Here is a 45,136-nt window from a genome sequence, read left to right as displayed (position 1 = left end):
TCAGCGGTTCTCCAAGTTTTAGTAAAATAGGCATGCCATTTTCATCAAATTTGGGAACACCGGGTTCGGACATTATGTAGGTATAGCCTTTAGGAGGCGGATCAACCCCCATTTGCTGATAATACCTCTGAATTGCTTCCGCTTTATCTTCTTCGGTCGGTTGCCGAGCAGTTGCCTCAATTCCATTTTGTGTTCCTGCGGATTCGTGAGGTCCCACAGTGGGGGATTCTGGCGAAGGGGGCGGTTCTGCAAGCCAAGAGTCATCTTGGTCGAAGCGTCCACCTTGCGATGTTTCTGCGATAGGTGCTTTCGCCTTCCGGGTCTCTACCTCAGTCGTTTTGTAAATGATAATCGGTGGTTTCGGTGAACGTGTCTGCAGGTAGTAAAGCCCGACACCGACAATCATCACTATAAACACCGACATAGGGAGCCAGTATTTTCGTAAAAACATTGTTTTTCTCTCCTTTCGGTTGTTCACCGCGCGTGTTTATCTCCTGTCCGCGTCGGGACAAGTGATCGGTTGGCACGGTGAGGGTTGTATTCGAGGGTGACAGATTTCGGGGGTCGGACGACACGGTTCATGCGCGGCATGTGTAAGGTGCAGCGCGACGCTGAGTGTCGCCACGACGAAGAAAAGCGCGATGGGGACCCACCGCAAGAGGCGTGTTTTCATGTTAGGCACTCCTTTTTTAGGGGCTGGTCCCTATAAATAACACACAACGGAAACCATTATTATGTTAGAATAGAAACCAGCGTTGTCATACTTAGGCTATGGCAGTGCTACGCGTGGCAGGTGCTCGTAACACCTGCTGCGCACCCCGAAAACGGGGAGCTGCCCCTGACGCGATTCACACAGTAGTAGCAAATATGCTTCAGCATGAAATCAGCATCATAATAATTATACCATAAAATGCAAAAATTGTCAAATTTTTTTAATAGGACTTTTAAATAGGACTTACTATAACCGTTACCGCGCGATTGGCGAAACACTTTCCAAATCCTGCCCAATTTTGCCACTTTTTCAGGGGTCCCTTATGAAGTTTGCGGAAGTAAATCAGTCCTGCAGTGAACCCCAACGCTTTTCTGAGTGCTTTTTTGAGATATAGCAGTCTAAAGTTGCGTTTCACTGTGTCTTTGAGTGTATCTGAGAGGTTTTGGTGTTTGGTATGTTTCTGAGTCAGAGTCCCGTTTCTCAGTTTCGTTCAACCCGGGATCCGCATGGCGATTAGGGTGTGGTGCCTACATGCTAAAATGAGAGTTATGGTGCGGTTGGGAAACCGCACCTACCGTGTTGGAGCGTGCCACTCTATATCGAATAAAATTCCGAGGCATTTTGATAAAAGAGTCTGTTCTTCTCAGCATCCGAAGCGTCCTCAACAGCCCATGAGAGTGCCGCGACCCACTCCTGATATGTCGCCGCTAAGGTACACACGGGCCAATCACTCCCGAACATGACCCGATCGTAACTGAATACCTCTATTAGATGCTGGATATACGGCTTCAGTTCCTCACGTGTCCAGTTCTCACTCGCTGTTGTCACAATCCCTGATATCTTGCAATGGACGTTCTCAAAGGCAGCGAGCTCACGGACATGCGTTGCCCACGGCTCAAATTGCCCGCCTTTTATGTCGGGTCCTCCGCAGTGATTGAGCGCATGCCGCACATCCGGTGTTGATTTGACGAGTCCGATCGCCGCGGGAAGCTGCGCATGGTTCGCACAGAGTTCAAAAGAGAGGTCAAACTTCTTCAACAGTTTCACGCCATTAATCAGTTCAGAACTCGCGTAGAACTGCGGATCCGGATGATGCCACGCCATCCGACGGACCCCGACGACAAGTCCGAACCCTGTAAGCTGCTCAAGAATAGCCTCGGCGTTCGGTTTTTCAAGCGGTGCCGCCGCTGCGATTGCACCTATCATGCCGTCTTCTTCTGATATCTGTGTTAACCACTCAACCTCTTTGACGACATCCGTTTCAGCGGGATCCCCTTCAACGTGGACCGATCTGAGAACGTTAAGGTCTCCAATCGCCTCACGATAATCTTCCGCTGTATATTGTTTTCCCAATAGGTCAAATCCTTCTAACCAGGGGTATTCCAAATTAGAAGTATCCCAGAGGTGTTGGTGGGTATCAATTATTTTAAGCATCCTTCTCTCCTCACCTGAAAATGATTTGAATTTCGTGGAGATATCCTGTATAATTTCTTAACCTAATAGATAAAAATTGTTTTAGCAATAAAAATACATGGGGTTTACGCAAGTCGAGCAAAAATCGGACATTTAGACGCAAAAAGCGGTGATTTTCGTTCTTTAAACCCCCCTAAATCCTCAACCCCCTTTCTCCCCCTTATCAGGGGGGTAGGGGACTTTAAGAGGGAATGCGTAAGTCCTAAATACATTAACTCGGAGGTGTCAATCATGTTTTTCGGTTTTTTTGATCCGCTCTACTTCGTATTTCTCGCACCTGGATTTGCCCTGTCCCTCTACGCGACGTTTCGCACGAAATCGACGTTCTCGAAATATTCAAAAGTCGGGTCACGTAGCGGACTGACGGGGGCACAAGCCGCCGATCTGATGCTCAGAAGGCACGGTGTTAGCGGTGTACGGATTGAACGTTCAAGTGGATGGTTAAGTGACCACTATGATCCAAGCAAAAAGGCACTCAGGTTGTCTGATGATGTTTATTCAAGTCAATCGCTCTCCGCAATAGGGGTCGCCTGCCATGAAGCGGGCCATGCGATGCAGGACGCACACGGCTATGCCATGCTAAACCTGCGTACCGCCCTCGTCCCTGCGACGAATTTTAGTTCGATGTTTTCGTATATCCTGATAATGGTAGGCATCTTTATTCAACCCTTCCTCCTACTCGGTGTAGGACTGTTTGCAGTAGGCGTTGTTTTTTCCTTGATAACGCTTCCGGTTGAATGGGATGCAAGTAAACGTGCTAAAGTCGCGATGGATGAAGCCGGGATGCTCTCACCGGAAGAGAATCGCCATGCCAGCAAGGTGCTTAACGCTGCGTTTTTGACGTATCTCGCTGCAGCGGTAACGGCTCTGCTCACGCTGCTCTACTATCTGTTCCGGTTGGGGCTATTGGGCGGTGGCGATGAGTAAATATGTCGGTGGCGCGGCACAGAACCGCGCCTACTGATGTCGCTGCGAATGACCGACTCAATTCTTGCTGTCAATGTCCACACCGGGCCACTGATCGTCCTGCTCGGTGATGTCAACGACGATGCCATCCGGGTCTTCCACCTTGAAAGCGACTGAGGGCAGTTCGTCCGAATTTGGATCGTAAGGTCTACTACCGTCTAAGCCTTCCCAGGTGATTTCAAAGCCGAGGTTCTCACACCGTTGTGCCGCTTCTCGTAAGTTTGGCACACGAACACCGATGTGGAGGTAGTCTAACATTCCGCCGACATGCTCCGGACGGTCAGGACCACGGTGCTGAAATACACGGAAGTTGTGATAACCGTCGGTGAGATCATAGCAGCCGTTCATGGTCGAGAAAACATGCAATCCAAGGGCGTCGCGCCAGAAACGGATGCTTTTTTCTAAATCGGTCGTGCGAACGCCGATGTGTACAAGTGTTGTTGACATGGGAGATTTCCTTTTGTTGCGGCACACGGGGTATGCCTACTATTTTAGATCCAGACGGTTGCCTCTCGGTTTTCTGCCCGGTGCTCATAGAGCAATTTGACATCGTCCGGTAAATTATCAAATGTCTCTCCGGGAATTGTAGCGGTATTGACACCAAAGAGTTCTAAATTCAGCCACCAGGGTGCGTATCTGACAACGACCGCAGTCCGTTTGCCATCGCTCGGATTTTCTGCGTTGGAATGCCAAATCCGGCTGTCCATAATGAGTACACTGCCTGCGCTTCCAATGGCTTGCATTTCCCCATCAATTGGGTTTCGGTCTCCAATGTTATCTTCTTTGCCTCTGGGATTTCGGAGATCTACATGACTCTTGGGAACAATCCAGGTGCCGCCGTTTTCTGTCGTAAACTCCGAAAGCATCCAGAGGGTGGTAATGCCGATGACAGCGGTCGGAAACGGTTGTGTGATGTGCCACTTTTGGTTCAGATCGTAGGGGAAATCGGAGTGATATGCGCGCACCAATTCGTAGTGCGGGGGACGGATCTTATACTCGGTTTGTGAAATACGCACTTGCGGTCCCAGCAGCTGCTGGATCGTAGCGAGGAGTCGTTCATTTGCGAGATGCGCGGCGAATTTCGGCATGAAACTGATAACGTTGCGCTCCCAGGCACCGTGCTCTTTTCTGAATTCATTGTACTCTGCTTCTGAAGTTTCGACCTCTTCACAAACCTCGTTGACCGCATCGGCGGGAATGGCGTTCTCTAAGACGCACCAGCCTTCTTCCCGCAACTGTGTAACGTAAGGTTCGACCGTTTCTAATAGATTGTCGGTTTCCATTGAAGCCTCCTTGAATGTTAGGAATCGGGACCTGTTTCTCGCTTGCGGTTGTAACGGACCGCCGTTTTGATGAGCGGGGCGAGTCGCATTACCTTGCCGAGGGAACCAACGATGCCGATCTCGCGTGTTGTTATCGCCCCCATAACGTTGAGTTCACCTGTCCAGAATTTGTAGGCGATATCGCCTGTCATCGTCAGTTCAACGTCAGGGGTAGTGTTGTCACAGGTACCGCGGGCGATAGAATATTCGCCATCTGCTGCCGTTAGAGTCATCTCGCAATCGGGCGCGCTGTAGTTGAATTGAACGTTCAGCGTCAACGATTTCAGTGCTTCTTTCGCTTCCGGTAGCGTGGCGATTTCTTCAAATAGTTCACTGATGTAACTATAGAGTTGATCGGATGTTTCAAATATAGCCATGGTTTGCGATATAGCATACCGTATAATCAATTGAAGGTCAAATTAAAAAATGAAGATGAATCCATTGAAACCGTTTCTTAAGGGAGTTCCAATTGACATGCAATCTCACGAAAGCACACACGATGACTTTGCTTCCCGGACTATCACCTACAATTCTCCCATGGGCTGTATCGGAATAGTCGCTGCCGATCAGAGTAGTATTTCACATCTTTTTTTTGCGGATAATTTTCCGTTCAATGAACCGCCGCACTTTCAAATGGAGTATCCCGTGCTAAATCGGGTACAAGAACTGCTTGAGCGGTATTTTGCAGGTGAGCCGCTTGATGTTTCCGAGATTCCGCTCCGAGTAGATTGGGGAACGCCCTTCCAGAAGAAGGTCTGGGATGCCATCCAGCGAATCCCTTATGGAGAGGTGTCCAGTTACAAATGGATTGCGGAACAGATAGGGAAACCAAAGGCGGTTCGGGCTGTTGGGAGCGCGGTTGGGGCAAACCCCGTCTCTATTCTCAGACCGTGCCATCGTGTTGTTAGAAGCAATGGGGCATTAGGGGGCTACGGTGGCGGTTTAGAACGGAAACACCGGTTATTAGCACTTGAAGGTTACCCCGTTGAGGATTTGAAGTAAGTCCGCAGCATCGGGGCATCGCGAATATTAAAAACGCTCCAGAGAAATACCGATAGGAGTTTTGAGGCGAACATGACATCTCAGAGAAATTTAGGTAAGAATACCCAAGCGATTCATGCAGGCGAAGCACGAACGTCCACAACCGAAAAAAGTGGGATCCCGCTGCTGCCGCCTATCTATCAGAACAGTACGTTCCGTTTTACAACGGCTGCCGAATGCGCCGAAGCCTTCCGAGACGAAGAGAGCGGCTATGTCTATACCCGTTGGGGTAATCCGACCCAAGAGGTATTGGAAAAGAAGCTTGCCGTGCTTGAGGCAGGCGAGGCTGCACTCGCAACTGCGTCGGGGATGGGAGCCGTTAGTACTGCCTTGCTCACTGCTTTAGCTGAGGGTGGGCACGTCGTCGCGATGGAAAATCTCTATTCCGCTACGTTCCAAATCCTCAATGAGGAACTCCCGCGATTCGGAATTGAGACGACGTTCGTTGATGCCACGGACACCACACAAATTGAACGTGCGATCAGAGATGATACGAAGGTGCTCTACCTTGAAAGCCCGACGAATCCGCTCCTGAAACTGATAGACTTGCGGGCAGCTGCCGAAATTGCAAAGGCACACGGATTAACCTCAATTATTGACAATACCTTCGCGACACCGTGCGGTCAACAACCAATTGCGCTCGGCATTGATGTCGTTGTTCATAGTATGACGAAATATTTGAGTGGGACCGGTGCGGTCATCGCTGGCGCGATTATCGGAGAGAAGGAATTCGTTACGCGTGCTAAGGAGGGGGCGTTGCGTAATTTCGGTGCGGTCATCAGTCCGTTCAATGCATGGCTAACGCTGCATGGACTCACCACACTGCCGCTGCGGTTCGCGAGACACTGTGAAAACGCATCGCGCCTCGCAGCCTTTCTTGAAGCGCATCCCGCGGTCGCGTGGGTTCGCTATCCGGGTCTACCGAGCCATCCGCAACATGAACTCGCCGAACACCAGATGGAAGCGTTCGGCGGTATGATAACGCTGGAACTGAAGGGCGGACGTACTGTAGGTGAACACCTCGTTGATCGCCTCCAGCTCTGTTCGCTCGCTGTCAGTTTGGGAGATGTGCGGACCCTCATCTGCCATCCTGCCTCAACAACGCATTCACACGTTCCGGCAGAAATCCGTCAGCAGATCGGCGTTACAGATGGCTTAGTCAGAATCTCTGTGGGGTTAGAGGATGCCGACGATATTATCGCTGACCTTGAACAGGCGTTACAACCCCACACCTCTTAGATTTTGAACTGCCACAGGAAACTAACAGCCTATGCTACATTTAGTTGTTATAGTCCCATACCTCTTAGGTTTTGAATGTAATTCTCGTTGATATTGTTTGACTGATGGGTAGCCTCTTTATGCGGTTCTGGGAATTCTGTGATCAGTTTCTGATACGCCCCTACCGCGAGATCCGTATCGCCACTGTCCTCATGGATTTTGCCAACCGAATATTGTGCTGCCCGTCGAGTGTCATAATCGTAGGTGCTATTATCCGCAACCTTCTGGTATGCGTCAACTGCACTCGCCATATCGTTATTGGCATAGGCAATTTGCCCAATATAGACTTGCGAGTTCGCTGCGTTTTCGTTGCGCGGATATAGATCGATACCTTCCTCAAGTCTGGCGATGGCTTCATCATACTTGCCGAGTCTTTCATACGCCCATCCCATGTAGAAGTAGGCATCCTGTCCGACTTTGGTGTCTGGGTAGAGATCCATAACTTTCTGATACTCATCGATTGCTTCCTGAAATTTCCCCTCCGCGAAATAAGCCTGCGCGATGCCAAAATTTGCTAATGGCGAGAGGTCTGGATCTCCCGAATCAACGACGTTTGTGAATTCCACGCGTGCGTTTTCATACTCTTGCTTTTTGAGGTAAATTTCGCCCGTAACGTATAGAATCTGATAAAGCAACGGACTATCGCTGAATGGCTCTCTGAGCGTATCAAACTGTGTAAGTGCGTAGTTCAATTCACCCTTCCCGTAGTAGCACATTCCTTTGTTAAACTCTGCTTGGTCCGTCAATTGACTACCGGGATATGTCGCGGTTAATTGATTGTAAAGTGCAAGGGCGCGGTCATAATAGGCATCTATGGATTCAAGCGTATTCGTCTTTTTCAGCTGCTCTGCGATCTGATAAGAGGCGAAGGCGATGGCGTACATTGAATCATCCGCCCACTCACTGTCTGGATAATTGCTGATGAGTCGACGAAAGAGCGCGAAAGCCTCTTCATCAGTGCGTGGGATGCGTGAGGCGAGTTGGTAGAGCGCATCGTCTGCCCATAAACTTTCGGGGTATTTGTCGAAAACTTTACGGTATGCGGCTCGGACTTTGCGTAAACGACTTTTTTCGGGTTCATCAAGCGTTATCGGTGGGTTGTCAATTGCTTGTGCTGCCGCCCATGCCTTGTCGGCGTTGTCATAATAACTTTCGTAACTCGTGTCGTTACCTGTAATGCGCCCTAACCAAAATCCAACAATGAGGGCAACTACAACGCAAATTTCCGCGATTATGAACTTCTTCATCTTTTCTCTCCTTGGCAAGTATTAATTCTAAATATGCTAACAGGGTTTCCAAAATATGTCAAGTGCTCATGTGGGAACGACTCCTGATCGCGACCTTGTTTTGAAAACATAGCAAATTTCGTGCCTATCTAAATAATCCCCAACCCATCGGATTTCCGCAAAATATCCAAAAAGTACTGCACGAGATAGGGCATACCTTATGCGCAATTGCACGAAATGGGGCAGGTTTGACGAATTGTTTGTGTGAATAGGTATAACGAAACCCAGCAATCCAAACTAATCTGACGAAACTTTCTTATATCCTTTCGGCAACGGTTTTTCTGAGGCGAGGGCGGATTTCAGGGGACGGACGTGTCGGCAGCTGCCGCGGTGCGTGAAGCCTGGACAATCGCACGTTACATCGACACCGACAACCTCCAGTGTGTAAAATTTGCCCTTCTGTGATGAACTCTCAGCGTGATAGACTGCTCGCTCAGGACCGGTGAGAACTTGCGCTAAGGTGCGGATGGCTTCTTCGGAATATGGACGCAGCTGCGCACAGGTCGCTTCTCGGAGGTGGGACGCGTTCTCTTCAAGGTATGCATCCCCTGCTTTCTGAAGCACATCATGCACTTCGGATTCTTTCAGTTCACTGGTTTGGACAGACAAAGCATTCATCATCCGCTTGAGTTCGCTGAGGACATCCAGTTGGAGAGCAGCCTCGCCATCCGGTATCAAAATTGATCCCTCAACGATCGAATCCATCAATGCTGCTTTTGTTTCTAATACTGTCTTGACAAACGAATCAACAGTTCCAGTCGCAATCATATAGGTGACATTGACGGTTCCTGTCTGACCGATGCGATAAGCGCGATCTTCTGCCTGCCAGTGGTTAGCAGGCACCCAATCTAAGTCGTTAAAGACGATCTGTCGCGCTGCAGTGAGATTTACACCAACGCCTGCTATGTGCATGTTGGCTATAAAAAGTTTGATATCGTCATCGTTTTGAAAGCGATCAACCCTGTTCTGTCTCTCATGTACAGGAACTTCGCCGGACACATAAACCGCTCGGTCCTTGAAGTGCGTTTGGAAACGCTGCATCGTATTGAGGAAGGATGTAAAAATAATTACCTTTTCACCTTGTTCCAGGGCATTCTCCACAAATTTGATGGTGTGACGACATTTGACAAATGCAATTGCTCGGCGCACTTGGGTTATTCTACCCATTCCAGTTCCTAAATCCGAAGTGTCTATTGAGTTATCTAATTCTTCGCGGTGTTTTGATGATAGACCAAAGGATTCTGGGCTTCCATCAATCGCTTCAGGTGTGTCAAATTTTGATATGAATTCTTGGACTAATCGATTAAAGTGCTGGATTGCATAAGGGTGGAGTTCAACGTCCATCCATGTCCGGACCTTAGGCGGAAGGTCTAACACTTCATCTTTTGTGCGGCGCAGCATGACACCGTGCAGTTGCACAGTCAATTCCTCGAGATTGCTTGCGCCATCTGCCACCAGTCCGAAATCTCCTTGATACGCCTCACAATAACGCTTCGCAAAACTGAGGAAACTCTTTCCGAGAGGATGGTCCAAAATCTGCAACAGCGGAAAAAGGTCGCGGGGCCGGCTTGTCATTGGGGTACCAGTTAACGCATGGACTACAGGGTCCCGTTTGATCTGCTTAACCAGTTTTGATGCGTTTTGACTCCGCTGACTCTGATAATTTTTTAGGTAGTGTGCTTCGTCAAAAACAACACCTTTCCAGTCAAACGCAAGTAGTTTGTCAAGATTTTTACCGAGGATTTCATAGTTGACAATAATCCAACCGCGGTAATCTATAGGTGGGAGCGGCGTGGGACCAACGATGGCAGGTTCGGCATCTGGGAAAACGATTTCGATTTCACGCGCCCAGTTGCGTTTGATAGAGGCAGGACAGATCACGAGGTAAGGACCTTCGGCTTCTGCTTCAACCATCGCGAGGACGGATTGTCGGGTCTTACCGAGTCCCATATCATCAGCAAGGAGCGCACGGCGACGACCGAGCAGAAAGGCGATACCTTCTATTTGGTGTGGATAGAGACCTTCGGCTATCTCTTCTGCACGCGTGAGACTGGATTGCTGCATGCAGTTTTCCCCTTATCTAATTCTTGCTCTATCAACGAGCCACAGGTCCCCCGCACTCACAGTAGCGAGACGTTTCAACATCACGGCACCGGGGAAATTCGGTGCCATCCCGGTTCCCATAGCAAAGATACGTCCGTTGCCTGCAGCGTGTTCGCCAACACGTGTGAGATCCGGTCCCTCAATTGACGTTGGGATACCATCACTAAAGAGGACAACGATGGTAGGTGAGGTTTTGGAGGTTTCCGTCAACGCCGTTAGCATATCGTGGTCGGTCCCGTCTGTATGGATTTGGGACTGGATGTCGGCGAGATAGTTTGACGATGAAGCAACTGTCTGCTCTGTTACGGGAACAAAGTCTTCTTGATAGACGATGAGTTCCGCACTGAACGCCACAATGTTGAAACTATCGTGCGGTTCGAGAAAGGTGAGTGAGTCGCGCATAAGATCTATAATCCGCTTAAGTTTGCGCGCGGGAAGATTTTGCATGCTGGTGGACAGATCAATACAGTAGACGATACGTTGGGGCCCTTCTTGTGCTTCAATGAACTTCACTAACCGACTCTTGGGACGCGTTTCGGTTTTCTTCTCTTTTCTGAAAGGACGGTCAATGACTTTTCGTTGGACCTGTGGAATGTCATCGAATTCAACATTTGTCGTCGTGGGTCCAACGGGTTCACCGAGATCGTCGGTGTCGAAGGGTTGGAAAGGAGCAGGTTCCGCTGCCGAGACAACACCGCGCGTGCTGGCAGGTTGGTTGCTCGTGAGGATTTTCAGTCGCGGTTGACTGACATCGCGGGTTCTTTTCTGCGTGGCTTGGACACGTTTCCGTCGTGGTATACGTCTGACCTTCGGTTTTTCTTCCCTGATGAACATGGCGTTGATACTGGCGGCATCTCGCTGTGGGTTCGTACCGAACCAATAGAAAAGTCCGAGCACGCCAATACCGACGTGTAGTAGGACTGAAATGAGAAAGGCTTTACTGGATTTTGATTTCATTGTATTAATATCTCTGATTACGGAGCAGCTGATGCCCTTAGTTCCTCTTCTTTTTCTGATGTTGGTTCCTGTTCCTCTACATAGCACTTCAACCGATCCCGGAAATGGGAAAGGCGTTCTATGCTGAAATCATCAAAGTCACCGTTTTTGAGTTTCAAGATGTCCTGCTCTTCAACCGCCAGAAGTTTCGCCGCCTTCACGCGTCTGAGCCGAGATTTTTTAAGAAGTGTAAATATCTCAAAAGTCAACTTTGTTCGAGATAACAAAACCTCGGCCTCTGCTTCAGAAAAGCCAATATCCTTAAACACGTTTCCACTACTTTTCTCGAATTTCAGGTCATTACACATGGGCTGCCTCCATTTCTTTTGCCTGCTTTAAGCGATGCTTAATAAGGTCTATTTCTCTTTTTGGGGTTTTTATGCCTCGAGTTGCTTTCTTTTGGAAAACATGCAGCACATAAATCTGCCTCCCAAGATTTACGACATAAACTGCTCGGTAAGTATCACGGGACTGTCGAGCAACAATCTCCATCACTCCTGTTCCAATGCCTCGCATCGGTTTGGCAGTCGGGTGCTTTTCTCCAAACTGAGCGTATGTCAGAGCTTCACCGATTGTTTTTCTTGCACCCTTAGGTAATCGTCGCAGCTTCTCACGGGAATCACCGACCCATGTAACCTCTTTCATAAGCACTTTTCAAAAGTCTTACTCCTCATAGAATAGATGATTTATGCTGCATCTTTAAAGAGAAGCAATTGTTCCTCAAGTTGTATCATCGGTTTACGTTGTTCTAATGCCTGCAACATTTTCTCCGCAATGGCATGGACGACAGGGATAGCAACACTATTTCCAGTCTGTTTTCTGACCTGCATCATATTCCCTACAATTTTGAAGTCTTCGGGAAATCCTTGTAGGCGTAGCAGTTCTCTATCGGAAAGACGCCGAACGCCGTTCACCAAAAGATAGTTGTAAGAGGCACCAGCTCTCAACGCACACGAAAAGGGCAAGACCGAAATGTTACCTCCTTTGTTTTCATGCCAAACGGATGGGAAAAAGGGTATGCCTTTACACTTTTCACGTCGCGATTTTTGGATGCGCTCCGATGCGAACAGGTTTGGGTCAATGTCTTTGTCAGACTCCAGTATCTCTGAGAGAGGTTTGTACATACCGATAGGCTTCGGGAAATCAAACGCTATCGGTTCGCGAAACCCTACAATAAAAATCCGTTCCCGTTTTTGCGGTAATCCGAAGTCAAGGGCATTCAATACCTTGTGATAGGCGGTATAGCCCAATCGCGACAATTGTTCTTGTATAACTGCAAAGGTTTGTCCCTTGTCATGGGTGAGCAGCTGCTTGACATTTTCAAGGAGAAACGCGCTCGGCTGCTTCTGTTTCAAAATCCGAGCGATGTCAAAAAACAGTGTACCACGCGTATCTTCAAAGCCCTGCTTGTCTCCAATAATACTAAAGGGTTGGCACGGAAAACCTGCCAATAAAATGTCGTGGTCGGGGATATCAGTTTCCTTAATCTTAGTGATGTCGCCAGCGGGCGTTTCTCCAAAATTGTAAGTGTAGGTCTGTTGGGCGTATTTATCCCATTCAGAACTAAATACACATGTTCCGCCTAACTTTTCATAAGGAATGCGAATTCCACCGATTCCAGCAAAGAGGTCAATGAAGTTAAATTTGCTCATTATACATGAAGTATAGCATATTTATTGTGATTTGTCAAGTTTCGCTAATTTTACCGCATTGACATTCGCACTGGCGTTTCCAATTTCCGACGCAGCACAACACCCCACTGCCCGACAACCCACAGGGCTTTTCCGTCTTTGGAACGGGTAATAACGTAAAGGTTGTTGTCGATATCGGTGTGTTCCTGTTCCCAAGTTTCGCCGCCATCAGTGGAGCGAACAATTGTTCCCTCTTCACCGACCGCGTAGACCTCTTGTTCGGAGATTGCGACGATGCCGTGAAGTTCCTTGGGGACACCGGTCAATGTAGGTTCCCATGTAAAACCACCGTCGATTGTCCGCAGGACGATGCCTGCCTCGCCAGCTGCCCATCCCTTCCGCTTGGTGATAAACGAAACCGAGTTAAGATCATAGTTTGTCTTGGTCTCGTGCATCCGCCAATACTCACCGCCGTTGATAGTCCGTTGCGTGACACCACTTTGTCCGACTGCCCAACCGAGGGGCGCGAATTTCATATCTATACTCGTAAGTCTGTCGTTCGCAGTGGTGCGCTGAGGTGTCCATGTGGGACCGCCGTCTTTGTTATGGATGATGTCTCCGAATTGTCCGACTGCCCAGCCTTCAGAAAACTTGCCGAAGGCAACGTCGTTCAGCGAGAATGTCCCCGGTGCATCGCCTTCCATGAACGGCGGACGTTCCGGCGTGTCCCCGGCTGTCCAAGTGCTACCGTCTGTAGTATAGAGGACAGTTCCGTCGCGTTGCATTGCCCACCCCCATTTTTCGGGTTCGAGGCTGGCGAAGTGGACACCGATGAGGCGTTGCCGCGTTTGGCTTGCGAGTGTCTCCCACGTCTGTCCACCATCTTGGGTTTCCAATAGGACACCACCGTCACCGCCTATCCAACCGTTTTTATCATCATAGAAGAGCACCTCTCGGAAGTCATTGCGTTGCTGTTCACCGAGTTGCCGTTCCCAAGTCTCTCCGCCATCCGCCGTGTGATAGATGCTGCCACCACTCCCAACAGCCCACGCGTGTTCTGCGTCTAAGAAGTACACACTGGCGATCCGGCGTGCCCCGCGTCTACGGCGGCCTTGAGGTTCTGGCGGTGGTGGCGGTCGTTGCTGTCTTGGTGCCGGTGCCGTCCGTTCAGCGTTAGGTGGAAGTTCACCCTCTGGCGCGAAACGTCCGGAACGTTGAAACTGTTCTCGAAGCCGATTTTGAATTTCCTCCGGTGTTTCGTCGTATGCTAACGTTGGTCCCTCCGCGCCCTCTTCTCCCTCCTCGTCTGCTTCTTCCGATTCTAATTCAGATTCTTCGAGCATCTCCGGGTCAGTTTCTCGCATGGCAAACATGTTGGCGAACATGTTATCGTCATCATCTCCCGTAGCGACAGAGACTGACTTCCAAGTCAACCCCTGATCCTCGGTAATATACACACCACCGCCGCCGAGTCCCCAGGCGTTGGTATGAGAACGGAAGGTGATGCGCTGTAAACCGCGTGTGCTTTGTGCCGTGGTTTGCAATTTCCATGTTTCGCCGCCATCTTCAGTCAATAAGGAATTGCCGTTGCCGAGAACCACCCAGCCGCGGTTTTCGTCAGCAAAATGGACGGCAATCCCGGGTTGATTGGTTTTCGCCTGAATCTTCCAGTAATCGCCACCGTCAACGGTGTGGAGGATGAACCCACCATCTCGACGTTGAGGGGTTACTGCCCATCCCTTCTGACTATTGACAAAGTGGAGATCGGTGATGTTCGCTGTTGTTGTTCCAGTTTTCTGAACTTTCCACGTCTTACCGCTATTGGTTGTGTGTAAGGTTTGCCCGATCCTTGCCCCGAGCCATCCCTCTTGTGCATTTAGGAAGTGCATTGTGCTGACGCGTGGCAGGTTCTGTTTGGTTGCTTGAAGAATAGGCTGCCAAGTTTCACCGCCGTTTTCAGTCTGAAGTAGGACACCAGAACCAAGGACTCGTCCATGTTTCTCGTCAGAAAATTCTACTTGGCGCAAGTCTTCATCAACCCCACTGTGTTGTGGCAGCCATGTTTTGCCACCATCTGTGGTATGCGCGATTACGCCGCCTGAACCGACTGCCCATCCGTTTTGTGCATCCACGAAATGCGTATCCGAGAAGTTGGTCCGCCATGTTGCCTGACGGATAATATCCCAATGATAGGCGACAGGTTCAACAGGGGTCTCCGCTTCAGCTGTGACAATTGTCGGTTCTTCAGCGACAGGCGGTAATTTCGCTGGCAATTCTGCCTCTTCGACGGAGTAACGCATCGCAATTCCGCCCTTGCCAACAGCGACGACACCGTCGGGAGAGAGTGCCAATCCATAAAGGTCATTGTCAGTGCCGCTCTCCTGCATTTCCCATTTTTTCCCGCCATTGACAGTGGTAAGCATCACACCGTCATCACCGACAATTAATCCGTGCTGTGTGTCGGCAAAATAGAGTTTATTCAAATTCGCTTGTGTGCCGCTCCGCTGGAAATTCCACTTTTTTCCACCGTTTTTGGTATATAAAATCTCGCCAAACTGCCCAACGATCCATCCGGTGTTTTCATCTGCGAAGTAGACAGCGTAGAGTTCATTGAAGGTGCCAGTGGTCTGTTGGTTCCATGTCAAACCGCCATCTTCTGTCGCGAGGCAAACGCCGGGCCATCCGATCGCCCACCCTTTCTTTTCATCGAGGAAAAATACACCCTTTAGCATGAGCGAGAGGAAATCACCGGTTGCGGTTTGTGGGAGCCATGTTGTGCCACCGTCAATCGTATGTAGAATGCTGCCGAGATCCCCGACGATCCAGCCGACTTCAGGACTAACAAAGTGAACAGCACGGAGTGTAAAGGAGGAAGGTCCGCGCTGACGTTCCCAATTCGCGCCTCCATCATTGGTATGGACGATCAACCCGCGATCACCAACTGCCCAGCCGTGTTTGTCTGTCGCGAAATAGATGTTCCAGATGCCGTCCCAAATATCTGTGTCAATTTCGTTCCATGTTTGTCCACCATCGTTACTCATTGCCATTGTGCCCCGCCTGCCGACAGCGATTGCGCGATTGGCATCGGTGAACTGAACGTTTTGCAAATCATTCGCGGTAACGCCGCTGGTCATCTTCCATGTCGCACCGGCATCTGTTGTGTGTAAAATTGTGCCATACCATCCGACTGCCCACGCCTCTGTGGGTGTCGTAAATTGGATACCCGTCAAATTGTTCTCGGTGCCGCTGTCCATCAATTGCCAATTATCCCCACCGTCTTGGGTACGGGTGATAAAACCGACATCCGCCACGGCAATCCCGTAGTTTTCATCTGTGAAATGGATATTATTGATGGTATCTCGGACATGTCCATTAATCAGAGGAATACGGCTATCTTGACGCTGCCAGTTGATACCGCTGTTCATTGTGTGGAAAATAGAGCCGTCACTGCCGACAATCCAACCTTCATTCTCGTTGACAAAAAAGACTTTTTTATTGTCGTTAATCATCCGATCGCGTTCACCTGCAAAGCGATTGCTCTGCTCTCGCCACGATTCACCACCGCTCTGGGTATGGAAAATCCTATCGTGTGTGCCGACAACCCATCCTTTTGACTTGTTAACAAACCAGACCCCGTTGAGTGGGAATTCACTAACGTATTCATAACGTTTCCACGTTTTCCCACCGTTCTTGGTATAGAGAACATCCGAATCTTCGCCAACAATCCAGCCCTCTTTTGAATTTGCAAAAAAGACATCAACGAGCATCGCGGAGGTGCCGCTCTTTTGCAGTGTCCAGTGTCTACCGCCATCGTCGGTTGCTGCGACTAATCCTTCATCGCCGACTGCCCATCCGTAATTCGTGTTGGTAAAGTAAACCGCTTTGAAGTCTAAGGAGGCATCGGGCAGACGAAATCCTGGGCTTGTTGTATCAACTTCTTGCTGCTTCCACGTCTTTCCACCGTCTGCTGTGTGGATAATTAGAGCTTGATCTCCAACAATCCAGCCCTGTTTGTGATTGACAAAGTGGAGATCTGTGAAGTGTGTCTCCCAATCCGCTTTCCGGGTTGCCTCCATCTTGACGCAGCCGCTAATAAAAAGGAACGGGATGCCAAGCAGGAACGCTATGACAAGACTTTTTACAACGAGTTTTGGCGTACGAGGGACACCAAAATCCAGATTACGTAGCAAACTCATTTTTTCCTCCGATTGTTTGTCCTCTTTTTCTAAAAGCCGTTAAATCCTTGCGAATCGCTTTCCCGCGAGATGTTCTATACGACTGTTCAGCAAATTCTGTGCCATTCTGGAAGTCTCTCACAATAAAGGTTATTGGTAAAAAATCGCACAAAATGGGGCATACCCTGCCCGAAGTTGCACAAAATGGGGCAATTTTGATAAGTAAGCACCTTAGATATTTAGACAACACTTCCGGTCATTATGTTCGTATTTTAATACGCGCTGTTTTCACCGAAAAGACCGGAACGTGCGACAGCAATACCAATTGCGATAACAACTGGCAACGCTATGGCTGCTATCTGAACAATTTTAGAGTGCCGCTCGCCAAGTCTCTGAATCGCCTCTATTTGTCCAATCGGTGCTAAGAACAGTGAGATTGCTAACAGAAGGGCAATCACCGCTGGCACTTCCGCGAAAAAATAACCGTTCATCCAGATACCAACAAGGAGAAGTGTTATGACTGCCGATGCGCTGGGCGAAAAGGTAAACGGCTTGTCGTTGCGATGTAAAATAAGCGCAATGATCCAACTCGTGGCGAAAAGTGCTACTAAGATCCCAGCGTGTTGTGCCAACCGCAGACTTCCTAAAAGTGCCAAAACCAAGGCTGTTCCGCCGGAGAGCCCGAAATAGACGAACGGACCGGACGCACCAGACGGTAGCGCGATAAAACTCTGTTGCACGAGATACCAAAAGATAAAAATCGCGGCGGCGATGCACACCCACCAGATAATTCCTTCAGTTTGTCCCCACGTATACTTGAATGTTGAAGTTAGGAGGAGGCGTGGTATAATAAAGGCGAGAGCCACCTGTGCTATCAAACGTCGCCACAAAGCAAAATGCCAAAAACCGGCAACGATCACCCCGATAATAGCGAGATAGAAAAGCCAATGTACCCCCAACTTGGGCGGAAATGCGGGCAACCCTTCCAAACCAAGATAGCCAACTATATAGCCGATGCCGAGTGCAGCGGCGATAAGCCAACCCGAAAATCCACTGTGTTCTTTTTCGTTTCCAATTGTGTCTTCTTTGGAAGAAAGAGACCTCGCGAAGAGAAGAATCCCACCACCGACGATAGCTGGCAGGAGTAAACCAAAAAAAAGTTGTTTGATTGTCAACATCGCTGATCTCCTTCCACGTGTTTTATAGGGATGGCACGCTTTCATGAGATTTCAGAATTTAATTCGGTAATTTCTGAACGTGCGATAAATCGCACTACTACGAACCAATCTGTTTGTAGTATTGAAACTTCATTTAAGCGCGCCAACAGCAAATCGGAACGGATATGTCTATTCGTGTTTTGCTTCAATAGTGACAGTAAGACGGATATCGTCACTGACGGCTCCCGCGCCGTAGGTCATTCCGAATTCGCTCCGCTTAATTGTAAAGATGCTCTCAAATCCAATCAGAGATTCACCTTGTCTTCCTTTGCCTTTTCCCGTGATTTCAACGTCTACTGTAATGGATTTCTTAACGCCGAGCAGCTCAATATCTCCTGTGATCTCTAACATATTTTCTTCCCCTTCCTTCATACTAACTTTTGTGCTTTTGAAGGTAATGACGGGAAACTGCTTTGCGCTAAAAAAGTCGGGGCTTCTGAGGTGTTGATCGCGTTTTTCGTTAGCAGTATCAACGCTTGCTGTTTTTACCTCAAATTCTATCGTGCTTTTGGATATATCGGTCTCATCTATTGAGAGTTTACCGCTGAATTCATTAAACCTGCCGTAGTTGTAGGTAATTCCCATGTGTTTTGCTCGGAAAAGTATCATTGAATGCGCTGTGTCAATTTCATACGCATCCGCTGCCTCTACCACTTGTACAGTTCCAATAGAACCGATGACAAGCAGTGCTGAAACAAAAATTCCAATATGGGAAAACCACAAATTTCGTCCTAAGTCCATTTTCATTGAAGAAATATCTCCTTATCAGAATGGTTAAATTTTTATAGTAAAGTATGTTGCCTTTATTGGGCAAGAGAAGTATACCCTATTTTTCAAGACGTGTCAACGGAAAATAGCGTGTTTGTGGTAAAGTCTGTGATTGTTGAACATCATAAATCAGGTGGGATTTCAGAACACACTGCTTAATAGCGATATTTATCTTTTATTTTTCAAGTTTCCTAATAAATACCTTGCTCTGACGCAATTTTCTTGAATTCTACTGTGAAATTATAGTATAATTACTCAAAGATATGTGTCAACTGGGACATTTTTGGCGTAACTTACGACAACCACAGAAAAATGGTATCATGAGAGGGAGGGTTTTCAAGAAAAATGAAAATATCGCTATCAAGGTTTATGATTCATTTTGGGGTGTATCTGTTCTGTCTTGCCGCGTGGATCCCGTTTGTAGCGGCAGACAATCACGGCGGAGGCGCAGTAGTCAGTTACCACTCACAGATTGTCCCGATTCTCAAACGGAGTTGTCAAGGATGCCATCATCCTGGCGATCCGAACGGCGATCTGATTGTAACAACCTACGCTGATCTGACGCGGGGCGGAATGGCAGGCGAGGCAATCACTCCTGGGAAACCGGATGACAGTCTCCTCATTCAACTCATCTCTGGGGATGAACCGGCGATGCCCCAGAACATGGAACCGCTCTCAGCCGAAGAGGTCGAAATGTTTCGGCGTTGGATCCTTGAAGGTGCAAACGACGACACTCCCGCCGAAGTCGATGATATGGGGGAGGGGAACTATCCTGTCTACACCGTGCCTCCGGTGGTTACAGCAGTGGCGTACTCACCCGATGGCAGTACGCTTGCGGTATCAGGTGTCAACGAAGTTTTATTGTATGACACAGTAAATTTTGAACTCAAAGCGCGATTGGTCGGTAAAGCGCGTCGAATAGAATCACTGACGTACACGGCAGACGGCAAAGTCTTAGGCATCGCAGGTGGCTCCCCCGCGCAATTCGGCGAGGTACAATTCTGGGATACCGAAACGAACACGCTCATCAAGGCGATACGTGCCAGTTATGATACCGTGTACGGACTCTCCTTCTCGCCAGACGCAAGTCGCGTGGCTTTCGGATGCTCAGATCAAACGGTACGTGTATTGTCCGTTGAGGATGAGAAAGAACTGATTAAATTCGACAACCACAGCGATTGGGTTTTCGGCACAATTTTTTCTGTTGATGGTTCGCACTTTGTGAGTTGTGGACGCGATACTGCTCTCAAATTGGTTGAGGTAGATACAGGTTCTTTCGTTGACGACATCAACTCCAGCAACAAGGGCTACGGCGAGATCAACACGATCGCACGACATCCGAGTAAAGACCAAGTTTTGAGTGCCGGTGAAGACCGGATTCCAAGACTTTACAAAATCTTCCGCGAAATACGAAGAGATGTTGGTAACACGGACTTTAACCTCATTCAAGCGTACGAAGCACAGTCGGGTACGATTGAAGGTGTCGCGTTTTCAGCGGACGGAAGTCGGTTTGCTACTGGTAGCGCAGGCGGTGAAGCGCGTATCTATAACGTGGAAGATGGAAAGCGTTTAGCAAGTATGCAAGGCGATGCAGTTGGTGTTTTCGCGGTCTCGTTCCATCCTAATGGTACGCAGCTTGCTACAGGCGGCTTTGATGGAAAAATTCGTATATTTGACCCCGCTTCTGGTAAGTTATTGAACGCCTTTATGTCCGTCCCGATTGAGCCAGCGGGAAGTGAGGATGTTGCTTTAGTCGTGACAGGTATGACGTGAGGTGCGTGTGTCGCAAGAGTGCAGGATGCACTTACACAACACCAAAACGTTATCAGTGTCGAGGTTTCTCTGCCGGATCAAGCTGTCATTAAAGTTCGGAAAAATACCACTTCTGCAACTGACCTTGCAGACCTCGTTAAAGAGACCGGGTTTAGCGCGAAGGTTAAATAACGCGCGTGAAGAGGCTAACGTATGGCTGTTAAGGCTCCCAATATCCTCTGGGTTTGCACAGATCAGCAGCGTTACGACACAATCGGTGCATTAGGCAATCCGTATGTGTCCACACCCCACATTGATGACTTAGTCACCGAGGGGGTAGCGTTCACGCACGCCTACTGTCAAAGCCCTATCTGTACGCCGAGTCGAGCGAGTTTTCTTACGGGTATGTATCCGAGCGCGACACACGCAATCCGCAACGGAAATGATTTCTTCCCAGAGGCGTACCCGCTTGTGACACGTACCCTCGCAGATAGCGGCTACGATTGTGGACTGATTGGCAAGCTCCATCTGGCGAGTGCCTACCGCCGAGTGGAGCCGCGCACAGACGATGGCTACCGTTATTGGCAATACAGCCATGCACCACGCGATGATTGGGAAGAAGGACATGACTACGCTGATTGGGTTCGTTCAAAAGGATACATACTTGGCGAACTGAATCGGGATCCAAAAGGTGTGCCAGCCGAGCTGCATCAGACGACGTGGTGTGCGGAAAAGACGGTCGAGTTCATTCGTGAGGAACGAGATTGTCCATGGCTTGCGAGTGTCAATATCTATGATCCGCATCCGCCATTCAATCCGCCACAGACACATCGAGAGCAGTTTGACCCAGCGGAAATGCCATCGCCCCTTTTCCGAGACAGTGATGTAGAACAACAGACCCGATTACAAGCGGTTGATTTTCAATCCAAAGTGTGCACACCGGATGAACTGGATATTCGGAGCCCAATCTTGCCACAAACGCCGCGCCAAGAAGCGGACGCAGCCGGGTTAAGGGATGCCAAGACGCTCAAAGCTGCCTATTACGCGATGATTCAACTGATTGACGAGCAGTTTGGCAGGATCCTTGAAACGCTTGATGAAACAGGCCAACGCGAAAACACCGTTATTATTTTCACCAGTGACCACGGAGAAACGCTTGGCGACCACGGGCTAATCCAGAAGGGCTGCAGATTTTACGAAGGCTTAGTCAGGGTGCCACTGATCTTTTCGTGGCGAGGGCAGTTTGCGAGTGGTCTCAAAAGCGACGCGCTCGTTGAACTTGTTGATAAAACACCTACGCTCTTGGAATTGGCAGGTTTAGCGGTGCCTGAAGGGATGCACGGCAAATCGCTTCTGCCTATCCTCCGAGGTGAAGTAGATGCAAACCATCATCGTGATTTTGTCCGGTGTGAATACTATGACGCTGTTGATCTACCAGACCATTCTTTCGCAACAATGTACCGGAATAAACGTTACAAATTGGTAGTTTATCACGGACATGGAGAAGGTGAACTCTACGACTTAATTGAGGACCCCGACGAGTTTGACAATCTCTGGCATGTTCCGGCGAAACAGGGCATCAAGTTGGAATTGCTGAAACAGAGTTTTGATGCATCTATGTTCGCTATGGATAGAGGACCACGGCGAGTGGGACCGATGTAAAACCTTCATAATTGCGATTTCTAACAAAACCTAAACTGGGTACCCTAACTTTCTGTAAAAGGTCAAATTAACATGGCACAAATCGATAAACTCAAGGAAGAAATTGGTTGGCTAAAAGTGGTTTTCGCCATTTTGATTGCTACGGATATTTCCCTTGTTGCTTGGGTGATTCAGAACTATGGAAAAGCAAGTCGGGGTCTTTTAGTAACTGGAGCAATTGCAGCAATTCTGATTACATTTATAATTATTTGGCTCAATAATGTAGCATATCGAAAAATTGATAAATTGGAGGAATTATGATGGAATGGGTTGCAATTTTGACGCTTGTAGTGTTCCTCACGGGGCTCGGAATAGTCGCTGGGAAAGCGATACACCATGCCAACAAAGATTAAATCTGCCCGTGGAGTTGAGATAACGAAATTATGCTTGCACACAACACCATTCATTGCGGCGACATGTTTACTCTGATCAAAGAGGTAGAGGATGCCTCAGTGGATTTGATTGTGTGTGATGGACCGTACGGCGTAACGGAAGAACCGTGGGACGAGATTTCCTCAATTCAGGAATTTAATCTCGAACTTATCGAAAGTTTCGCCCCGAAGTTGAAGGATGGCGGTGCACTCTATCTTTTTGGGAAACCCGACTGCATCGACTTTATAGACTATCGGCAGTTTCTGAACCTACGTTCAAAAATCGTGTGGTATCAACCGAGCAGACTTGCACAAGGACGGATCAATTACACTAATAATTACGATATCATCTGTTATTTTATCAAGGGCAAAAAGCCACAGTGCTATAACTTAGATCCTATCAGAGTCAAACAACTCGTTGAATTAGAGCATCGGCATCGGTGTGAAAACGTGCCGTCCGTAACGAACGGTAAATTTGGTAAAACGAAATACAATCCGAAAGGAAAGAATCCGGGTGATGTCTGGGGAGATATAAAACAACTCACCTACAAGTCCAAAGAGTTGGTAAGCAGAAAGGCACTCAATACAATCCAAAAACCGGAGCGGTTGATTGAACGGATCGTATTGGCAAGTTCATCACCAGGGGACCTTGTTTTGGATCCCTTTGTCGGAGTAGGCACTTGTCCTGTGGTGTGTAAACGACATCAGCGGAATTTCATTGGGTTTGAAATTGAACCGAGTTTCGTGAAAATGGGTAACGAACGACTTCGCAACTGCCATGACAGCACGGACTTAACCTCGTAAAGGTAAGTTTAGCGGATTCTGTGGTGAAATTTTGACAAAAACGTTATTCCGTGATATTATTTAGTGAAAGAGAAGTCTAATATTGAGTTATTGAACCGAACCCTTGAATAAGCGTTTATGCGCTATCCTGCTTAAAAGCATAAGGAGCGACTATGGAACGGACTTTTAAATGGCAAGATTTGGCTAATAAGTTTCGCCAAATCGTATTTTGTTTGACATTTCTTCTCTTTTTTGGTATAACTATTGGTAATGCTGCAGTAGAAGTCGGGTTCATCTATCTCGGAGACAAAGGCGACTTTACTGAACCCGCATTGGAGTTTGCTGAAAAGACGTTCAAAACCACACAACTCGCAAAGGCAGATTTGAAGAGTGCCACATTCAAGCAGTTTGGTGTTGTCTGGTGGCATGATGGCGATGCTGATCCGGGCGGATTGTCCAACGCAGAAATTGATGCGTTCATAAACTACGCTGAAAGTGGCGGCGCAGTGCTCTTAACAGGCGCGGCTATCCGCTATGCTACACCGTTGGGATTAGAAGACGCACAACCCCGAAAATTTGGACCCGTTCCAGACGATGGAAGCAATGTTGGTATTATTGTCCTCAAGGAGACATTGGAACTTGGGTTGGTAGATGGGCTCGAAAATGTTGATGGGAAGACCCCTAAAGTTGATGATTGGATTCAGGTCAATTCAAGTGGATATCCAGTAAGTGGTGACTATTTCGATAAAATTTGGAAGAATTTTACGACGCTTGCGCATGCTTGGGAGCAGGGTACCGATTACAAAGATAGGATTGCAGCTTTCGGTTATTGGGAAGCTGGGAACGGTAAAATCTTCAACATGAATTGGCGGCTCCCGAATTTTCATAAAAACAACAAGAGTATTGATCAGATAGAGAAATTGACCGAAAACGTCATCAACTGGTTAGCAAGTGAATCGGAATTTGCGGATGTTTCCCCGAGTGGTAAGTTGCCGATAGTTTGGGGGCACTTGAAAAATCAGAAGTAGAGCGTGATGAATCCCTGCGAACCTGACAGCTCTGACTTTATAGCAACTAAGTTTCGATTTTAACAAGTTACAGAAAAAAGGATATTTTCATTAGCAATCATGAACGATCAGAAAGATACACAATCGGGTTTGCCAACAGGGGCGAGAGCACGTCTTGACCAGGGCAATTTAACTGGAGATATAGCATTCTCATCGGATGGCACGCAACTTGCTGTTGCATGTGACATTGGCGTTTGGGTCTACGATGTAGACAGTGGGATGGGACTGAACCTTCTCGTTGAGCACAGGGAATACGTCAGATGTGTCGCCTATTCGCCTGATGGTAGTGCGATTGCCAGTGGAAGTATAGACAATACAGTTGTCCTATGGGACGCGATCGGTGGATCTCCCACAGCGACGCTTACAGGACATACGGACGCTGTTAGGAGTGTCGCCTATTCCACAGATGGGGCGACCGTCGCCAGTGGAAGCACTGATGGTACAGTGCGGTTGTGGGATGCCAGCACAGGAGAGGCAAAAGATACACTCAAAGGGCGCGCGGACTCCATCCGATGTGTTAGATATTCTCCTGATGGGCGAACGCTTGCCGCGGGAACCGGAGATGATGATATAGTATTGTGGGATGCCGCTACTGGAAAGCACAGAGCTACACTCAAAGGACATACGCATATCGTCGATTCAATTGCGTATTCGCCTGATGGAGAGATCCTCGCGAGTGGAAGTATTGATGGCACGGTTCGGTTGTGGAGTACAGATGAAAGAAGTTTAATAATGACACTCACAGGGCATTCAGGTTATGTCTGGAGCGTCGCTTGCTCACCTGACGGTAAAACCATCGCAAGCGGTGGAAATGACAACACCATCCGCTTCTGGGATGTTGAGACGGGAGAGCCTAAAGAGACACTCACAGGGCATACAAGCAGTGTCAGGAGTGTCGCGTATGCGGCGAATGGAAGTATTCTCGCCAGCGGAAGCGATGACCATACTGTGCTGCTCTGGGATCTTACCTAAGCCATTTGAAGAAAGAAATCGTCCTATATTTTGATACGATGATACTTGAGCAAGTACGCGAGAGAAGGTAAATAGATATAGCGGACAGAAAAAGAGATGGCTAAGTGTCCGCAAAGTCAATTACGAGATGTATACCAAGCGAATTAAGCAGAAACCCGTTTTTCCACAACGGAAAAAAACGGAGCGAAAACCCAATAGTTAAAAAAGGAGGACGGCATTTCCTCCGTCAACTACGGTCGGAGGTTTCACGCCGAATTTTTTGATGAAACCCAGGTTTAACGTTGTAACAACACTCCTTGTTGCATTCTCCATCTGTTTCGCGTTCCACCTGACAGCATCAAGTGAGATGGAGCAGTCTGCGAGTGCTGAAGTTCCGATGGTGCAAGCACTGAAGGTTCATCCAGAGTCGCTGACATTGGAGCACGCGCGTGACGGTCGACGGGTGCTCGTGTCAGGTAAGACAAGAGATGGTGCATGGGTAGATGTAACGCCGTGGGCTGTGCTGACACCCAATACCGCGGGTGTAAAGGTGCATGAAGATGGTTATATCTTCCCGGTAACAGTTGGCACAACAAAAATTGCGGTGAGTGTCAAAGGTGTAAACACCGAACTGCCTGTAACTGTCAAAAGTATTGAGGCACCACCTGTCAGCTTCGTCCGAGATGTAATGCCTATCCTGAGCCACGCTGGATGTAACAATGGCACGTGTCACGGTGCAGCAAAAGGCAAAAATGGGTTCAAACTTTCACTCCGCGGCTATGATCCTGATTTTGATTATGAACTCTTGATTGAGGATATAGCTGGACGGCGTTTCAATCGAGCGTTCCCTGAACAGAGCCTAATGTTGCTAAAGCCGACGTCAGAGGTACCGCATAAAGGTGGACAAGTGATTGTCCCAGGAAATCGAGACTATGAAATCATTCGTCAATGGATAGCGGAAGGTGCTATTCCCGACGTTGAGACCACTAAGCGAGTGGAAAGATTAGAGGTTTTGCCCGATTCTGCTGAACTCGCGATACCTGGTACGAAGCAGCAGCTTATAGTTATTGCTCACTATCCCGATGGAACAACACGGGATGTCACCCGTGAGGCGAAATTCACGAGTAGTGTCAATGAAGTGGCAAAAGTGACAGACGAGGGTGTGGTGACGGCAGAACGCCGTGGCGAAACCGCCATTCTCACCCGTTATGAAGGTGCCTATAGTACAAACGGCATCATTGTTATGGGCGATAGAAGTGGCTACAAGTGGGTTAAAACACCTGAATACAACTACATCGATACGCACGTCCACAATAAACTGAAGCGGATGAAGATTCTGCCTTCTGAACTCTGTACAGATGAAGAGTTTGTGCGGCGTATCTACTTCGATTTAACAGGTATTCCACCAACCCCGGCACAGGTTCGGAGTTTTCTTGCCGACAAAACCGCATCGAAGACAAAACGGGAGCAGCTTATTGATACTCTCGTTGAGACAACGGAGTTTGTCGATCACTGGACCCATAAGTGGGGCGACCTGTTGCAGTCTAACCGTAAGTTTCTCGGCGAGCGCGGGATATGGCTCTTCCAACAGTGGATTCATCAATCCATCACCCAGAATCGTCCATACAACGAGTTTGTACAGGATTTGCTTACGGCGACCGGAAGCACCTATACAAATCCGGCAGCGAACTATTTCCGTGTCTCCCGTGAGTATACGGCTGCAGTGGAAAATACAACGCAGCTTTTCTTAGGTGTCCGCTTCTCGTGCAATAAATGTCACGATCATCCGTTTGAAAAATGGACGCAGAACCAGTACTACGAACTTGGTGCCTTTTTCGCGGATGTCAAGGTCAAGCCGGGGCAGCTACCTGGTGATGAGGTTGTCTATGCCAATTACACCGCAGAGCCTGTGAAACACCCACGAACCTTAGCGGTTGTTGAACCCTCAGTCCCCTTCGGAGAAATTGCATCCGAAACTGAGGATAAACGTGAGATGCTGGCAGCTTGGCTCACCTCTGAAGACAATCCGATGTTTGCACGTGCAGGCGTGAACCGTATCTGGAGTTACTTTATGGGACGCGGGATTATCGAACCTGTAGACGATATCCGGACGAGTAATCCACCCACTAACCCTGAATTACTTGATGCGTTGACAAAGGATTTCGTAGACAGTGGATTTGACATGAAGCATGTCATGAAGACAATCACCCGTTCCCGAACCTATCAGCAGAGCATCAAAACGAACAAGTGGAACAAGGCTGATAAAATTAACTTTTCACATGCGGTAGCCAGACGCTTGACGGCGGAGCAGCTGTTAGATGCTATCGGAATTGCAACGGGGAGCCGACCACGATTTGAGGAGGTCCCGAAAGACTTCCGAGCCGTGCAATTGCCGGACAGTAAGATTAAAGATGATGGATTTTTGAAACTGTTTGGTAGACCTGAACGCGAAACTTCGTGTGAATGTGAACGTACTACCGAGGTCAGCCTTGCACATGCAATGAATCTCATTAATGGACCGACGGTTGCAGAGGCACTCATCGATCCAGAAGGACGTATCGCGCAACTCATTAAAACGAATCAAGATGACCGGGTTCTCGTTGAAGAACTATATCTCGCAACGTTTTCTCGGTTACCGGAGAAGAACGAATATGCAGTAGCGATTGAACATCTCGCGAATGCGGAGTCTAAAGAAGAGGGCGCACAAGACTTGTTGTGGGCGTTAATCAACAGTCCTGCTTTCTTATTCAATCGCTAAATAGTTGTCAGTTATCAGTTGTCAGTTGTCAGTTACGGGTTTGGGCAGGAAAGCGTTCGTAACTGCCACACGTGCTACTGACTGCCGACTGCTGATTGCTGAAAGCCACAACGGAGGAAACAATAGATGTTATCGTTACCACAACTACCCGGACGTTTATGTGACGGGTTCTCACGTCGTGAATTTCTACGTGTTGGTGGTGCGGCGATGCTCGGCATTAGTCTGCCACAGGTATTGTCACTCCAAGCCAACGCGAATACAACGGTTGATCCCGCGAAGCCGCTTAACGGATGGGGGAAAGCCAACTCGGTCATCCTTCTTTTTTTGCAAGGCGGTCCTAGCCACCTTGACATTTGGGATCCGAAACCGGAAGCACCCTCAAACATTCGTGGTGAATTTAATCCAATCCCGACTAACGTGCCGGGGATTCAGTTGTCTGAGACAATGCCGCGTTTGGCACAACAGATGGATAAAGCTTGCCTTATCCGTTCCGTAAGTTACACGCCAGCGGGACTTTTCAACCACACCGCTGCGATGTACCAAATGGTAACCGGTGAAACACCTGACAAGGTCGCGCCTTCGGGACAGCTTGACCCGCCGTCACCAGCCGACCATCCGAATGCTGCATCGCATATCGCAAATTACCGTCCACCCGATGAACCGATGCTCGCGGCAGTGCAACTCCCGCGTCCGATGCAGGAAAGCAATATCATCGGTAAAGGTGGAAACGCAGGCTTCCTTGGTAGGGCGTACGATCCTTATTTCCTCTTCCAAGACCCGAATCAGGAGATTAATCTCGACGATTTGAGTTTGCGTCCAGAAGTACCACCGGTGCGTCTAAAACGGCGTAAAAATCTCCTTGAAACAATCAACGCTGGAATGCCCGAAATTGATAAGGTGGCAGACTCTTATGCCTTGAACGAGTATTATGAAAAGGCATATAATCTCATCCTATCGCAACGGGCACGCAACGCATTCGATTTGTCTCAAGAACCGGATGAGATGAGAGATAAGTACGGTAGACACACGTTTGGGCAGAGTGCGCTACTTGCTCGCCGTTTGGTGGAAGCAGGTACCCGTTTCGTACAGGTGAACTGGCCCTCTGTTGCGAACGGTGATCCGAATACCACAGCGTGGGATACACACGCAACCAACTTCGGTCCGCTGAAGAACCTTCACTGTCCGAAGTTAGACAGCGCGGTCTCCTCACTGCTGGAAGACTTGGATCAGCGTGGTATGTTAGAGGACACGCTTGTCTTGGCGATCGGTGAATTCGGACGCTCGCCGCGGATGGGCATTAGCACTTCCGGTAACAGCAACGCGCCTGATGGACGCGACCACTGGCCCTATTGCTATACAGGTTTGATTGCTGGAGCAGGTGTCCAAGGTGGACAGGTTTACGGGAAGTCCGATGCAACAGGCTCAACGCCGCTTGAGAATCCCGTACACCCGCGCGACATCCTCGCAACAGTCTATCATACACTCGGTATCGACCCGCACACTATCGTCTACAACCATTTGGATCAGCCACGCGAATTGGTGAAGGGCGAACCGATTGCTGGGATATTCTAAACAGTTTTACAGTGGTGTCACTGATATAGCGTAATCAACACCGATTTTAGTTAAGCCTGCTCAATAGTAAAGCACAGGGATTCGGTCCACTGGATCGAATTGACAAATGTTTGCTTATGAGCAGGCTTTTCACTACCAAAGACATAAGGTGATCGACAATGCCTAACATGTTATTTCGGCAGAAGAGATGGGTTAATTCGTCGTTTTCTCATCTCTTAACAAAATGGTGCTTTCTCGTCATAGCGATCTTTTTCCTAACGATGAGTTTCGCATATGCACAGGTACAACCTGCCCTGACAGCCGTATTTCCACAGGGCGGTCAACAAGGACAAGATGTGGAAGTCACACTCAAAGGCACAAATCTCGGAACGGCAACAGCGGTGTGGTTCAGCGGGAGTGGTATCACCGGAGAAATTAAGGAGAAAACCGGACAGGCTGCTGTCCTCTTCAACGGGGCAGGTATTTCTGGACGTATTCCTACTGACGCGCAGTTGGTCGCATCGTTGACGATTGCCCCTGATGCTCAATTAGGTATCCAGCAGATACGCATCGTTACTCCGTATGGTGTTTCCAACGCAAGGAGTTTCGTCGTCGGAAATCTGCGAGAAGTCATGGAGGAGGAAGCAGAGGAATCGGGGTCGGAAATGGAAACCGACTGGCTTGCACTGCCAGTTACCGTGAACGGCACAATCGCGTCGATTGACGATAAAGATAGTTTCACCTTTGAACTGAAAAAAGATGCACGGCTTATCTGTGAGGTGACAGCGCAGCGAATAGGTTCACTACTGGATTCCTACCTTGTCCTCCAAGATGCTAACGGGGCTGAAGTCGCCAACAGCGGGCTTGGCAATGGATTCGATTCCGTTCTGGATTACACAGCACTTGAAACAGGGAAGTACACACTTCACATTCGCGATATCCGTTACAAAGGTGGAAATGGGTATGACTATCGATTGAGCATCGGCGAGCTGCCATATCTTGAGACGATTTTCCCGCTCGGTGGACGACGCGGCACCGAGAATACAATCACCGTCACTGGTGCGAACCTTGAAACAGTAACATCTATACAGGTTTCAATAGAGGCGGAAACACCAACAGGCGAACAATCCCTACGGGTACAGACACCCTCTGGATTGGCAACCAATCCCCGTCCTTTCACTATCGGAAAGTGGGCGGAAATGACAGAAACTGAACCGAACAATACAGCAGACAAAGCAAACGCTGTGACGGCCCCAATAACGCTCAACGGGAAAATTGACAAATCCGACGATGTGGATCGGTTTTCATTTGAGATTGTGGAACCTCAGTTCCTCGTTTTCGAGGTAGAGGCACGTAAACTATCGTCAAACCTTGATGCGCTGCTCACGCTCTACGGTCCTAAAAAGTCGATGGAAGAAGAAGCCGCGAAAGAAATGGTGTCGAACGGTGAGAAAGAGCAGGTCTTGATGGTGAACGACGATGCCAGCAGTGCCGATGCACGCATTAACTGGAATTTTGTGGAAGCTGGAAAGTATACTATCGCCATCCGGGATCTGAACAATCAAGGTGGTGAGGCTTATCCCTACCGCTTAAACATCCGTCCGTTAGAGCCAAGCTGCCAACTCAGTGTAGTTGCCTTTGACAATAGGAACCGTCCGTCCGCTATGGATAACCCGCGCGTCAGCAGAGGTGGTAGTGTCACAATGCAGGTTAACGTTGTCCGTCTTGACCAGTTCAATGGTCCAATTCGCCTGCTTTGTCCAGATCTTCCGAAAACGTTTGATGTAAGTTCTACTATTATTGGAGTGGGTCAAAACCAGGCACTGCTCACAGTGACGGCTCCGTGGGACGCGCCACTTGGACTGATGCCACTTTCCATCGTCGGTGTTTGTGCGGTTGGCAATCGCCAGATAGAACGTGTCGCCAACCCCTCTCCAATCCTACTCACTGTGATGGATGCACCGGAGTTCACACTGAAGCTTGCAGAAATCGGATTAAGTGCTGTGCACAACAAAACGGTTGACCTTCATGTGACAGCTGACCGACATGGCGACTTCGTTGGTCCCATTGCGCTCTCGGTATCGGGACTTCCAAATCGTGTTTCCGCTGCCGGTGTCACTATTGCTGAAGGCGAAACGGCTGCGACGATTACGGTTAAAGCGGGGACCTTCGAGCGCAGGGAGCAGTTTTCTGTCCTGCCGATACCTGGCACAAATTATATTTCAGTGAATGGAACGGCGACTGTCAGTGGTGAGACAGTGAAACAATCGACCCCTGCTATTCCGTTGACTATTGTTGAGGCACCTTTCATTGTAACGGTAGAACCACTGCGCTTCAGCATTGTCTTCCCGGCAACCTCAAAAGGTGATACAGCCACGCTATCGGATAGTGGTACCGTAGCGATCGCAGCAAATCCGACGGCAGATACTGAGGCTACAGAAAACGAGGCCCCTCTTACAAAGGAAGCGATGTTGACGTTAACGATCGTCCGACAGGGCGGCTTCACGGATGAAATCACGCTGACGCCGCTTGATGTACCGGAAGGGTTCACCACGGAAGCAGCTACCATCCCGGCAAACGAGACCGAGGTCAAAGTCCCGCTACAGGCACTCAGTTCTTTAACGGCGGAGACCTACCAGTTTAAATTTCGCGGTTCTGCGACGATTAACGGTAAACCGTTTGAACAGGATAGTCCTGTTCTTCAGGTAAAAATTATTCATTAGTTATCAGTCATCAGTTTTAACCATCAACTCGTGCTTTAGCAAAAGTATCTGTAGACGAGTTGATGGTTAAAGTTAAGAGGTTTTCGTTTAACAAAGGTTCCCTCTTGTAACCGATAACTGATGACTATTCTTCCCATTTTTCCACGCGCATTGTCATGTCCGAGTCCCCCTATACCCTTATTCATCAAGATAGGAACAGTGCAGCCAGAGTCGGCAAGGTCCAGACGGCGCACGGCACTGTAAATACGCCGATATTTATGCCTGTCGGCACACGCGGGACGGTGAAAGCATGTACACCCGAAACACTGTCCGAGCAAATTCGGGCAGAAATTATCCTCGCGAATACGTATCATCTCTACCTACGTCCGGGGCACGAGATCGTCCAAGAGACAGGTGGATTGCATTCGTTTATGGGATGGCACCGCCCCATTCTTACGGATAGCGGTGGGTTTCAGGTATTTAGCCTCGGTCCGCTGCGTACGATCACAGAGGAAGGGGTGGCGTTTCGTTCTACGATAGATGGGACTGAACACTTTATTAGTCCAGAACGTTCAATCGAAATCCAAAATGCCCTCGGGGCAGACGTTATCATGGCGTTTGACGAGTGTCCTGCCTTACCGAATGAATATACGTATCTTAAGAATTCAATGGAGATGACGTTGCGGTGGGCGGCACGATGTAAAGAGGCACATCGGCATCCAGATCAACTGCTTTTTGGCATTGTGCAAGGCGGTATGGAACGGGACCTACGTCAAGCAAGCGTAGATGCCACAGTATCCATCGGGTTTCCGGGGTATGCCATTGGTGGCTTGAGTGTCGGTGAAGAAAAGGATTTGATGTATGAAACGCTCGCTTATGTCGCGCCGCTCTTACCAGAAGATAAACCACGCTACCTGATGGGTGTCGGCACGCCCGAAGATTTGGTCTATGGGGTGCGCTGTGGGATTGACATGTTTGATTGTGTGATGCCGACCCGGAATGCACGCAACGGTTCTCTGTTTACGACAGCGGGCATCATCCGCATCCGCAACTCGAAATACAAACGTGATTTTGCTCCGTTGGATGCGGAATGCACCTGTTATACCTGCAGGAACTTTACACGGGCATATCTCCGACATCTGCATATTGAGAACGAGATTCTCGGTTCACAACTACACACGCTGCACAACCTGCATTTTTATGTCAGTCTGATGCGCGGGATCCGGCGTGCCATTTGTGATGGAAATTTCGCAGCATTAGCGGACAGTGGCCCCGATATTAGTGCCTTGGTGAAATTGGGTCAGCCCGAAGATGAGTAGACTACCCCACTAAGTATTTAAACACAGAAGAGAGATTGTCGTCGGGGGAATAGAGTTGGGAGACATTCAACTCGTTTTCGATGAGAAGTTCGGGGAGTCGAGCATAGAAAGCATCAGGCTTGTCGGTTTCGATAATAATATCGCCTGATTCTTCTGCTTCTGATTCTTCCACAAGGTCCCCATTGTTGACAAAGGTAACACTCAGAATGTCCGCAAAAGGGAGACAAACTTGCGCTAAACGGCGCGGTTCATCTGTACTCAAATAGACTTTGTGTGGATGTTCATCAATCAGTTCTCGGATGTCGGAGATAGTCCCCTCCGCGAGGATTCGCCCTTGATGGATAAGTAGAATTGTCTCTGTTAATGCCTCAATCTCGTAGAGGATATGGCTGGAAACGATGATGCTGATGCCTTTGTCAGCAAGTCCCTTCAAGAGTGAGAGGACATACCTTCTTCCATTCGGGTCTAATCCGGTGAGCGGTTCGTCTAAGAAAAGAAGTTCTGGCTCATGCACTAATGCTTGTGCGAGTTTAATCCGCTGACGCATTCCTTTGCTATAGGAGGCGATGGGTCGATCTTTTGCTGGGAGCATATCCACCGTTTCGAGGACTTGTAGGCTCCGAGATTCCACTTCTGTTTCGTCGTATCCACTCAATGTCGCGAAAAACGTGATAAACTCATGACCGCTCATGAATTGGTACGCCAACTCTATGTCCGGACAGTAACCGACCTGCCTCGTCAGTTCGGGGTTGTTCCATACCATTTGATTTAGCACTTTGACTTCGCCTTGGTTAGGTTTAAGTTGACCGGTCATGAGTTTGATTAGAGTCGTTTTGCCTGCCCCATTTGGACCCAACAAACCTGTGATTCCAGGGTGAATTGTAAGGGATATGTCATTCACTCCCATGACTTCGCCGTACCATTTGGATAGATTTTCTGTTTGAACGATCATTTAATTAATGTTCCTTTTTTAGTTATCAGTTATCAGTTATCTGTTGTCTGTTGTCGGTTAAAAGAGGATTTTAGTTAGACGAAGCACCTCTTTAACTGATAACCGGTAACCGATGACTGGCAACTATTTTCAAGGTCTCTTCAAGATTTTGGATGCCGGCGGTTGTACCGATAGCAGTGACACAAGCCGCGCCCGTTGCCGATGCCAATTCTGCTGTCGCCTTTAGGTCCCAGTCCATGATAGTCCCTGCGAGAAAACCAGCGACGTAAGCGTCCCCTGCTCCCGTCGCGTCAACCGCATTCACAGGATATGCTGGTGCTAAGTATTCAGCCTCTGGTGTGGAGGCGTAACTGCCGTTTTCGCCCATTTTAATGACGACGGTGTGGATACCGTAGTTATTCCGCAAAAATTGGGTGATTTCTCGGTGTTCAGATAGACCCGTGAGATGTTGTGCTTCGACGATACTTGGCATGAACATGTCTACGTAAGGCAAGCACGGTTCGAGTGTATCCATCCACTTTCCGGTGGCATCATACGCTGTGTCAAGTGAGGTCGTTATCCCCAGTGCTTTTGCCTCTCGGAGGACGTTCGCCATCGGTGCTCCATCAAAGCGTGGCATGACAAGCGCACCGGCGATGTGCAGAATCTTGGCGCGCTTGATGATTTCCCAATTGAGGTCAACCTCACAGAGTTCACCGTTTGCGCCGATGTAATGGTAGAAGGTTCGTTCCCCATCGGAGGCAACCGCGACGAATGTAAATGAAGTGCTGCTGTTTGCGTCCTGTTGCATACCCGCTGTGTTTACATCGTTATCTGCGAGCGTTTGCAAAATCAGGTCACCGAAAGCATCACCACCAACTTTACCCATTGCGCCAGCAGAGATACCCAAGCGCGCGAGCGCAATCGCCGTGTTGTTGGCACAACCACCGGTATGGATTTCGAGTTCCTCGAAGAGTGCTAATTTCCCTTTTTCAGGAAACTGATCTATCGGTCGTCCTAACACATCAACGACGTAAATGCCGAGTGATAGTACATCCATTTTCTAATTATTCCTTGCGGTTAAGACACGTGGTTTCGGACTTAACATTCTGTGCCTTAAATCTGAGAAAATACCCAAGCAAATCCTTCTACTTCGTTTCAAACTATATGCTTTGAACCAATATCCTAAAAATAGTTGACGGCTTCTTTGGCTTTCAAGGTCCAGCACCAGGTCGGAAGATTACTAAAGTTTCATCGTTTGTGCTAACGTTTCCATCTGCTACTATATCGTTAAAACCTTGAGGAGTCCATCCAATAAGGTAGGGTGGCAAGTTTGAATCTGCATTTGCTGCTAAATCCAAATATCGTAAAACATACTCCTGCCGTAGAATTTGCGCGAACCGTTCCCGCGGACCAGTCAGTTCTTCATCAGGTGGCATTTTTGGTGTCACTTGCAGCCGAAGGGCTTCTGTTGAAGATTCAGGAACCGACTTGGCATTGAGTGGGACGTTTCCTAAATAAGTCATCTTTTTACCTGTAACATACCACGCGTTTTCAAGGATGCGCGGCAGTTTTTGAGCGTCCAAAAATGTTTCTTCCACATAGGTCGTAGGTTGCCACGACTCCACGGATAGGTCTTGTAGTTGAGAGCCTGAATCTTGAACAAATGTCCCAATCTTTTGAGAGAGCTGGTTCCCGGTGTTTCCGACCTCTTGCTGACGAACAAAGGTTCTCTTGGCAAAGTTAAAAGATGTTTCGGTACGCCTTGCGGCTCTGAGAGAAACATAACTCTGTAAGTGTGCGCGCTGTCGTTCAGGGTAAACTGATAGAATTGATAACCGATCTGCCGTTATGTTATTAGGAAAGATATGTCCTCCTACTCCAATCGTACTCACTGAAATCAAAACGAAAAGACACCCGCCTATCCAGTAGGTGCGTGGCTTTTGCTTCGATTTGCTAAAATAAAATACAAACCCCCCAAAACTCAGCAGACATACTGGTAAGACTATAGAGAGTAGTTTAATGAGCGGCACCTGTGTCGGCATTTTCGACAGAAATTCTTTATAAATCTTTTCCTCGTGTCGAAGCGCAAGTGCATATTGATCTGCGAGGTGCTTTGGTGATTTACCGGATCTGCTCAGTAATCCGTGCCAAAACATCTCACCTATCTGTTGTTCCGAAAATGGAGGGGCGTTGTAATCAAACGCGAGGCAGAGAATCTGCCCGTCTCCGAAGTTCCGTTTCGCGACGTAGAGCTGCTCCGCTGTGCCGATTAGCATTTCACATCCGACTTTTGGAGCAAACCGGATACGTTCAAACGGGTTTTCGTTGTTACTGGATGACTGAAAACCGAGTTGTTCTTGCAAAACAGCCGGGAGCGTATTGATTTTCTCTACACCCTTCAATTCGACAGGGAGGTAGGGTTCTATAAAGCTACCCCGCAGATAGTTAAAATTACTGCCACCGGAGATAATAAGCGTGCCACCGCGTTGGACCCAATCAAGCATCGCTGTTTGTTGTGTTTTAGCGATGCGCCGTTCTGTCAAGCGGATTCCACGGATAACGAGCACATCAACGGCACTGTAGCCTATCCATGTGTTCGACAGTGATGTCAAATTCGGAAGGTACTTGACATGAACCTTCGCACCATCGGAACCCTTTAACTGTTTTTTGTCAATAAATCGTTTTAGTTTGTCACCGCTCGGTGCCAATACCAACACGAAATAGTCTTTACGCGCGAGGGGTGTTGGTAATAATATATCCTGTATTGTTTCTGATGGTGTGTCGTCTAATGCGGTGCCTCCTGAAGATGTTGTAGGTACAACTTGAATAGTGAGTTGGGTTGCATTTCTCGGACAGTAAACATAGAGATTTTTCCGTTTCGGTTCGGTGCCAATGAGCCTCAGTGGAGTCATGTAACGCTCAATGGGCGTGTCTGAAGAAAAGTTTCGCACTTCCACAGCTAAATCGCCACTAAATACGGCGCGTTCATCCTGATTCCGCATAGTAATAGTTAAGGGCACATAAGTTCCTATCTTGTAAACGTCTCCGAACCCGAACCTCACATCCTCAATCTCTACCGCGCCAAAAGCAACAGACACCGAAAAAAATGAAAGGAAAATTACAGTTTTCATCTCCGCTGACTCCATCCTAAGAACAGTATTGCAATGGACTTACGGGATAAGACGTGCTGGGTTATGAACGAGTTTTGTCTCGACAGCGTCTTCAAAAGGATGTGTGCTAAAAACGCCGTTCCCTAACATAATCATCGACGCAACGCCTCCCTCTGCCTCAATCTGTGCGATTGTGTCTATCACCTGTACATCACTGAGTAAGCCACTCTCGACTGAAAACCTTTTTGAGACCGTGAAGCAGGCATTAAAGAGTTCGGGGCTTGATTTGGCACTTGTGAGCGTTTGCAAAACATTCAAGGCAACATCGGCGGCACGATTGATGCGAGTTGTCTGTTCTCTGTTTCCAAGCACTTCACTTGTCTGGATCGGTCCGAAGTAGCGGTAATAGATGGGTTGTTCTGCGATCGGTAGCCTATCGGCAACTAACGGTGCACCCTCCTTCAACTTGACGAGACAACCACCGTGGTATTGCGAACAGACATCACCCAACCCAGTGCGGTTTTCAACCTCTGCGACGTGCGCTATCATCGCGAGTTCTTCAGTATCTTTGTGCTTCTGAAGCAGGTCGTTGAGCGCATAAGCAGTTGCGAGTGCTGCGGCACCGCTGAGTCCAAAACCACAGCCGAGGGGCAGTGGAGAGGTAATATCTACTTGGATGCCTGCGATACCATTTTTTTGGGTTAATCTGCTGACAACAGCGCGTACCGTCGGAAAATTGATGCGCTGTCCATTGAATAGTACTTCCGTCTCGTGATGCTCGGCGACGGTGACCTCTACACCTTCTTTAACAGTGAAACCCATACCGAGCGAGTGCATACGGGCAGCATCGGCGTGCGGAATAACCTTGAAAACACACGAAATGTTGCCGGGGGCAAAAGCTCTCGCCATTTCGTTCCTTTCAACAATAACCATCGGAAGGCTGTAAAAAGCTTGCAAGTTGCATAACGTCTGCTACTTCAGTTAAGTTTTAGGGTCCTAAAGTTAGAAATAGGGCTTACAAAGCGCGTCTACGGTGGGATCAGCGCGTATCTGTAAATTTGACGCGTCTATAGATGTGTCCCAAGGGCAGTTCGCAGCGAATTGAATCCAGTGGTAGAATGTCCGTAAGCTCCTGAAATTCGATTGCTTTCCACTGCGTTTCTAAACGAAAATGGCGTTCAACGTTTACCCTGTCTTGCGAAACAAGGATATATTCCCGCAAGGACGCGATCTGTTTATAAGCCTCGAATTTCTCCCCCTTGTCATAAGCTGCAGTTGAGCGGGAAAGCACCTCTACAACAACGGTTGGGTTGAGGAGCGTGTCAAACATATCATCTTCAAAACGGGGTTCATCACAGACGACAGCGACATCCGGATAGAAGTAAGATGTTATTGGTTTCGCCTTCACGCGCATCTCGCTAGTGTAGGTCTCACAATCCCGATTCACCAGTTGGTTGTAAAGTCCATTAAATATGTTTCCTGTGATGAGATTATGTGCGCGACTTGCACCGGACATCGCGAGTATCTGTCCGCTGAGATATTCATTTTTGAAGGGTGCTTTGCGTTCCCAAGCGAGGTATTCCTCAGGTGTCAGTTGGGTTTGCACAGCAATAGCCGTCATGATTTCCTCCACAACAAGGGCACGAACATATTGTGCTTATAGGACTAAAATACTTGAAGCTTCTAAAAATAAAAATAGTAAATACACGCCGTATGTAGTTCACAAAATCAGAAGCGAAGCTTACTTTTTTTCTTGTCACTTCAGTTGTTACCATATAGCATACATCAATTTTGTGCTTATGTCAAAGAATTTAAAGGTGCCCTTTTAGCAGGTTACACACTAACGAAAACATTGTGTGAAAAGATGTGGTAGTGGTGCAGACGCTACACATTCTGTCGAGGTGGTGCATACCTCGGATGGAAGGCACCTTCACCACATTGTCCTTCCTCAATTTTTGCTGCTTGCCCGCCACCTGTAACGGAGCATCTCGCACCATCTAATTCCGGTAGGACGTATCTTTGAAACCATGCCCCCATCTGTTGACGCATGTCATCTATGCGAGCGTTCTGAGATTTGTCATCTATCAAGTTTTTCCGTTCCCCCGGATCGTTCACGAGATCGTATAACTCATGTGGACCGTAGGGATATCTATGGACGTATTTCCACTCTTGTGTGCGGATCATACGGACGGGACCGTATTCGTCGAAGACGACGATTTCCTCTTTCGCGTCGTTTGTCTCTCCAGAGAGCGCGGAGACAAAACTTCTGCCGGGTGACATGTCGTCGTTTGGATCGGGTAAGCCGAGATAATCGAGAAGTGTTGGCATGAAATCGTATTGGCTGACCATCGCCTCGCTGACGCGTCCCTCTGGGATACTTCCGGGTTGGCTGACAATGAACGGGACTTTGACCGAGTTTTCGTACATGTTCAGTGGGAATGTACCGTTTCCTTTATGCCAGAATCCGTGATGTCCACACGAATATCCGTTATCACTACTGAAGACAACAAGCGTGTTTTCACGGATACCCAACTGCGTGAGTCGTTCCAGAATTCGTCCGACATTTAAATCAAGTGCTGTTATCGCTGCGAAATAACCTTTTAGCGATTCACGATTGCCCATGTGAACAGCTGCGCCCTGCACCGCCCACGGATGTAACGCTTCTTGTGGACAGGTCTTGAATGGGCAGTCGTCATAAGAGTCAACGATGTCTTGGGGATGTCCTGTAAACGGTGTATGCGGTGCGTTATAGTTGACGCTGAGATAGAATGGACCCTCTTGATTCGCCGAGATAAAGTTCAACGCATCATCGGTGATGACATCGGTAAGATAGCCGGGCTGCATTTCTACCTGTCCATCTCGGATCATATCCGCATCGTTATACTGACTTCCACCTGTGAGTAGAGTGAACCAGTGACTGAATCCGTGTTGTGGTGTTAAGCTATCGCCGAGATGCCATTTGCCGCTCAATCCGACGGTATAATTATTATCGGCTAAAACGTCCGTATAGCAGGTCAATCCGTCAAGGTATCGGGCGGGATCTGGCGGCATGTTTCCGTCGCGGATCCAGTCGTGTACACCGTGCGCTGAGGGAATGCGTCCGGTCATCAGACTTGCACGTGCTGGCGAGCAGACGGGACTTGTGCAGAAGAAATTGGGAAAGCGGGTACCTTCTGAAGCCAACTGATCGAGGTAGGGCGTCCGCACTTCCTCATTGCCGCAGCACCCTGCAGCCCATGGGCCTTGGTCGTCTGTCAAAACAAAGATGACATTGGGTCTGTTTTCCATATTGAGTCCTCCGTCTTACCAATAGAATGGATGGTAGATTATATTTCGTTCTTATATTTGTTCATTGGTTAAACTGCTTGTTTTTCGTAATTCATGAAGAAGGCGAACGATGTCGCGGTAGCATTTGTCGAATGAATCTGCGCGGCGTGCTTGCTCAAGGTCGAAACTATCTGCAAGGGCAGGCTGGTCACGCTTTTCATGATAGTTCCTGCCACTCTCCATTCGATTGCTTAACCATCCCTTTGCGTCCCGGATTGCCTCTGGTTCTTCTGGAGAGTCAATATCATTTCTTAACCCTCTCCGCCCACGGATGGATTCGGCTGCTGCAAGAAACCATGCTTCAAACTCATATTTCGCCAACACGACAGCAATCGGTAAATTGCCATGAGTTTGTAACGCTCGCTCAAGGAGCGCAGGCCCTAGTTCCGCTGGACAGTCATCATCACTGTCAAGGATAATAAATATAGCTCCTTGCCCGCCAATTCTCCGAGCTGCTAAGTCAACTTCTTGTCAAGTTTATCTGGTTGAACAATTTGATTCCTATGAACACGGATAGGGCACGGCGTGTTGATCGCCAATTCTGGATAAAGCTCGGCTGCGATGCGTCGAATCAAAAGTGGTACAGCTGCGACATCGCCTTGCCCCTCAACAATGCAACCGATTTTGACTGTCATTAGTGCTCTTCTTTATTCTTCGTTCGGTTAGAATTCCTTTTCCCAAAATTAAACAAAGGGAGTTGTGGCGCCTTTTTAGCAGAAACGACAGATGCCGGATCAGGTTGCAATTGATCCATACGTAGGAGTTCCCCTGTTGTAAACAATTTATCGTGCACAACAGACCTTCCAATTTCATCAACAGGAGCAATTACCGTATTCCCATCATCTGCTTCTACAACCAGAACTGACCCTATATCCAGACTCTTTTCATCAAGCAAATCTGGACTGTGAGTAATGATGATAACTTGTGCCTTGTGGGCAGCGTGGCGAAATTCATCAAGTAACGCCCCGACCATTGCGGGGTGCATCGCGATTTCTGGTTCTTCAATTCCGACGAGTGACACGCGCTTTTGAGTGCCGTGATTTCCCTGAAACAGAGCCACCAGAATCCCTAACAAGCGGAGTGTACCATCAGACATATTGTTTGCCAAAAATCGCCAAGGATGTTTGTCGCCTACTACATTCTGCCTGAACGCTAACGTCTCCTTGCCCCCAAATTTTTCAATTTCTACGCCTTGAATACCCGGAACAATTATTGTTAGGTACTCCTCAATGTCTTGCTTCACAGTGGGTGATAACTGTTTGAAAACACTTGTAAGGTTACGCCCATCACGAAGAAGGACATCTCCAAGGTCCGGGTCTTGGAGATCTCGGATTTTATCGGGATTGAGATTGTAAAATCCCATCCGAGAAAATGCGTCATAGACAGGCCGAAATTCGGGCAGCCCGGAAGCGTTCACCAAATAGAGGCGATCTATTGCAGCCGCTGGTGCGACTTCCATACTTGTGTCGGTTACAGTGCCACTCTCAACACGGAAGTATTCTTCTGACGTGAGGCACAACTTATTTTCAATACGACACTCTTCAACCTGAACCTCGTAGCCTCCGGGTGAACGCGTCCTAATTTGAAAAGCATAGTGGCCCGTAAAACTTTCTGGTAGAGTGAATTCAAGGCGAATGCTGAAATGGTTTGGAGGTCCACGTGACCGGCGGCGGACACCGTCAATTCCACCACGATCTCGTATCGCGTGGTCCAACGATGTATTCAACGCATCAGCAACAAATCGCAGTGCATCAAGAAAGTTGCTCTTACCAGCACCGTTGCGACCTACAAGGAACGTCAAGGGTTGCAGCTGCACATCACACGCAGCGATGCTCTTATAGTTTTTCAGAATAACTCTTGTGATAAACGTTGAATCTTTCATTTCAGTATTCAAACCTCGTTATGCCACCGGGAATCCATCCCCAACGAGGGGGTCGCCATCCGCAACCTTGATGGTTGAAACGAGAATATGACTCGGTGCTTGCGCGTTGTTATAGCAGACATCCTGTGCCATGAAAATCATGACAAATGCTCTACGTTGATGGTCGGTAACATTTGGTGGTGTACCGTGCCAGTTGAGGCAGTGATGAAACATACACTCGCCTGCTTTCAATTCTACTGGGATACCGTGACTGATGTCCAAATCCCGTCTTCCTGTCCACGGGTTTGGAGGAGGTTCGCGTCCTTCTTCGTTCGCTTTTGCGGATTCCGCATTGAATGCTGCTCTTGCAGCAACCGAGAACCGTTCATCTTTATGACTCTTCGGCATAACGTGCATGCAACCGCTGTCCACCGTGGCATCGTCCAAAGCGAGCCAGCAGCTCACAATGTTCGGCGGGCTGAGGGGCCAAAAGAAGAAATCGTGATGAAATCCGAAATGCCCGTTGTCGTGGGGTGGTTTGGAAATCACTTGATCGTGCCAGAGACGGACTTCAGGCGTATCAAGCAGCGCACGCGCCGTTCCAGCGATAAGCGGATGGTGAATCGCTGCCTCGTAATGCGGTTCCCGCTTCCACATGTTCACGTATTGATGAATCGCACGTGGGTGACCGCTGCCCCGATTGAGTTTGTCTTCACGCCGGTCGTGTCCATACTTGAATTCCGGTGAAGAGTCGTCACCTTCGCTGAGTTCCAGTTCAATGACAGCATCCAACCCTGCACGCATGGCTTCAACGCCATCGCTGTCTAAGACCCTACCGAATTTGAGATAGCCATTTTCCTGAAAAAAGTCGATCTGTTCTTGTGTTACCATTGTGTTCTCCGTATGTTAATTTGTTGGATACTTCCTTCTGTATGTTGTCAAATCGGAAACTGATGGTTACCAGCAGTCAAGCCGCCATCAATAACGAAAACTGCGCCCGTTGCAAAACTGGCTTCATCGGACGCGAGGAAGAGTGCTGCGTTCGCAATGTCAATAGGTTGTCCGATCCGTCCTAACGGATACCATGGCGTGATTTCATCCAAAATTTGCGGGTTGCGTTCAATCATCGGTTCCCAGACTTCGGTTTGGATTGTGCCGGGACAGATACAATTGATACGGATGTTATCTTTACCGTGTGCGACTGCCATGGAGCGGGTCAATGCGATAACGCCACCTTTCGCAGCAGAGTACGCATGGATCGCCTGTAAACCGATGAGTCCATTGACAGAGGCGATATTGACGATGCTCCCGCCGCCAGCCTCCTGCATTATAGGGATAACGGCATTAGAACAGTGGCTGGTGCCTTGGAGCGCGACCGCTAAGTTCGCCTCCCAATTGTTGTTCAGTACGTCGGCTGTGGAGCAGATGGCGTTGTTTACTAAGATATCAACAGTGCCGTAAGTGTCAAGGGTCTCAGCGATAAGTCTTTGAGCATCCGCAGCATTGGAGACATCGGCGTTGACGAAAAGTGCCTCGCCGCCTGCATCGGTGATTGCAGCGACGGTCTCGGTGCCGATAGCATCGTCCACATCATCAACGACGACTTTCGCCCCTTCTTCAGCGAACCGAAGGGCGATGGCTCTGCCGATACCGCGCCCTGCTCCTGTGACAATGGCTGTTTTGTTATCCAACCGCATGAGGCGATACTCCATCTGTTTATTGGATAGTCTGGATCAACTGGATATTGCGACGGAGCAGTTCATTAACGAGTTCTCCAACGTCCTTTCCTTTAGTATCCGCGAGATGATGCATAAACTCATCAACATCTTTTTCCAGATAGATAGGAAGTTGGAAAACGGCATCTTTCCTATAGAACTTACCGCGTTCTCCTTTTGAAAAATCATATTCTGCTTTCATTGGTTAAATTCCTCATATTGTTTAGTTTCGGCTCGAGTCGCTTTACGAGCAGAAATGATACGGA

General features: G+C 48.5%; 39 protein-coding genes and 1 pseudogene. 13 read left to right on the top strand and 27 right to left on the bottom strand.

What is annotated here, in order from left to right; genetic code table 11:
* The 3 genes from OXH39_07290 to OXH39_07280 all read right to left on the bottom strand — a co-directional run.
* The coding region (locus OXH39_07290; protein MCY3550248.1) for a hypothetical protein at positions 1–451 on the bottom strand (451 nt) is incomplete at its 3' end.
* A 36-nt stretch (positions 452–487) separates the two neighbouring features.
* On the bottom strand, positions 488–673 hold the full coding sequence (locus OXH39_07285) for a hypothetical protein (GenBank protein MCY3550247.1): 186 nt from the start codon (positions 671–673) through the stop codon (positions 488–490).
* A 633-nt stretch (positions 674–1,306) separates the two neighbouring features.
* Complete coding sequence (locus OXH39_07280; protein MCY3550246.1) at positions 1,307–2,146, bottom strand: amidohydrolase family protein; 840 nt, start codon at positions 2,144–2,146, stop codon at positions 1,307–1,309.
* A 270-nt stretch (positions 2,147–2,416) separates the two neighbouring features.
* On the opposite strand from OXH39_07280, the gene OXH39_07275 reads away from it, so the two are divergent.
* Positions 2,417–3,112 (top strand): zinc metallopeptidase, encoded by a 696-nt coding sequence (locus tag OXH39_07275; protein MCY3550245.1) that lies wholly within the window; start codon positions 2,417–2,419, stop codon positions 3,110–3,112.
* A gap of 57 nt (positions 3,113–3,169) precedes the next feature.
* On the opposite strand, the gene OXH39_07270 is transcribed toward OXH39_07275, so the two are convergent.
* Genes OXH39_07270 through OXH39_07260 form a run of 3 tightly spaced genes read right to left on the bottom strand, consistent with a single transcriptional unit; the run spans position 3,170 to position 4,850 of the window.
* Positions 3,170–3,598, bottom strand: coding sequence for a VOC family protein (locus OXH39_07270; protein ID MCY3550244.1), 429 nt, complete (start codon positions 3,596–3,598; stop codon positions 3,170–3,172).
* A 44-nt stretch (positions 3,599–3,642) separates the two neighbouring features.
* On the bottom strand, positions 3,643–4,434 hold the full coding sequence (locus OXH39_07265) for a phytanoyl-CoA dioxygenase family protein (protein MCY3550243.1): 792 nt from the start codon (positions 4,432–4,434) through the stop codon (positions 3,643–3,645).
* Between the two features lie 17 nt (positions 4,435–4,451).
* Entirely contained in the window at positions 4,452–4,850 is a 399-nt protein-coding gene (locus OXH39_07260; protein ID MCY3550242.1) for an SCP2 sterol-binding domain-containing protein, read from the bottom strand.
* Positions 4,851–5,205: 355 nt separating this feature from the next.
* Between OXH39_07260 and OXH39_07255 the strand changes: the two are divergent.
* Positions 5,206–5,475, top strand: a pseudogene (locus OXH39_07255) (MGMT family protein).
* 72 nt (positions 5,476–5,547) lie between these two features.
* Positions 5,548–6,753, top strand: a complete 1,206-nt coding sequence (locus OXH39_07250) for an aminotransferase class I/II-fold pyridoxal phosphate-dependent enzyme (GenBank protein MCY3550241.1) — start codon at positions 5,548–5,550, stop codon at positions 6,751–6,753.
* Between the two features lie 47 nt (positions 6,754–6,800).
* Here the strand turns inward: OXH39_07250 and OXH39_07245 are convergent, their stop codons facing one another.
* From OXH39_07245 to OXH39_07205, 9 genes are all read right to left on the bottom strand, one after another.
* Positions 6,801–8,039: a tetratricopeptide repeat protein gene (locus tag OXH39_07245; GenBank protein MCY3550240.1), complete on the bottom strand. Its 1,239-nt coding sequence runs from the start codon at positions 8,037–8,039 to the stop codon at positions 6,801–6,803.
* A 276-nt stretch (positions 8,040–8,315) separates the two neighbouring features.
* Positions 8,316–10,142 (bottom strand): DEAD/DEAH box helicase, encoded by a 1,827-nt coding sequence (locus OXH39_07240; protein MCY3550239.1) that lies wholly within the window; start codon positions 10,140–10,142, stop codon positions 8,316–8,318.
* 12 nt (positions 10,143–10,154) lie between these two features.
* The gene (locus OXH39_07235; protein MCY3550238.1) at positions 10,155–11,138 is read right to left on the bottom strand and encodes a VWA domain-containing protein; all 984 of its coding nucleotides are present in this window, start codon (positions 11,136–11,138) and stop codon (positions 10,155–10,157) included.
* Positions 11,139–11,155: 17 nt separating this feature from the next.
* On the bottom strand, positions 11,156–11,485 hold the full coding sequence (locus OXH39_07230; GenBank protein MCY3550237.1) for an XRE family transcriptional regulator: 330 nt from the start codon (positions 11,483–11,485) through the stop codon (positions 11,156–11,158).
* Positions 11,478–11,822 carry a type II toxin-antitoxin system RelE/ParE family toxin gene (locus OXH39_07225; GenBank protein ID MCY3550236.1) on the bottom strand — a complete coding sequence of 115 codons (345 nt, stop codon included), beginning with the start codon at positions 11,820–11,822 and terminating at the stop codon, positions 11,478–11,480. The genes OXH39_07230 and OXH39_07225 overlap by 8 nt, the downstream gene beginning before the upstream one ends.
* Before the next feature lie 41 nt (positions 11,823–11,863).
* Complete coding sequence (locus OXH39_07220) at positions 11,864–12,829, bottom strand: DNA cytosine methyltransferase (GenBank protein ID MCY3550235.1); 966 nt, start codon at positions 12,827–12,829, stop codon at positions 11,864–11,866.
* Between the two features lie 50 nt (positions 12,830–12,879).
* A complete protein-coding gene (locus tag OXH39_07215; protein ID MCY3550234.1) occupies positions 12,880–17,004 on the bottom strand; it encodes a YCF48-related protein in 4,125 nt (1,374 codons plus the stop codon).
* A gap of 251 nt (positions 17,005–17,255) precedes the next feature.
* Positions 17,256–18,161, bottom strand: coding sequence for a hypothetical protein (locus OXH39_07210; protein ID MCY3550233.1), 906 nt, complete (start codon positions 18,159–18,161; stop codon positions 17,256–17,258).
* Between the two features lie 168 nt (positions 18,162–18,329).
* A complete protein-coding gene (locus tag OXH39_07205; protein MCY3550232.1) occupies positions 18,330–18,947 on the bottom strand; it encodes a YceI family protein in 618 nt (205 codons plus the stop codon).
* Between the two features lie 366 nt (positions 18,948–19,313).
* Here OXH39_07205 and OXH39_07200 point away from each other — a divergent pair, with 366 nt between their 5' ends.
* The 10 genes from OXH39_07200 to tgt all read left to right on the top strand — a co-directional run bounded on the left by OXH39_07200 (position 19,314) and on the right by tgt (position 33,923).
* Positions 19,314–20,741, top strand: coding sequence for a hypothetical protein (locus OXH39_07200; protein ID MCY3550231.1), 1,428 nt, complete (start codon positions 19,314–19,316; stop codon positions 20,739–20,741).
* 192 nt (positions 20,742–20,933) lie between these two features.
* Positions 20,934–22,382 carry a sulfatase-like hydrolase/transferase gene (locus OXH39_07195; protein MCY3550230.1) on the top strand — a complete coding sequence of 483 codons (1,449 nt, stop codon included), beginning with the start codon at positions 20,934–20,936 and terminating at the stop codon, positions 22,380–22,382.
* A gap of 72 nt (positions 22,383–22,454) precedes the next feature.
* Positions 22,455–22,682, top strand: a complete 228-nt coding sequence (locus OXH39_07190) for a hypothetical protein (GenBank protein ID MCY3550229.1) — start codon at positions 22,455–22,457, stop codon at positions 22,680–22,682.
* Positions 22,683–22,837: 155 nt separating this feature from the next.
* Complete coding sequence (locus tag OXH39_07185; protein MCY3550228.1) at positions 22,838–23,596, top strand: site-specific DNA-methyltransferase; 759 nt, start codon at positions 22,838–22,840, stop codon at positions 23,594–23,596.
* Positions 23,597–23,748: 152 nt separating this feature from the next.
* Positions 23,749–24,603 carry a hypothetical protein gene (locus OXH39_07180; protein MCY3550227.1) on the top strand — a complete coding sequence of 285 codons (855 nt, stop codon included), beginning with the start codon at positions 23,749–23,751 and terminating at the stop codon, positions 24,601–24,603.
* Between the two features lie 99 nt (positions 24,604–24,702).
* Positions 24,703–25,614 carry a WD40 repeat domain-containing protein gene (locus OXH39_07175; GenBank protein MCY3550226.1) on the top strand — a complete coding sequence of 304 codons (912 nt, stop codon included), beginning with the start codon at positions 24,703–24,705 and terminating at the stop codon, positions 25,612–25,614.
* 262 nt (positions 25,615–25,876) lie between these two features.
* Positions 25,877–28,351, top strand: a complete 2,475-nt coding sequence (locus tag OXH39_07170; GenBank protein MCY3550225.1) for a DUF1549 and DUF1553 domain-containing protein — start codon at positions 25,877–25,879, stop codon at positions 28,349–28,351.
* A 126-nt stretch (positions 28,352–28,477) separates the two neighbouring features.
* On the top strand, positions 28,478–29,923 hold the full coding sequence (locus OXH39_07165) for a DUF1501 domain-containing protein (protein MCY3550224.1): 1,446 nt from the start codon (positions 28,478–28,480) through the stop codon (positions 29,921–29,923).
* A 158-nt stretch (positions 29,924–30,081) separates the two neighbouring features.
* A complete protein-coding gene (locus OXH39_07160; GenBank protein MCY3550223.1) occupies positions 30,082–32,625 on the top strand; it encodes a PPC domain-containing protein in 2,544 nt (847 codons plus the stop codon).
* Positions 32,626–32,780: 155 nt separating this feature from the next.
* A complete protein-coding gene (gene tgt / locus OXH39_07155) occupies positions 32,781–33,923 on the top strand; it encodes a tRNA guanosine(34) transglycosylase Tgt (protein ID MCY3550222.1) in 1,143 nt (380 codons plus the stop codon).
* A gap of 1 nt (position 33,924) precedes the next feature.
* On the opposite strand, the gene OXH39_07150 is transcribed toward tgt, so the two are convergent.
* From OXH39_07150 to OXH39_07095, 12 genes are all read right to left on the bottom strand, one after another.
* Positions 33,925–34,875: an ABC transporter ATP-binding protein gene (locus OXH39_07150; protein MCY3550221.1), complete on the bottom strand. Its 951-nt coding sequence runs from the start codon at positions 34,873–34,875 to the stop codon at positions 33,925–33,927.
* 91 nt (positions 34,876–34,966) lie between these two features.
* Positions 34,967–35,914 carry a sugar kinase gene (locus tag OXH39_07145; GenBank protein MCY3550220.1) on the bottom strand — a complete coding sequence of 316 codons (948 nt, stop codon included), beginning with the start codon at positions 35,912–35,914 and terminating at the stop codon, positions 34,967–34,969.
* Between the two features lie 154 nt (positions 35,915–36,068).
* A complete protein-coding gene (locus OXH39_07140; protein ID MCY3550219.1) occupies positions 36,069–37,988 on the bottom strand; it encodes a hypothetical protein in 1,920 nt (639 codons plus the stop codon).
* A 39-nt stretch (positions 37,989–38,027) separates the two neighbouring features.
* A complete protein-coding gene (locus tag OXH39_07135; protein ID MCY3550218.1) occupies positions 38,028–38,876 on the bottom strand; it encodes a GHMP kinase in 849 nt (282 codons plus the stop codon).
* Positions 38,877–39,006: 130 nt separating this feature from the next.
* On the bottom strand, positions 39,007–39,588 hold the full coding sequence (locus OXH39_07130; protein MCY3550217.1) for a Uma2 family endonuclease: 582 nt from the start codon (positions 39,586–39,588) through the stop codon (positions 39,007–39,009).
* Between the two features lie 263 nt (positions 39,589–39,851).
* Positions 39,852–41,255 carry a sulfatase-like hydrolase/transferase gene (locus OXH39_07125; protein ID MCY3550216.1) on the bottom strand — a complete coding sequence of 468 codons (1,404 nt, stop codon included), beginning with the start codon at positions 41,253–41,255 and terminating at the stop codon, positions 39,852–39,854.
* 51 nt (positions 41,256–41,306) lie between these two features.
* On the bottom strand, positions 41,307–41,711 hold the full coding sequence (locus OXH39_07120) for a DUF4276 family protein (GenBank protein MCY3550215.1): 405 nt from the start codon (positions 41,709–41,711) through the stop codon (positions 41,307–41,309).
* Between the two features lie 38 nt (positions 41,712–41,749).
* Positions 41,750–41,929, bottom strand: a complete 180-nt coding sequence (locus OXH39_07115) for a hypothetical protein (protein MCY3550214.1) — start codon at positions 41,927–41,929, stop codon at positions 41,750–41,752.
* The gene (locus OXH39_07110; GenBank protein ID MCY3550213.1) at positions 41,929–43,176 is read right to left on the bottom strand and encodes an AAA family ATPase; all 1,248 of its coding nucleotides are present in this window, start codon (positions 43,174–43,176) and stop codon (positions 41,929–41,931) included. Before OXH39_07110 ends, OXH39_07115 begins: the two co-directional genes overlap by 1 nt.
* An 18-nt stretch (positions 43,177–43,194) precedes the next feature.
* A complete protein-coding gene (locus OXH39_07105; protein ID MCY3550212.1) occupies positions 43,195–44,046 on the bottom strand; it encodes a phytanoyl-CoA dioxygenase family protein in 852 nt (283 codons plus the stop codon).
* Positions 44,047–44,093: 47 nt separating this feature from the next.
* Positions 44,094–44,852: a glucose 1-dehydrogenase gene (locus OXH39_07100; GenBank protein ID MCY3550211.1), complete on the bottom strand. Its 759-nt coding sequence runs from the start codon at positions 44,850–44,852 to the stop codon at positions 44,094–44,096.
* Between the two features lie 19 nt (positions 44,853–44,871).
* Positions 44,872–45,072 (bottom strand): hypothetical protein, encoded by a 201-nt coding sequence (locus tag OXH39_07095; protein ID MCY3550210.1) that lies wholly within the window; start codon positions 45,070–45,072, stop codon positions 44,872–44,874.
* Between the last annotated feature and the right edge of the window lie 64 nt (positions 45,073–45,136).

Source organism: Candidatus Poribacteria bacterium (assembly GCA_026702755.1).
Taxonomy (GTDB): domain Bacteria; phylum Poribacteria; class WGA-4E; order WGA-4E; family WGA-3G; genus WGA-3G.
The sequence above is the reverse complement of the archived record's forward strand: the minus strand, read 5'-3'. Positions and strand labels throughout refer to the sequence as shown.

Coding starts and splice junctions, on each gene's coding strand:
- OXH39_07165 (MCY3550224.1), top strand. CDS start 28,478: ATGTTATCGTTACCACAACTACCCGGACGTTTATGTGACGGGTTCTCA.
- OXH39_07260 (MCY3550242.1), bottom strand. CDS start 4,850: ATGGCTATATTTGAAACATCCGATCAACTCTATAGTTACATCAGTGAA.
- OXH39_07205 (MCY3550232.1), bottom strand. CDS start 18,947: ATGAAAATGGACTTAGGACGAAATTTGTGGTTTTCCCATATTGGAATT.
- OXH39_07190 (MCY3550229.1), top strand. CDS start 22,455: ATGGCACAAATCGATAAACTCAAGGAAGAAATTGGTTGGCTAAAAGTG.
- OXH39_07160 (MCY3550223.1), top strand. CDS start 30,082: ATGCCTAACATGTTATTTCGGCAGAAGAGATGGGTTAATTCGTCGTTT.
- OXH39_07220 (MCY3550235.1), bottom strand. CDS start 12,829: ATGAGCAAATTTAACTTCATTGACCTCTTTGCTGGAATCGGTGGAATT.
- OXH39_07285 (MCY3550247.1), bottom strand. CDS start 673: ATGAAAACACGCCTCTTGCGGTGGGTCCCCATCGCGCTTTTCTTCGTC.
- OXH39_07270 (MCY3550244.1), bottom strand. CDS start 3,598: ATGTCAACAACACTTGTACACATCGGCGTTCGCACGACCGATTTAGAA.
- OXH39_07195 (MCY3550230.1), top strand. CDS start 20,934: ATGGCTGTTAAGGCTCCCAATATCCTCTGGGTTTGCACAGATCAGCAG.
- OXH39_07110 (MCY3550213.1), bottom strand. CDS start 43,176: ATGAAAGATTCAACGTTTATCACAAGAGTTATTCTGAAAAACTATAAG.
- OXH39_07145 (MCY3550220.1), bottom strand. CDS start 35,914: ATGGATGTACTATCACTCGGCATTTACGTCGTTGATGTGTTAGGACGA.
- tgt (MCY3550222.1), top strand. CDS start 32,781: ATGTCCGAGTCCCCCTATACCCTTATTCATCAAGATAGGAACAGTGCA.
- OXH39_07095 (MCY3550210.1), bottom strand. CDS start 45,072: ATGAAAGCAGAATATGATTTTTCAAAAGGAGAACGCGGTAAGTTCTAT.
- OXH39_07265 (MCY3550243.1), bottom strand. CDS start 4,434: ATGGAAACCGACAATCTATTAGAAACGGTCGAACCTTACGTTACACAG.
- OXH39_07180 (MCY3550227.1), top strand. CDS start 23,749: ATGGAACGGACTTTTAAATGGCAAGATTTGGCTAATAAGTTTCGCCAA.
- OXH39_07105 (MCY3550212.1), bottom strand. CDS start 44,046: ATGGTAACACAAGAACAGATCGACTTTTTTCAGGAAAATGGCTATCTC.
- OXH39_07280 (MCY3550246.1), bottom strand. CDS start 2,146: ATGCTTAAAATAATTGATACCCACCAACACCTCTGGGATACTTCTAAT.
- OXH39_07170 (MCY3550225.1), top strand. CDS start 25,877: ATGAAACCCAGGTTTAACGTTGTAACAACACTCCTTGTTGCATTCTCC.
- OXH39_07115 (MCY3550214.1), bottom strand. CDS start 41,929: ATGACAGTCAAAATCGGTTGCATTGTTGAGGGGCAAGGCGATGTCGCA.
- OXH39_07125 (MCY3550216.1), bottom strand. CDS start 41,255: ATGGAAAACAGACCCAATGTCATCTTTGTTTTGACAGACGACCAAGGC.
- OXH39_07175 (MCY3550226.1), top strand. CDS start 24,703: ATGAACGATCAGAAAGATACACAATCGGGTTTGCCAACAGGGGCGAGA.
- OXH39_07245 (MCY3550240.1), bottom strand. CDS start 8,039: ATGAAGAAGTTCATAATCGCGGAAATTTGCGTTGTAGTTGCCCTCATT.
- OXH39_07230 (MCY3550237.1), bottom strand. CDS start 11,485: ATGTGTAATGACCTGAAATTCGAGAAAAGTAGTGGAAACGTGTTTAAG.
- OXH39_07140 (MCY3550219.1), bottom strand. CDS start 37,988: ATGAAAACTGTAATTTTCCTTTCATTTTTTTCGGTGTCTGTTGCTTTT.
- OXH39_07100 (MCY3550211.1), bottom strand. CDS start 44,852: ATGCGGTTGGATAACAAAACAGCCATTGTCACAGGAGCAGGGCGCGGT.
- OXH39_07240 (MCY3550239.1), bottom strand. CDS start 10,142: ATGCAGCAATCCAGTCTCACGCGTGCAGAAGAGATAGCCGAAGGTCTC.
- OXH39_07250 (MCY3550241.1), top strand. CDS start 5,548: ATGACATCTCAGAGAAATTTAGGTAAGAATACCCAAGCGATTCATGCA.
- OXH39_07275 (MCY3550245.1), top strand. CDS start 2,417: ATGTTTTTCGGTTTTTTTGATCCGCTCTACTTCGTATTTCTCGCACCT.
- OXH39_07200 (MCY3550231.1), top strand. CDS start 19,314: ATGAAAATATCGCTATCAAGGTTTATGATTCATTTTGGGGTGTATCTG.
- OXH39_07215 (MCY3550234.1), bottom strand. CDS start 17,004: ATGAGTTTGCTACGTAATCTGGATTTTGGTGTCCCTCGTACGCCAAAA.
- OXH39_07225 (MCY3550236.1), bottom strand. CDS start 11,822: ATGAAAGAGGTTACATGGGTCGGTGATTCCCGTGAGAAGCTGCGACGA.
- OXH39_07235 (MCY3550238.1), bottom strand. CDS start 11,138: ATGAAATCAAAATCCAGTAAAGCCTTTCTCATTTCAGTCCTACTACAC.
- OXH39_07130 (MCY3550217.1), bottom strand. CDS start 39,588: ATGACGGCTATTGCTGTGCAAACCCAACTGACACCTGAGGAATACCTC.
- OXH39_07210 (MCY3550233.1), bottom strand. CDS start 18,161: ATGTTGACAATCAAACAACTTTTTTTTGGTTTACTCCTGCCAGCTATC.
- OXH39_07150 (MCY3550221.1), bottom strand. CDS start 34,875: ATGATCGTTCAAACAGAAAATCTATCCAAATGGTACGGCGAAGTCATG.
- OXH39_07185 (MCY3550228.1), top strand. CDS start 22,838: ATGTTTACTCTGATCAAAGAGGTAGAGGATGCCTCAGTGGATTTGATT.
- OXH39_07135 (MCY3550218.1), bottom strand. CDS start 38,876: ATGGCGAGAGCTTTTGCCCCCGGCAACATTTCGTGTGTTTTCAAGGTT.